Genomic DNA, 56,693 nt, shown 5'->3' on the forward strand with positions numbered 1-56,693 from the left:
CGTCGATCATGGAGTTGTGGTGGCGGGAAGGTGGAGGTTCGAGGCTTCTGTCCGGCACCACAACTCCATGATCGACCCAGTGGCGGACCTTGGTGCGCATAGCATCGCGGGAGGAGCTTTGGGGGTTGTGCACAGGGCCGATGGTTATCCACAGGGCGCTGGGTTGGGGTCGGGGGATGGCGACGTGTTGCTGCAGATTCATGCGGCATGGCAGAGCGTTTGTATCGATACTCGGAGTTACTCGCGGCCGGCCTCAGTCGGGAGCAGGTACGGGGGCTGGCTGAGCTGTCCCGCCTGCACCGGATGTCGCGAAGCATCTACGCGCCGTCGGCCGATCAGGCCGGACGCCTGCCAGCGATCTTCCGACGACTACCCGCCACCGCCGTCGTAGGCTTCCAAACGGGCGCGCAACTGCACGGCTTCGGCGACGCCCGCAGCCCCGACGTGCACGTGATCGTGCCGGCAGGGGAGAACGTCCCGCGCATTCGGGGCGTCATCACCCACGAGGCGGTTCTGCCGGTGCGCGACCCCGTACTGCTGGCCGGGGTGCCCTGTGCGCCCGCCTCCAGGTGCGCGGTGGACCTGGCCCGGTCGTTGCACCGGATGGACGCGATGCCGCTACTGGACCTTAGCCTTCGCGTAGGCGCCTGCCGGCCCGAGGAACTCCGGATCGAGGTCGATCGGCACGCTCGTCTGCGTGGAGTCTGTCAGGCGCGTGATCTCGTGCCGCGCGCCGATCCCCGGGCAGAGTGCCGGCAGGAGAGCCAACTCCGCCTAGTACTGATTGACGGCGGCCTGCCACCGCCGGAGCCGCAGATCTGGGTCTCGGACAGCAACGGGATCCCGCTCTACCGCCTCGACCTTGGTTACCGGCAACACCGCGTCGGTGTCGAGTACGACGGTTCGTCCCATCTGGACCGCGCCCGCCTCCGGCACGATCGCTCTCGAATGAACTGGCTCGCCGCCAATGGCTGGCGCATGCGCCACTTCACCGACCTGGACCTCTACCGTCGCCCCGCCCACATCATCAGAACCCTAATCCCCCTCCTCGCCCCCTAACCGAACCGCCAATCCGCTGCCCCGCCCGGCCCCGCCAGTCCCGCCCCGCCCCGCCCCGCCCCGGTCCGCGCTGCCCTCGGCCGGCCAGTCGATCATGGAGTTATGGGGTTTTCCAAAGGTGCAAAAGTAACCACAAGCCCCACCACAACTCCATGATCGACCCGGGCAGCGGGCAGTGACGCGGGCGGGGCAGGGGGTGGGGGTGGGTGGGTGGGTGGGTGGGGCTTGGGGTGACGGGGGTCACGGGTCTTGGTGGTGGCGTGGTTGTTGGGGACGGATGGTGTGGACGACGTGGAGGGGGACGAAACCGGCAAGGGCTGGCTTGCGATGGTTTGCCCGCTGGACGCTCGCGTGGAGGATGGCAGCGGCGGGTGCTTACAGAACCCTTAACCCGGGCCTGCGACGGTATGCCGGGGCAGGCCGAACTCGGGGGAGCGGAAACGTGCGGGTGCTGGTGGCGGACGACGAGCGGTTGTTGGCGGACACGGTGGCCGAAGGGCTGCGCCGCCTGTCGATGGCCGTCGACGTCTGCTACGACGGCGACGGTGCGCTGGAGCGCATCGGGGTGAACCGGTACGACGTCGCGGTGCTGGACCGGGACATGCCCGGGCACACCGGCGACGAGGTGTGCCGCAGCATCGCCGACTCACAGGTCGGCACCCGCGTGCTGCTGCTCACCGCGGCGGCCGGCATCCGGGACCGGGTGGAGGGGCTCGGGCTCGGTGCGGACGACTACCTGACCAAGCCGTTCGCCTTCGCCGAACTGGTGGCCCGGGTGCAGGCTCTTGGCCGACGGTCCACCCCGGCGCTGCCACCGGTGCTCAGCCAGGACGGCCTGACGCTGGATGTGGGCCGGCACGTGGCCACCCGCGACGGCCGGCCGCTCACCCTGAGCCCGAAGGAGTTCGCCGTGCTGCACGTGCTGCTGCGGGCCGAAGGTCAGGTGGTCAGCGCCGAGGAGTTGCTGGAGCAGGCCTGGGACGAGTTCGCCGACCCGTTCACGAACGCGGTACGGGTCACCGTGATGACTCTCCGGAAGAAGCTCGGCGATCCGACGATCATTCACACGGTTCCGAAGGCCGGCTACCGGATCGGCGGTACGGCGTGAGCTGGACGCCGCGACGTCGGGTGCTGCTCGTGGGCCTGCTGGCACTGCTGACGGGGCCGGTGCTCCCGACGATGGGCAAATGGCTGGCCGGGGTGACCTGGGACTGGGGGCAGCAGTTCTGCGACGTTCCCCTGCCCGGGCTCAGCACGGTGTGCGCCGAGGTCCGGCCGGGGGCGTTCGTGCTGCCCCTGGTGGCCGTACTGCTGGTGAGCGTTTCGGTCCTGGCGGCGCTCTGGTTCGGCGCGATGTGGTGCCTGCGCCCGGTCCGTGACCTGGCCGGGCCGATCGCGCACGTTGGCCCGCAGAACCTCGGTCACCGGATCCGCCCTCGGGGGCGCGACGAGCTGGCCCGGCTGTCCCGGGCGATCGACGAGATGATGGAACGCATCTCCGCGGGGTACGAGGGCCAGCGGCGGTTCGCGGCGAACGCCTCGCACGAGCTGCGTACCCCGCTGGCGGTGCAACGGACGCTCATCGAGGTCGGCATGGCCCAGGCGCTCTCCGGTGAGCAGTTGGAGCTGCTGACCGCCCAGCTGCTGGAGACCAACGAGCGCAACGAACGGCTGATCGAGGGTCTGCTGGCGCTCAGCGAGAGTGACCAGGGCCTGCGGTCGCGGATACCGCAGCGGCTCGACGCGATCGTCGAGGCGGTGCTCGCCGGCTACCAGGACCGTGCCCGGGAAGCTGCGGTCACCATCGACACCCATCTCGCGCCCCGGATCGTGGTGGGCGAACGGGTGCTGTTGGAACGCCTGGTCAGCAACCTGGTGGAGAACGGGATCAAGTACAACCGGCGGGGCGGCTCGCTGACCGTCGCGGTGAGCGGGGTGCCCGCGTTGTCCGTGGTCAACACCGGTCAGCCCGTGCCGGCCGAGGCGGTGGCCGGTCTCTTCGAGCCGTTCCGCCGGCTGACCCGGGACCGCACCGCGCAGGGCGGAGGCGCCGGTCTCGGCCTGGCCATCGCCCGCTCGATCACCCAGGCGCACGACGGGATCATCGCGGCCCGCCCCGCCGAGCGCGGCGGCCTACGGGTCGACGTCCAACTACCCAATGTGACCTAGCGCTCCACACCCTCGCTCCGGGTCCGCGTACGGCGGATCCGACCCGTGGTGCGCGCGAAAGGAGAAACCGATGTCACGCACCGTTGCCCAGACCTGGGTCGATGTGGAGGAGGCCGCCCGCTGGCTCGCCGGCCGCGTGGTCCGGACACCCGTGCTGCGGTCCCCGGTGATCGACAGTTTGGCCGGGGCGCGCGTCCTGCTCAAGGCGGAGAACCTCCAGGACGGCGGCTCGTACAAGATGCGTGGCGCGCTGCGGGCGGTGGGCCGGCTCGCCGCGGCCGGCCACCGAGGGGTGATCGCGCAGAGCACCGGCAACCACGCGGTGGCGGTGGCGTTGGCGGCCCGGCAGCACGGGATCGCGGCGACCGTGGTGCTGCCGGTCGACGCGGCACCGACGAAGGTCGACCGGGCCCGCGCGGCGGGGGCGCGCGTGGTGTTCGCCGGCACCGGCGTCGAGGAGCGGGTGGCGGTGGCCAACGGGCTCAGCGACGAGAGCGGTCACCCCGTCGTCGACGCGTACGACCACCCGGACGTCATCGCCGGGCAGGGTACCGCCAGCCTCGAACTGATCGAGGAGGCCGAGCGCGTCGGCACACCGCTGGACACGCTCGTCGTACCGGTGGGTGGTGGTGGCGGGGTCGCGGGCGCCTGCCTGGCCGCGGCCGGCAGGGGCATCGAGGTGTACGGCGTGGAACCGGTCGGCTGTGACTCGCTCGCCCGTAGCCTGGCGGCCGGTGAGCGTGTCCCGGTCGCGCCGGTGCCCACGATCGCGGACGGGCTGCGGCCGTCCTGTGTGGGTGAGTTGCCGTTCGCGATCGTGCGGAACGAGCTGCGCGGGGTCGTCCGGGTCGACGACGACGAGATCGGGGCGGCGTTCCGGCTGATCCTGACGGAGCTGAAGGTGCTCGCCGAGCCGTCCGGGGCGGCCGGTCTGGCCGGCGCGCTTCGGCTCACCTCCGAAGCTGGTCGGCAGCGGACCATCGGGGTGGTGCTGACCGGCGGGAACGTGGAGCCGGCGTTGGTGGCCCGGTTGCTGGTTCCGCCGCCCGCCGAGCTGCCGAGCAGGGAAGCGGTGGCGGCGTGAGCGCGCCGACGCGGATCGGAATCCTGTTCGGTGGACCGTCGGCGGAGCACGAGGTGTCCTGCGCGTCCGCGCTCGGGGTGGCTCGGGCGCTCGGCGGCGGCGGGTACCGCACGCTCGCCATCGGCATCACCCGCGGCGGCGGTTTCCGGCTGGTGCCCGACGCGCTGCTGGCGCAGTTGCGGGACCGGCCGGCCGGCGAGCGGGCCATCGACGACCGCCTCCAGGTGACCGGTCCGGCCGTCGAGTTGCGGGCCGGTCCGCGTCCGGGCGTCGTGCAGGTGTCCGCGGGCAACGCCCCCGGCGCGGTGCACGCCGAGCTGGACGTGGTCTTCCCGGTGCTGCACGGCCCGTTCGGCGAGGACGGTGTGGTGCAGGGGCTGTTGGAGTCCCTCAACGTGCCGTACGTCGGGTGCGGCATCCTCGCCTCGGCGGTGGGGATGAACAAGGTGGCGATGAAGCGGGCGCTGCGCGCCGAGGACATCCCCGTCACCCCGTACGTCGCGTTCGACGCGCACACCTACCGGGCGTCCGACGACCCGGAGAAGCTGGTCCTCGGGCTGCGTCGGCCGCTCTTCGTGAAACCGGCGAACATGGGTTCCTCGATCGGCATCTCCCGCGTCGGCGAGGGCGACGACCTGGCCGCCGCCGTGGAGGAGGCGCTGCGCCACGACCAGCTCGTCCTGGTCGAGCAGGGGGTCACCGGCCGGGAGTTGGAGTGTGCGGTGCTCGGTGGCTGGCGTCCGGAGGCGTCGGCGGTGGGCGAGGTGCGGGTGGCCGGCGGGTGGTTCGACTACCAGCAGAAGTACTTCGGCGACGCCGACCCGATGATCGTCCCCGCCGTGTTGCCGGACGAGGTGACCGCGCGGGTCCGCGAGCTGTCGCTGCGGGCGTTCGCCGCGATCGGCGGCTGGGGTCTGGCCCGGGTCGACTTCTTCTACGACGAGAGGAGCGGTGAGCTGTACGTCAACGAACTGAACACCATGCCCGGATTCACGGCGCACTCGATGTATCCGAAGGTGTGGGCGGCCGCCGGTGTCGGGTACCGGGAGGTGGTGGACCGACTCGTCGAGTTGGCCCGTACCCGGCACGCGGAACGGACCGCCAACACCGGGGGGAGCGTCCGATGATCCTGCTCTCCGATCCCCGCGTGGCCGCGGTGCCCAGCGCCGACGACGGTGACCCGTTCGTGGACCTGCGTGAGCTGCCCGAGTTGCGGCTCGACGGCCGCGCGGCCGACCCGGCCGGGGCGTACGCCCGGCTGCGCGCCGCGGTCGTGGACCGCCTGCTGGCCGCGCAGCGTGCCCTGCCGGCCGGGATGCGTCTGCTGGTGGTGGAGGGATACCGGCCGTACCGGGCGCAGTTGGCCATCTTCACCGGCTACCGGGACGAGCTGCGCCGACGGCACCCGGACTGGTCCCCGCAGCGGCTGCACCGGGAGACCACCAAGTTCGTCTCGCCGGTCGAGGTGGCCCCGCACAGCACCGGCGGGGCGGTGGACCTGACGCTCTGCACCGACGACGGTGTGGAACTCGACCTGGGTACGGCCATCGACGCGACCCCGGAGGACAGCGACGACGCCTGTTTCACCGACGCGCCCACGATTTCCGCCACGGCCCGACGGCACCGGCAGATCATGGTGGACGCTCTCGGCGGCGCGGGGATGGTGAACTACCCGACCGAGTGGTGGCACTGGTCGTACGGCGACCGCTACTGGGCGCTGATCACCGGGGCGCCGCGCACCCGGTACGGGCCGGTGGACCTGGCCGCCGCCCGATCGGTGCCCGTTCCGGCTGAACGGTAGGGCGCTCCCGTCCGTACCAGGGGAGGAAGGACACCACCGAGGACGGGAGTGACGTCGATGAGGGTGCAGCGCAGGCACGTGCTGGCAGCGACCGTGGCGGTGCTCGCCGCGGCGGGCGTGGCGGTGGGGACCAACTTCGGCTTCGCCGACACCGCCCCGGCACGGTCGACCGTCTGCTCCGGCTCGGTCACCTTCTCGGCGGAGGGCGGTGCGCCGGCGGCGACCAGCGACCGCTTCCCGGTGGGCACCCGACTGCGGGTCACCAACCTGGACAACAACCGGGCGGCCACCGTGACCGTGACCGGCCCGTCGGGCAGTTGTGTGCTGCTCAACGCGGCCGCCATGGAGCTGGTCCGGGAGCCGGGCAAGAACGTGATCCGCCGCAACGTGGTGGAGCGGTTGGACGGTGGGGCGCCGTCGGCCGGGCAGTCGACCGCCGGCACGATCCGCCCCGGTGCGGCATCTCCCGGGGCGTCGGGTGCGGCTCCCCGCTCGGCCTGCTCCGGGGCGATCACCTTCTTCGAGGAGGTGGCCGGGCCGGCGGCGACCAGCGGCCAGTTCCCGGTGGGCACCCGGTTGCGGGTGACGAACCTGGACAACAACCGGGCGACCACGGTGACGGTGACCGGCCCGTCGGGCAGTTGTGTGCTGCTCAACTCCGCCGCGATGGACCAGATCCGCGAGCCCGGCAAGAACCTGGTCCGCCGCAACACCGTCGAGGTGCTGCGCTGAGGCCGGCCCTCAGTCGGACTGCCAGGTGCCGTCGTCGCGGACCCGGGCGGGGGCGCGGCCGAGCAGCAGCGTGGTGAGCGCCGCGTCGATGGTGTCGCCGAGGAACCACTCGCCGGCCTGGTCGAGGGCGAAGACCCGGCCGCGCTCGTCCACCGCCAGGATGCTGTCCTGTTGCTCGGTGCCGATCGGAAAGAGTCGTACGCCGAGCACCGCCCCGAAGTCCGCGAGGGTGTCGGCGGTGTGCGCGACGGTGTGTGGGCGGATGTCGAACCGGGAGATCCACACCTGCTCGCCGCGACCGCGTCGGGCACCGACCAGGCTGGGGAACGCGGTCAGCGCCTCGACGGCGGCGGGGAAGACCGCGTGCTGGTGGGCCACCCCCCGCACCGCGGTGACGTCCCGCACGGCCGCGGCAGCCATGATCTGATCGCCGATGTGTGGTCGCCAGCCCGCCGCGACCAGCGCGTTGGCGACCTCCGCCGGGAAGCGGCCAGGGTCGGGGTCGGGTTCCGCCGGGGCACGCCAGGTCTCGGTGTACGCCCGTGCCGACTCCGGCAGGACGTTGGCGCGCACCAGGAACGTGATGCACGAATCGCAGGGCAGCTCGGCGGGGCCGCCAGCCGGGTCACCCGGCTCCCGGACCCGGAAGATCTCGAACCGGGCGTCCGCCAGCAGTGCCGCCGCCTCGGCCCGACCCATCGGCGCGATGCCCTCGGCGGCCCGGCGGTGGTCGTACTCGTGCAGGACGTCGGAGACCACGATCAGCTCGGCGTGGGCGTCGCCCCCGCGGACCAGGTCGCCCGGGGGCAACTGGTCGAGGTAGGTGCGGACCAGCGGGTGATGGTTGAGCGGGACGGCCGCCCTGGTGCCCTGGGCCGTCCAGATCCGGCCTTCGAGGGTCAGGTGCGCGGTGGTGTTCGGGGTGGCGATCCGATGGATCTCCCGGACCAGCAGACTCGACGGGTCGACGGTGCGGGGAGCGCTCGGCCCGGCCGGCTGGCTGCGTCGGTACAGATCCGCCACCACGTCGCTCGGCACCCGCGGCCAGGTGGTGACCTTGCCGGTCTGCTTGTCGATGACCGTCGTCGGCAGGTCCCCGGGGATCGTGCGCACCTCGGTGGGGACGACGGAGGTGATGACGAAGCCGAGGTCGAACTCGTCGACCGTCGCCGTGCACTCGTGGCCGAGGCGCTGCGAGTCGCGGCGGGCCCAGGTGGCCGCGAGCTGCTCGGCCTGCTGACGGTCGATCACACTCTGAAACTACCGGATTACACGAATCGATGGCGGCCGGTATGGTGCTGCTCTACCGACGGTGACGGGAGGGGCAGCGGTGAGCGAACACGCGGACCGGCACGCCAACCGCGAGCTACGGGCCAGATTCGACGACGTGTACGGGCAGTACCAGCAGCTCAGGTCCGGTTTGGACGACTTGCAGACGCGCCTCGCCGAGTTGCGGGTGACCCGGCGGTCTGCCGACGGCCAGGTGACCGCAACCGTGGGCGCCCAGGGTCAGTTGATTGAGGTCGAGGTGACGCCGGCCGTCTACCGCGAGCGGGACGCCGCGGCGCTCGGCCGGAAAATCACCGAAACGATCCGGGCCGCCGCGACCGCCGCCGCCGACGCCACCCGTGACCTCGTCGCCGAGGTTATGCCGGCCGGCTCCGGGTCGGCGGACTTCCTGCGCACCGGAGATTACGCCGCGCTGCTCGGCCGGGCCGACACCGTTCTCGGCCGGGGCGCGGGGCAGCCATGACCGACGGACAGCTCTGGCTCGACCCGTCCCGCGCCCGCAGCGGCGGTGCCGACCTGGCGCTCGCTGGTGAGGCGGTAGCGGCCCGACGAGCGGCGGAAGGCGGCGCGATCGAGGCCGCCAGCGGCGCCCGGCCGTGGGGTCGCGACGACATCGGCGCCGCCTTCGAGCGCAACTACCGCGGATTCGAGCAGACCGTGCTGCGGGCCTGGGCGGGCGTCGGGCACCGGCTCACCGAGTTGGGCGGCGACGTTGTCCGCGCCGTCGACGCGAGCGTGCAGACCGACGGGGGCAGCGCGGCCCGGTTCGGTCGGGCCGCCGACAGGCGCTGACGGCCGGCGACTGCGATGAGTGTGCTGCCGAGCCCGATTCCGCACCCGCTGGACCACGCACCCTGGGACGTGCCGGGCTGGATCTACGAAGCCCTGGACTGGGTGGTCGGCGTGCAGTGGCCGGAGGGCAACGAGCGGGCGGTCTGGGACGTCGCCGACCAGTGGTACGCGATCGCCGGCGTCCTCTCCGGCCCGTACACCGATGCCGCCACGGCCGCCGCCGACGTGCACGACGGGTACGGCCGTGTCGGGGCGGTCGACGCGGCGTTCGAGGCGGCCTGGCGGGCGATCGCCGAGGGTGCCGACGCCCCGCTGCCCGTGCTCCTCGCGGTCACCGCCGACCTGGGTCGGCTGGTCGAGGAGTGCGGCTGCGACATCGAGGGCGCCAAGCTGGAGGTCTGGATCGAGCTGGGCATCCTGGTCGTCGAGTTGCTCGCGGTCGCGGTCGCGGCGGTGCTCACCGCGGGTGCGGCAAGCCCGGCGGCCGGCGCGGCCATCACCGCGACCCGGCTGCTGGTGCAACAGATCTTCAAGCGGCTGATGGGCCAACTCGCCAGCAAATCCCTCAAACACGGGCTCAAGGAGGCCGGCGAGCGGGCGGCCAAGGAGGTCACCCGGGGTGGTGTGCGCGGTTTCGCCAGGCGGGCCGGCCGGGAGGGACTGGAGGAAGCCGCCGAGGAGGCCGGGGTCACCCTGGCCACCCAGGCGTACCAGAACTCGACCGGGCGGGCACACGGCCTGGACCTGACCGACCTCGGCGCGTCGGCGGTCGGTGGCCTCGCCGGCGGGGCGGTGGCGCCGCTGGCTGGGCTGGGCCGACACGCGACCGGGCGGGTGGCGCGGGTCGGGGAGCACCTGGGGCGGGAGATGACCGGCGAGGTGCTCGCCGACAGCGCTGCCAGCCTGGCCACCGGTCAGGGCCTGACCTCCCTGGAGGACGTGGCGCGCGCCGCCGCGTCCGGGGCCACCGGTTCGGCCACCGGGCAGACCGACCACGCGCTGCGCGCCCGGCTCGACGCGCAGGCCGACGCCCTCGCCGGGGCGTCGTTCACCGGCCCCTCCCTCCCTTCCGTGGCACCGGTCGCCGGCGATCCGTCCGCCTCGGGGACGTCCCGGCCGGCCGATGCTTGGGCGGGTACGGCCACGTCGGCAGCGGGTGTGGGATCGTCCACGGTGGCCGCGAGCGCGGCGGGTTCGAATGGCATGGTCTCGGCTCCGAGCATCCCGGCGCAGGCGACGCCCCTCGCCGCCACGTCGCCACCGGACCACGGGTTGCCGCCGCGCGTCGATTCGCCGGGCGTCTCCACGGCGCAGCCGACCGCCACCGCCGTGGACCTGCACGTGTCGACACCACCGTCGGTCAACGCGCTGTCCGACGTGGACACCCCGATGCCGTCGACGGAGGGGCCTCTCCTGAAGGAGGCCAGCGCCACACCCACGATCGCGGCCGATCCGACGCCGTCGTCGGCGGCCGCCGACCCAAGGCCGTCGCCGGTGGCAGCTCCCGGGCAACCGTTGGCCGTTGCTCCCGGAGTCTCGCCGATGGCGGCTCCCGGGATGCCGTCGCCGGTCGGTCCCGGGGTCTCGCCGGTGGCCGCTCCTGGGCTGTCGTCGGCAGTCGCTCCCGGGCTCTCGTCGGTGGCCGCACCCGTGGCCGGGGCCTTCGCGCCGACCAGCGGGCCGGCCAGCGGGCCGACCAGCGGGCCGACCAGCGGGCCGACCAGCGGGCCGACCAGCGGGGTCGCGCCGGGCCACGTCGGCAACCCGCCGCACGCCACCACCTACGGCCCGGTCGCCTGGTCACCATCGACCGCCACGCCGACGCCGACGACCACCGCCGGCCCGACAGCGCCGGTCACCGTCGCCAACCCGGAGGTGGGACGACTGCTCGCCCCGGCGCGGGAGCGGCGCGCGCCGGATCATCCGGCCCGGGGCAGGGCGTCCGTCCCCGCCGAGGTCGTGGCGTTCGGCGATCCGGTGACGCCCACGACCGACACCATCGACTGGTACGCCGCGCAGTGGGCCGCCGAGGCGGAAGCCGCCGAGCGGCGGCGCTACCACGGCCACCACCAAACGCAGCGGACCGGGTTCGAGCGCAATCGCCGGCAGGCCGAGGCCACCCGACTGCGCGCCCGGGCCGCCGAGCACGATCGCCGGGCCACCGAGTACGCCGCCTACGCCCGACAACTGCACCAGGCTGGTCACCGGCAGTGGGCCGACGGCTGGCAGTGGGCCGCGAACGACGAGACACAGGCGTACGCCCAGTGGCGTGACCTGGCGGACGCGGTGCTGGCCGGCACCACGGCGCCGCCGGTCGTGGACATCGGCGCCACCGCCTTCGAACACGCCAACCGGGACGTCGGCGCGCTCGCACTCGGCGCGGTGGAGACCTCCGGTCCGTCCCGGCTCACCGGCGACGACACACCCCCGCCGATCGACGACTCCCGGCCGTACGGGCAGCCGGGAGGACTGCGTCCACCGCTCGCCCTGCACCAGGTCGACGTCGAACGGCAGATGCCCCGCGAGTCGGACGGCACCGTCACCCGCACCGCCGATCCCCGCCGGGGCGGCTGGTTCCGGCTGTTGAACGACGGAGGTCCCAGGGCCGACGCCACCCGGGGCATCAACTGCCTGGACTGCACGCTGTCGATGTTCGAAACCTGGGTGCACGGCCGGCCGCGGGTGTCGGCCCCGCGTACCTTCGACGGCTACCTGGACGGGGACATCCGACGCCCGATCCGTGGTGAAGCAGGCGGCCCGGGCCGGGTCGAGGACGTGACCGGCGGGCGCTTCCAGCGGCTCCTCGCCCCGCCGTCCGGGCAGCGGACGTACGGCGAGCAGGCACGGCAGGCCGCCGACCGGAGCTACCGCAACCTGCACGACCAACTGTTGCTGGGCGGCCACGGCAGCTACGCGTTCCTGGTCACCGAGTGGCCGCACGGCGGTTCGCACGCGTGGGTGGCGCTCAACCAGAACGGCACGGTGCTCTACGTGGACCCGCAGAACGGCGTGGTCCGGGACCGGCCGTTGTACCCCGACGTGGTCGGCATCGACTCGCTGGTGCTGGGCGGCGACGGCCGGCCGATGCCGCTCAGCGGGCTGCCCCGCGGCCGGTTCAGTGAGCGGCCCGACCTGCCGAACCACCCGTCGGCGGACGGCGACGGCGGCCACGGCGACCCGTACATCAACCGGATGTATCTGCTGCTGGACGGTCCGGGCTCGGTGAGTGCGGGCGACGGCGAGCCCGCCGAGGACTCGTCCGGCGCTGTCCCGCGGCAGCCGCCGGCAGGTGACAGCCCGGCCCGGGTCGTCTCGATGGCCGCCAGTCTGGACGAGATCTTCACCGCCGGCGTGAGTCCGGCCGAGTTCGCGGAGGTGGTCGACCCGCCCAGCCTTCGTCGGCTGGTCCCGGAGTTGGACGACGCGTCGGCGCGGGATGTGGTGCGGCTGTTCGCCGACGGCCGGGTCCGCGACATGCTCGACAGCATTGGGCGGGAGCCGCCCGCGAACGAGCCAGGGCTGGCCGAGAGCCTGACCCGGCAGCTGGTGCGGCATCCAGATCTCGCACGTCTGATCCTGTCCACGCCCGAACTCGCGAACTCGCTGACCGCGCGCCCGTTGACCCTCTATCACCTGGCGGGTCATCAGCAGGCCATCGACGTCCTCGCCGAGGTGCTCGACGACGTCGCCCGGCAAGAGGCTGCCGGCCTGGAGGCATCGACGCCCCCGGGTGTACCTCGGCCAGAGCCGACTCCCCTCACCGCCGAGCAGCTGAGGATCAGTGCCAGCATTCAGGTGCGGCGGGGGCCGGTCGCGCAGGCGGGATTCGATGACCTCCGGCGCGGTGACGCCGCCTACCGTAGGCGCTACCTCGACGATCTCTACGCGTCTGCGGTCGTGGCGCAGGCCGATCTGAATGAGCTGGCGGTGTCCCTGGCGCAGGTGGATGGTCATCGTGTTGGAGAGCCTGGCTGGCGTCCTCAGCCCAAGGAGCGTGGCCGAGCCGAGGACAAGGTGAACAACAATCAGGGCGACGTGTCGAAATTGCTCGACCTTGCGGCCGCGAAGGTTGAGTTCCGCAACCTCGACGATCTCTACGCCGCGCTCGCCCGGATCAAAGGCCATCGAGATGTCGTCGTTGTGAGCTGTGAAGATCGGTTCGTGACGCCAATGAGTAGTGGCTACCGGGATGTGCAGATGGTGCTGCGGACGCGGAACGGCCACCTGGCCGAATTCCGCCTACACTTGGCCGCGCTTGACGCTGTCGCGAAGTGGGAGCATGTCCTTTATGAGGTGCGACGTGACATGGAGGCTCTTGCCGAGGCGAAGGGCCGACCTCTCACGCTGCGGGAGCGTGCAATCACCGACGGCGTTCGTCTTCGCGAACAACGGCTATTTTGGCAGGCTTTGCAGTCAACTTTCGAGGAGAAGTCTGGATGACCGAGATGCCTGGCCTGACGCTCCCCGCTTATTACCTCTACTACCAGTCGCCGGTGAAGATCGTCGAAACTCCTGATGGTGGCGCTCGGGTCTGGCGAGTTTCCATCGACTCTGGTGGATGGCACGAAAAGAATGACATCTTCGTCGAAATAACACTAGGTGTCGGTGGCGATATCTTCCGTCGTACCGCGGAGGATTTCGTGCAGGAGGTCGAGGCTTACCGGGCTCATTACCTCAAGGGTGACGGGCCGATCTTCGCGCTCTACGATGCGGTGCGGTCAATCGAAGATCTTGCAGACGCCGAGGCTCGTCATGAGACTCCACGTGAACAGGCCATCATTCGTGGTATTCGGCAGCGGACCTTTGTCATGTTCGAGGAGCAGCTTCGCGCGGCGGGCGATCCTGGCGCGGACCCCGAGATAGCGAGGGCGGAGGCCAGCGGCGGATAGGGCCTTGCCTGGCGGTGGGTTGCCGTTGTCGTCCGGAGCGGACGGCGTGGGTGGCGGCCGACCGGGTCGAATAGCATCGACGGATGGCGAGTTCCGACCCGCAGAGCAAGTGGCCCAACCTCTGGGCGTGGCCGGTGGGCATCCTGATCGGACTGGCGATCGGCATCCCCTCGTTCGGCTCGACCGGCGGCGTGGCCTTCGGTGTGGCCCTCGGCATTGCCTTCGCGATGGCCCTCGGCGCGGCGAAGGGGCGAACCGATGGCGACCCCGCGAAGGGTGGCCCGGACGGTGGTGCCGCCCGGGACGGTACCGAAGGTCGGCGGCGAGGGTGATCGACTCGGGTTCGGCGATGTCGGGCATTCGCCGCCGTGGGACAGCCCGACGTCAATGACGTCGAGTGGATCATGGCGAGCGGTGGCCTCGACGCCGAGGGACGCGGCGACGCCGGGCAGTGTTGCCGAGGCGGTGGCCGTACAGGAGGAGTTGCGGCCGCTTGTCGACCTGGTCGGGCCCGGGCCCAGCGCACCGGAGACGGTGGCCGGCCTGGATGTCGCGTACTCCCAGGGTGGTGACCTGCTGGCGGCGGCCGTGACGGTGCTGGATGCCCGGACGTTGGTCGTGGTGGACTCGGCGGTCTGTGTGGGGCGGCCGGCGTTCGATTACGTGCCTGGGCTGTTCGCCTTCCGTGAGTTGCCCGCGTTGCTCAGCGCATTGGACCGCCTGGCCACGATCCCGGATCTGCTGGTGTGCGATGGGCACGGGCTGGCGCATCCGCGTCGGTTCGGGCTCGCCTGCCACCTCGGCGTGGTCACCGGGTTGCCCGCGATCGGGGTGGGCAAGACGCCGCTGGTCGGGACGTGGGATCCGCCGGTCGCCGAGCGGGGTGCCTGGTCGCCGCTGCTAGACGGTGGTGACGTCGTCGGCCGGGTGCTCCGCACCCAGGACGGCGTGAAGCCGGTCTTCGTCAGCGTCGGACATCGAATGAGCCTGGAGAACGCGACCGCGCAGGTGCTCGCGTTGACCCCGCGGTTCCGGCTGCCGGAGACCACCCGCACGTCCGACCGACTCTGCCGCGACGCCCTCTCCCGGGCGGAGCACCCGCACTGACCCGACGTCCTGCCCGGAGTGAAACCACGTGTGAGCAGGTCGTCGGGCCGGGTCCGAAACCGTAACGCGGCACACGTCCGGGCCGCTCTGTGACCGGCGGGGTGGATGGGGCGGTAGTAGCCTGGCCCGCGGACCCCACCCGGGGAGACGGCGAGGTGATCATGACGGTGCGTCGACGCGCGGCACGGCTCGCGGCGGTCTGCGGTCTGGTGGGCGGCCTGGTGATGCTCGGCGCGTCGCCCGCGCTGGCCGAAGGCGACTCGGTCCGGGTGGGTGCGGCCAGCAGCTTCACCGCCGGTGGTTCCGCCCAGGGGGTGAACGTGGCGGTGCGCAAGCGCACCGACGGCTGCGTCCTGCTGCGTACCGGAGTGGTTCTCAACCTGGGGGGTCTCCAGCCGGACCAGGTGAAGGTCGAGGTCAACGCGGGCAGGCAGTGGCTCCCGGTGGCGGTGAGCGGCGGTGGCGGCAACGTGGGGACCGTGCAGACGACGCCGTTGAAGCCCACCCTGTGCAAGGGCAAGGGCATCACCGTGCGGTACCGGGTGACCTTCGATGCGGCTGTCCCGGGTGGCCGGCTCATCGTGATCGGCGTGGGCTTCAACGCGGCCGGTCTGGAGCTCGGCCGGGGCAGCGACACGGCGAAGGTGAACGGCGCGCGGGTCACCCCCTCGCCGACGCCGTCGAAGAAGGCGACGCCCACCCCGAGTCCGACCGACGTCGCGATTGTCGACGACGCGGTGACGCCGGCCGCGCTGGCCGGCACCTCTGGTGCGCCGGACACCTCGGCGGCCGCCGCGGCCTCGTCCGGCACCTCGCCGGTGATGATCTTCGGCATCGTCATGGTGGCGATCGGGTTGCTGCTCATCGTGCTGCTGTTCCGTCGCTCGCGCCAGGATCGCCGGCCGTCCGACGAGCCGACCGGCACGCTGCCGGGCAACCCCGGCGGCACCACCTACCGGGCCGGCGGTGGGTCGCCGGCCACGCCCGGTCGCCCTGGCCAGGTGTACGGCCAGCAGCCGCCGCCCGCCGGTCCGGGCGCCGCGCCACTCCCACGCCCGGGCGCCATGCCATTCCCGCGCCCGGCCGCGGGTCCGGGTGCGGTGCCGTCCCCGCCCCCGGCCGCCGGTGGCGTCTACGGTGCTCGGCCCGCAGCAGGTGCGCCCCCGGAGGCGACGCAGCCGATGCCGGGAGCGCCGGAAAACCGCCAACCGCCCGGGGATCCGCCCCCCGACGATGGCGGTCGCACGGTGATCATGCCCCGGCTCCCCGGCTGAGCGGGGCTCGACCCCGGCCCTCCGTTACGCTCAGGCTCGGTGTCTACCTGCGGCCAAGGAGTGGAACACGTGTCTGATCTGTCCCAGATTGTGAAGGCGTACGACGTCCGAGGGACGGTGCCGGACCAGTGGGACGAACGGGTCGCCGAGGCGCTGGGAGCCGCGTTCACGCAGCTGCTCAACGCCACCGAGGAGCCGGGTGACGCGGTGGTCGTCGGGTACGACATGCGCGCCACCTCGCCCGGACTGGCCGCCGCGTTCGCCGCCGGCGTACGGGCCGAGGGCCGCTCGGTGATCGAGATCGGGCTGGCCTCCACCGACCTGCTCTACTTCGCCTCCGGCTCGCTCGACCTGCCCGGCGCGATGTTCACCGCCAGCCACAACCCCGCCCAGTACAACGGCATCAAGATGTGCCGCTCCGGCGCGCGCCCGATCGGCCAGGAGAGTGGTCTGGCGGAGATCCGGGAGCGGGCCCAGGCGCTGCTGGACTCGGGCGAGGCCCGCCCCGCCGGTACGCCCACCCGGCCGGCCGAGCGGCGCGACCTGCTGCCCGACTATGCCGGCTACCTGCGCAAGCTGGTCGACCTCTCGGGCATCCGGCCGTTGAAGGTCGTCGTCGACGCCGGCAACGGGATGGGTGGCTTCACCGTCCCCACCGTGCTGGGCAACGCCGCTCTGTCGCCGCTGCCGCTGGAGATCGTTCCGCTCTACTTCGAGTTGGACGGCACCTTCCCCAACCACGAGGCCAACCCACTGGATCCGGCGAACCTGGTCGACCTCCAGCGCGCGGTGGTGGAGCACGGGGCCGACATCGGGTTGGCCTTCGACGGTGACGCCGACAGGTGCTTCGTGGTGGACGAGCGTGGCGAGCCGGTCTCGCCGTCGGCGATCACCGCCCTCGTCGCCGCACGGGAGTTGGCCAAGCACCCCGGCTCCACAGTGATCCACGGCCTGATCACCTCCAGCGCGGTCGCGGAGATCATCCGTGAGCACGGTGGGAAGCCCGTCGTCGCCCGGGTCGGGCACTCCTTCATCAAGGCGGAGATGGCCCGGACCAACGCTGTCTTTGGCGGCGAGCACTCCGCGCACTACTACTTCCGGGACTTCTGGTTCGCCGACACCGGGATGCTCGCGGCGATGCACACCCTGGCCGCGCTGGGCGAGCAGTCGCTGCCGCTGTCCGTGCTGGCCGGCGAGTACGAGCGCTACATCGCCTCCGGCGAGATCAACTCGACGGTGGCCGACCAGGCGGCGGCGGTGGCCGAGGTGCGGGCCGCGTACCCCGACGCGGTGACCGACGAGATGGACGGCCTCACTCTGCGGTTCCCCGACGGCGCGTGGTTCAACCTGCGCGCCTCCAACACCGAGCCGCTGCTGCGGCTCAACGTCGAGGCGCCTACCCGCGAGCGGATGGTCTCGCTCCGGGACGACGTGCTCGACCGCGTTCGCCGATAAGATCGCCTGCGCCGGTCGGCACCGCCGCCGGTCAAGCCGCACACCCGGTCGGTACCGCCGCCGGTCAAGCCGCACACGTGGAAGGAGCCGTGCCATGGCCCTGGATCCGCAGTTGCTCGAGATTCTCGCCTGTCCGGACACGCACCACGCCCCGCTCACCTACGACGCCGAGGCGCAGACGCTCACCTGCACGGAGTGTGGCCGGATCTTCGAGGTCCGCGACGACGTGCCGGTGCTGCTGCTCGACGAGGCGCGCGGCGGCCCGGGGCAGTCCTCATGATCGACGGTACGGCCGGGGTCAGCGGTCGTCGCGACGCCGACGAGGCCCTGCTCGACAACCCGGAGGCGCTGGCCGAGCACGACCCGGGCGGCATGCTCCGGCACACGGCGTCGGCCGGTGCGCAGGTTCGCGAGAGCGCGGCTCTGGCCGCCGAGGCGAACCTGGCGGTCCTCGCCGACGACGGGCGTCCCCGAGCCGTCGTCATCGCCGGTATCGGCACCGCGGGGCGTACCGGGGACGTGTTGGCCACTGTCGCCGGTCCGCGCTGCCCGGTCCCGATCATCGGGCACCGCAGCGCGGGCGTACCCGGCTGGGTGGGCGCGGCGGACGTGGTGATCGCGGTGAGCGCGTCCGGTCGTAGCCCGGAGGCGCTCGGCGCGGCCGAGGCGGCGCACCGGCGGGGTGCCCGGCTGGTCGCCGTGGGTGCCCCCGACTCGCAGTTGCAGTCGATCGCCGAGCAGGCCCGGGCGCCGTTCATTCCGGTGCCCCGGCGTGCCCCGGCCCGAGCCAGCCTCTGGGCGCTCACCATTCCGGTCCTGCTCGCGGCTCGTTCGCTCGGGCTCGTGAAGGTCAACGAGGCGGACCTGGCGGAGACCGCGGCCCGGCTCGACGCGGACGCCGACCGCTGCCGTTCCGCCGCGGAGTCCTTCGTCAACCCGGCGAAGTCGCTGGCCCTGGGCCTGGCCGGCTCGATCCCGATCGTCTGGGGTTCGTCCCCGCTGGCCACCGTGGCCGCCCGCCGGTTCGGCGACACCCTGTCGGCCAACGCCCGCTACCCGGTGGTCACCGGGGCGCTCGGCGAGGCCGGCCGGGGCCGGGTCGGGCTGCTCGACGGCGTCTTCGGCGGCCTGGCCGAGGGCGAGCGGGACATCTTCGCCGACCGGGCGGAGGACGACGGCGAGGGCACCCGGCTGCGGCTCGTGCTGCTGCGCGACGGCGGGCTCAACGCCGAGGACGACACCGACGAGCCGCTGGCCGTCGAGGAGCGCCGCGCGGACGCGGTGCAGACCCTCGCCGAGCGCCGTGGCGTGCGGTGCGACGTGGTGACGGCCGAGGGCGGCTCCGCCCTGGAGCGGCTGGCCTCGCTGATCGCGGTCCCGGATTTCGCCTCGATCTACCTCGCTCTGGCACACGGGCTGGACCCGATGGCCGTACCGGCCATCACCGAGATGAAGGAGCTGTCGAACCAGTGAACGAACGTAGGGGGCGGTGCGTCATGCGCGGACCGGTTGGCTTCGTGCGGCGAAGCGGAGCGGTGGCATGAGCGCGAACGGTGGGACGAAGGCGATTGTCGCCGCCCTGCTGGCCAACATCGGCATCGCCGTCACCAAGTTCGCAGCGTTCCTGCTGACCGGCTCGTCGTCGATGCTGGCCGAGTCGGTCCACTCGGTCGCCGACTCCGGCAACCAGGGCCTCCTGCTGCTCGGCGGCAAGCGGGCTAAGCGGGCGGCCACCCCGGAGCACCCGTTCGGGTACGGCCGGGAGCGCTACATCTACGCGTTCATCGTGTCCATCGTGCTGTTCAGCATCGGTGGCCTGTTCGCCCTCTACGAGGCCTACCACAAGTGGGCGCACCCACACGGCATCACCAAGTGGCACGCGGTGCCGGTGATCGTGCTGGTAGCGGCGATCATCATGGAGTCGTTCTCCTTCCGGACCGCCATCAAGGAGTCCAACCACGTCCGGGGCAACCAGTCCTGGGTGCGTTTCATCCGCCGCGCCAAGGCGCCGGAGTTGCCGGTGGTGCTCCTGGAGGACTTCGGCGCGCTCGTCGGTCTGGTGTTCGCGCTGTTCGGTGTCGGCCTGACGCTGATCACCGGCAACGGCCGGTGGGACGCCGCGGGCACCGCGATGATCGGCATCCTGCTTGTCGTCATCGCCGTGGTCCTGGCCATCGAGACGAAGAGCCTGCTGCTCGGTGAGGGCGCCGAGGCGTCCGACCTGGCCACCATCGAGCGGGCCGTCACCGACGGCCCCGAGGTGGAGCGGATCATCCACATGAAGACGCTCTACCTGGGCCCGGAAGAGCTGATGGTGGCCGCCAAGATCGCCGTTCCGGAGTGGGAGAGCGCCCACGACCTCGCGCGGGGCATCAACGCCGTGGAGGCGCGGATTCGCGCCGCGGTGCCGATCGCCCGGGTGATCTACCTGGAGCCGGACGTCTACAGTGCCGCCGCCGCCGAGGCCGGCACCGGCGCGGCGGCCGACACGGCCGTGCCGCAGGACGCCTCGGGCGAGGCGGCCGGGCGGCCCGGGGGCTGACCTGTGGAGCCACTCTACGGACCGATTCGCGACTACGCCTGGGGTTCCCGCTCGGCCCTCGCACTCCTGCAGGGTCGGGTGGTGCCCAGCACGGGGCCGGAGGCGGAGCTGTGGCTGGGCGCCCACCCGGGCGCTCCGGCCAGAGTGGACCGCGCCGGCCTGCGGGTGAGCCTCTGCGACCTGGTGCGGGACGAGCCGGGGCAGTGGCTCGGTCAGCGGGTCTCCGAGCGATTCGGCGGCCGGCTGCCGTTCCTGCTCAAGGTGCTCGCCGCCGATGCTCCGCTGAGTCTGCAGGCCCACCCGGACGCCGAACAGGCGCGGGCGGGCTACGCGGCCGAGGCCGGGCGTCCCGAGGGACAGCGCAACTATTCCGACCCGCACCACAAGCCGGAGTTGCTCGTCGCACTCACGCCGTTCGAAGCGCTGTGCGGTTTTCGGGATCCGGTGGAGTCGGCCGAGGCGCTCGCCGCGTTCGGTGTGCCGGAGTTGGCGCCGGTGGTCGCCGCGTTGCGGGCCGGGCCGCCGGGGTTGCGCACGGCGGTGCGGACGCTGCTCGGCTGGCCGGTCGCCGAGCGTCCCGAGCTGCTGGCCTCGGTGACGGCAGCGCCGGTCGACGGCCCGGACGCGGAGTTGGCCCGCCGGCTGGCCACGGCGTACCCGGCGGATCCGGGCGTGCTGGTGGCGTTGCTGCTGCACCACCTGCGGCTGGTGCCGGGGGAGGCGATCTGGATGCCCGCCGGCAACCTGCACGCCTACCTGAGTGGCTGTGGCGTGGAGATCATGGCGGCCAGCGACAACGTGCTCCGGGGTGGGCTGACCCCGAAGCGGGTGGACGTCGACGAGTTGCTGCGGGTGCTTCGCTTCGAGGTGCTCGACGAGCCGGTGCGAGCTGCGCTGCCGGTGGGTCCGGGTGTCGAGTGTTGGCCGGTGCCGGTGGATGATTTCGCGCTGCACCGGGTGCGGGTGGGCGCGGCGGTGCCCTTGGTCACACTGCCGTTGCCCGGCCCCCGGGTGGTGCTCTGCGCCGGTGGCGCGGTCACCGTGGACGACGGCGCCGGTGCGGTGACGCTGGCGTCCGGCGAGGCGGCGATCGGCACCGCGGCCGGCGAGCCGCTGCGGATCAGCGGTGACGGCGAGGCGTACGTGGCGACCTCCGGATTGCGCTGACCCGTCCGCGCCAACGACGACACAAGTCCGACTTTTCCGGAATAGCTTGACGGCAAGTTGCCTGAGTGTGACTCTATGAGTACGCAGCGTTATCGCGACGACGGTCCGAGAACGTGCGGGGAACCAAACCGGGGGGATGCACGGGGCGGGCGGGACGTGGGCGGGAAAGTCCGCTCATCACCGACCGCCCCGTGCGCTGTCCGTGGACCGTGCCGGACAGGTGGTGACGGCGCGCGTAAGGTGAAGGGTCGGCGTAGACATCGTTCGACAGGAGCTTTCATGACCAGCACCCTCCCGGCGTCCCCCAGCGGTACGCCGTCCGAGGCCCGGCCAAGCACCCTCGCCGAAGGCGACTTCAAGGTGGCGGATCTGTCGCTCGCCGAGTTCGGGCGTAAGGAGATCCAGCTCGCCGAGCACGAGATGCCCGGCCTGATGGCGATTCGCCGTGAGTTCGCCGAGGCGCAGCCGCTCGCCGGCGCGCGGATAACCGGCTCGCTGCACATGACCATCCAGACCGCCGTCCTGATCGAGACGCTGGTCGCCCTCGGCGCGCAGGTGCGCTGGGCTTCCTGCAACATCTTCTCCACCCAGGACCACGCCGCCGCGGCGATCGTCGTCGGCCCGAACGGCACCGCCGACGCCCCCGCCGGCGTCCCGGTGTACGCGTGGAAGGGCGAGACCCTCCCGGAATACTGGTGGTGCACCGAGCAGGTGCTCGCCTGGCCGGACGGGCAGGGCCCCAACATGATCCTCGACGACGGTGGCGACGCCACCCTGCTCGTGCACAAGGGCACCGAGTTCGAGAAGGCCGGGGCGGTCCCGCCGGTCGAGTCCGCCGACTCCGAGGAGTACGCGGTCATCCTGGAGTTGCTGCACCGCTCGCTCGGTGAGGACGGCCAGCGCTGGACCCGGATCTCCGCCGGCATCAAGGGCGTGACCGAGGAGACCACCACCGGCGTGCACCGGCTCTACGAGATGCACCGTGCGGGCACCCTGCTCTTCCCGGCCATCAACGTCAACGACTCGGTGACCAAGAGCAAGTTCGACAACAAGTACGGTTGCCGGCACTCGCTGATCGACGGCATCAACCGGGCCACCGACGTGCTGATCGGCGGCAAGATGGCCGTCGTCATGGGCTACGGCGACGTGGGCAAGGGGTGCGCCGAGTCGTTGCGCGGCCAGGGCGCCCGGGTCGTGGTGACCGAGGTCGACCCGATCTGCGCGTTGCAGGCCGCGATGGACGGCTACCAGGTCGCCACCCTGGACGACGTGGTCGAGCAGGCGGACATCTTCATCACCGCCACCGGTTGCTTCGACGTCATCACCAACGAGCACATGGCCCGGATGAAGCACCAGGCCATCGTCGGCAACATCGGCCACTTCGACAACGAGATCGACATGGCCGGTCTGGCCAAGCGTTCCGACGTGGAGCGGATCAACATCAAGCCGCAGGTCGACCTGTGGCGGTTCGCCGACGGGCACGCCATCATCGTGCTCTCCGAGGGTCGCCTGCTGAACCTGGGCAACGCGACCGGGCACCCGAGCTTCGTGATGTCGAACTCGTTCGCCAACCAGACGATCGCCCAGATCGAGCTGTTCACCAAGACCGAGGAATACCCGATCGGCGTCTACGTGCTGCCCAAGCACCTGGACGAGAAGGTGGCCCGGCTGCACCTGGGCGCGCTCGGCGCCAAGCTGAGCACGCTGACCAAGGAGCAGGCCGCGTACCTGGGTGTCTCGACCGAGGGTCCGTTCAAGCCGGATCACTACCGCTACTGATCAACGCACGTCCGGACCGGGTCGGCTGTTCGCAGCCGGCCCGGTTCGTCGTCTTCCGCCCGGAGTCGGCGGGGTCAGCCCGAACGGGAGTCGCGGCGGGTGGGGCGGAACCACGTCCACACGCACCAGGCCAGCCAGGCGAGGGACACGACTGTGGCCAGCGCCCGCAGGCGCAACGCGCTGAGCAGCAGGACCACGGCCAGCACCGCCAGCCACGGCAGGAATCCCTTCACGGCGGGCATCCTGCCACAGTCGAAGGGCGGTGTCCGTCGCCGACCGGCCTGGCCTGCGGCGCAGGGGTCGAGTGAGCTTGTCGTGTACGACTTGACGAGGCTCCTGGGCAGGGAGCAAGGTATGCCTGCCCTAAGTTGGTTGAGGCGTACCTGATGAACTCGGAGCCCGGATGTTCGCCACCTACCTGATCGGCCTGCGGGAGGGTCTGGAAGCCACCCTGGTGGTCAGCATCCTGGTCGCCTTCCTGGTGAAGTCGCAGCGCCGGGACCGGCTGCCGCAGGTCTGGGCGGGCGTCGGCCTGGCCGTGGCGCTGTCGGTGCTCTTCGGCTGGCTGATCGAGTACACGTCGACCTCGCTGTTCTCGCGCTACGAGGACCGGGAGCTGTTCGAGGCGATCACCTCGGTCGCCGCCGTGGTCTTCGTCACCTGGATGATCTTCTGGATGCGCCGGGCGGCCCGGACCATCGCCGGCGAGTTGCGGGGAAAGCTGACCGAGGCGCTCGCCGTCGGCTCGTTCGCGGTCGCCGGCATGGCCTTCCTCGCGGTGATCCGGGAGGGTATGGAAACCGCGCTGATCTTCTACTCGGCCGCCCAGGGCGCGGCCGGTGACAGCGGGCCGCTGCTCGCGTTGATCGGCGGCATCGTCACCGCCGTGGTGCTCGGCGCGCTGCTCTCCGCCAGCGCCCTGCGGATCAACCTCACCAGGTTCTTCACCTGGACCGGCGCGCTGCTGATCCTGGTGGCCGCCGGCATCCTCAAGTACGGCGTCCACGACTTCCAGGAGGCTGGCGTCCTGCCCGGCCTGAACGACCTGGCCTTCGACATCACCGGGGCGCTCGACCCGACCACCTGGTACGCGGCCCTGCTCGCCGGCATGTTCAACGTGACGCCCGCGCCCACCGTGCTGGAGACGATCGCCTGGATCGGGTACGCCGTGCCGGTCCTTTTGCTCTTCCTGCGACCGGCCCGCCGCAAGCCGGCACCCGCCGCGACCACCACAGTCACCGAGCGCGGAGCCGACACCGGCACCGAGGCCGAGGCCGAGGCGGCAGCCACGCCGCAGCGTGCCTGACCCCCACGAGGAGAGACAGCTCAGATGCGTACCACCCGATTTTTCGCGCTGGCCGCCGTCGGCGCGCTGGCGACGGCCGGTCTGGCCGCCTGCTCCGACTCCGACAAGGGTGACCCGGCCGCGTCCGGCGGACCGATCGTGGTCAAGGCCAACGACACCGCCTGTGAGGTCGGCACCACCGACCTGGGCGCCGGCACCGCCACCTTCAAGATCACCAACTCCGGCGCGAAGGTGACCGAGTTCTACGTGTACGCCGACGGCGACCGCGTCATGGGCGAGGTGGAGAACATCGCCCCGGGGCTGAGCCGTGAGCTGCACGTGGAGTTGCCGGCCGGCACCTACCAGACGGCCTGCAAGCCCGGGATGAGCGGCAAGGGCATCCGGGGTGCGCTCAAGGTCAGCGGGTCGGCGCAGCCGCTCACCGCCGACGCCGCGTTGGCCGGCGCGGCCGAGAACTACCAACGCTACGTCAAGAGCCAGACCGACGCGCTGCTGGACAAGACCGAGGAGTTCGTCAGCGCGGTCAAGGCTGGCGACGTGGCGAAGTCCAAGACGCTCTACCCGGTCGCCCGCACCTACTGGGAGCGGATCGAGCCGGTGGCCGAGATCTTCGGCGACCTCGACCCCAAGATCGATGGCCGCGAGGAGGTCATCGAGGAGGGGATGGAGTTCACCGGCTTCCACCGGATCGAGAAGGACCTCTGGCAGTCGGGTGACATCAGCAAGGACGGCCCGATCGCCGACCGCCTGCTGGCGGACGTCAAGGAGATCGTGACCAAGGCCAACGCGGAGAAGCTCTCCCCGCTCCAACTCGCCAACGGTGCCAAGGAACTGCTCGACGAGGTGGCCAGCGGCAAGATCACCGGCGAGGAGGACCGCTACTCGCACACCGACCTGTGGGACTTCGCCGCCAACCTCGAAGGTTCCAAGGCCGCCGTCTCCGCCCTCCGCCCGGCCCTGCAGCAGCGCTCGCCGGAGCTGGTCACGCAGTTGGACACCGAGTTCACGAACGTCGAGGCGCTGCTCGGCAAGCACCGCGACGGCGACGGGTGGAAGCTGCACACCGCACTGAGCAAGGCCGAGCTCAAGGATCTCTCCGACGGGATCAACGCGCTCGCCGAGCCGATCAGCAAGGTCGCCGCAGCCGTCGCGAAGTGACCTTTCGGCAGAAGGAGTCGAGTCGATGAGTGGGAGCAGATTGACCCGGCGCCGGGCGATCACCCTGGCCGGCGCCGGGGTGGCCGGGGTCGCCGGAGTGGCGGCCGGCGCGGGGGCGCTGCTGAACGGCGCCCACGGTCCGGCCGCGGCGAGCGACCACCCGGCCGGGGCGGTGCCGTTCCACGGTGAGCACCAGGCCGGCATCGTCACCCCGGCCCAGGACCGGCTGCACTTCGTCGCCTTCGACGTGATCACGAAGGATCGCGCCCGGCTGGTCGAGCTGCTCGAGGAGTGGACGGCCGCCGCCGCCCGGATGACCGCGGGACGGGACGCCGGCATCCTCGGCGCGGTCGGCGGGATGCCGGAGGCCCCACCGGACGACACCGGCGAGGCGCTCGGTCTGCCCCCGTCGCAGCTCACCCTCACGATCGGCTTCGGACCGACGTTGTTCCGCGACGCCGACGGGCGGGACCGCTTCGGCATCGCCGACCGGCGGCCCGCCGCCCTGGCCGAGCTGCCGAAGTTCCCCGGCGACGCCCTACAAGCGCAGCTCTCTGGCGGTGACCTCTGCGTGCAGGCGTGCGCCAACGATCCGCAGGTCGCCGTACACGCGATCCGCAACCTGGCCCGGCTCGGCATGGGTGTGGTGAGCGTCCGCTGGTCGCAGCTCGGCTTCGGGCGTACCTCCTCGACCTCCCGTGACCAGGCCACCGCGCGCAACCTGTTCGGGTTCAAGGACGGTACGGCCAACCTCAAGGCCGAGGACACCGAGCTGCTGCGCGACCAGTTGTGGGTGCAGCCGGGTGACGGGCCGGACTGGATGACGGGCGGCTCGTACCTGGTGACCCGCAAGATCCGGATGCTGGTGGAGACCTGGGACCGGACCTCCCTGGCCGAGCAGGAGGAGATCGTCGGCCGGACCAAGGGCAGTGGCGCCCCCCTCGGCCGGACCGACGAGTTCGACGAGCCGGACTTCACCGCGCGCGGCGCGGACGGCAAGCCGGTGATCGCCGAGCACGCGCACGTGACGCTGGCCCACCCGAGCCGCAACAACGGCGCCCAACTGCTGCGCCGGGGCTACAACTTCGTCGACGGCTCGGACGGCCTCGGCCGGCTCGACGCGGGCCTCTTCTTCATCGCCTACCAGCGCGACCCGCGCCGCCAGTTCGTGCCGATCCAGACCCAGTTGGCGCGGCACGACGTGCTGAACGAGTACCTGCGGCACGTCTCCAGCGGCGTGTTCGCCTGCCCGCCCGGGGTACGCGACGGCGGCGACCACTGGGGGCGCGCGCTCTTCGGCTGACCCGGGGTCAGGTTGGCGACAGCCGGCCCCGGCCGCGGCTGCGGTGGCGCCGGGTGCCGTCGAAGGGGGATCATGGTGGCAGCCTGGGCCGGAGTCCTCATCCTGTGCCGGGCACCGCAGCCCGTGGCGCCGCCGCCGGGGGTCGCGACGAGCGCTTCTGTGGCGGCACCCTGCGTTACCGGCGGACGCCGGTCCCACCGAACCGAACGAGGATGCAATATTAATCCCATGAGAGCCCGCGTACTGGTGGTCGACGACGACCCCGCGCTCGCCGAGATGCTCGGCATCGTGTTGCGCAGCGAAGGCTTCCAGCCCTCGTTCGTGGCGGACGGCGAGCGGGCGTTGGCCGCCTTTCGTGACAGCCGTCCCGATATCGTGCTGCTCGACCTGATGCTGCCTGGTATGAGCGGTATCGACGTCGCCCGGTCGATTCGGGCGGAGTCCGGCGTGCCCATCGTCATGCTGACCGCCAAGAGCGACACCGTGGACGTCGTGCTCGGCCTGGAGTCCGGTGCCGACGACTACGTGGTCAAGCCGTTCAAGCCCAAGGAGCTGGTCGCCCGGATGCGGGCCCGCCTGCGCCGAGGCGAGGACGTGGCCCCCGAGATGCTGACCATCGGGCCACCCGACAACCAGATCACCATCGACGTGCCCGCGCACACCGTCAGCCGCAACGACGAGGAGGTGAAGCTGACTCCGCTGGAGTTCGACCTGCTGGTCGCGCTCGCCCGCAAGCCGCGTCAGGTCTTCACCCGCGAGGTGCTGCTGGAGCAGGTCTGGGGCTACCGGCACGCGGCCGACACCCGCCTGGTCAACGTGCATGTCCAGCGACTGCGCGCCAAGATCGAGCCGGACCCGGAGCGACCGGAAATCATCCTCACCGTGCGGGGCGTGGGATACAAGGCGGGGACCGGATAGCCTGGTCGCACTGTGTCGACCTCGCCGCCCCCACACTCCCCGAGCACGGCTGCCCGCCGGCCCAGCGCCGGTGGGGAGATCTGGCGCGCGGTGAGCGGCCGGGTCGCCCGGGTGGTGGGCCGCGTGCACCAGACCTGGCGGCGCTCCCTGCAGGTCCGGGTCGTGACCATCACGCTTGTCGCGTCCAGCCTGCTGGTCGGCGGTTTCGCGTTCGTGATCGCTGACAAGATCACCACGATCCTCCTCGACAACGCCCGCAGCGACGTCCGACAGCGGGTGATCAGCGGTGCCAGCTACGCGGCCAAGCAGGTCTCCCTCTACGGCCAGTCGCAGGAGGCGCAGCTCCAGGAGACCATCGACGGGACGGTCAACTACCTGGCCGGCGGCGACCCCCAGCAGACGAGCGGGGTGGTGGTGGCGATCACGGCCGACGGCTACCAGAACGACATCCAGACCCGCACCTCGCCATCGGTGAACGTCCAGTCGCTGATCAGCCCGGAGCTGCGGGCCACGATCGCGGACGGCAAGGTGGCCAGCCAGATCCGCACCGGGCGGCTCACCGGCGAGTCCACCAAATACCTGGTCTACGGCTCGCCGGTGCCCACCCGCTTCGGCCAGATCGAGCTCTACTACCTGGTGCCGTTGACCCGGCAGGACGTCACCGCCGCCGACGCCCGAGCCACCGTCGTCGCCACCGGGGTCGCCCTGGTGATCCTGCTCGGGCTGCTCGCGGCGCTCGTCACCCGGTTGGTCGTCAACCCGGTCCGGGTCGCCGCACGGACCGCCCAGCGACTCTCCGCCGGCCTGCTCGACCAACGCATGGTGGTCAACGGGGAGGACGACCTGGCCCTGCTCGCCGCCTCCTTCAACCAGATGGCCACCAACCTGCAACGGCAGATCCTGCGCCTGGAGGAGATGTCCCGACTACAGCGTCGGTTCACCTCCGACGTCTCACACGAGCTGCGTACCCCGCTGACCACCGTACGGATGGCCGCTGACCTGATCTTCGCCGAGCGCGACGAGTTCGACCCGGCGGTGGCGCGCAGCGCCGAACTGCTCCAGGCCGAGTTGGACCGCTTCGAGGAACTGCTCACCGATCTGCTGGAGATCAGCCGCTTCGACGCGGGTTTCGCCATGCTGGACTCCGAGCCGACCGATCTGGTGCCGGTGGTGCACCGGGTGGTCGACCGGCTGGGCGGCCTGGCCGAGCGGGTGGGCGTACCCATCGAACTCGACCTGCCGGGCACTCCGGTGATCGCCGAGGTCGACCCGCGCCGGGTCGAGCGGGTGCTGCGCAACCTGGTCGGCAACGCCGTCGAGCACGGCGAGGCCCGACCGGTGCTGATTACCCTCGGCGCGGACGAGACCGCCGTGGCGATCACCGTCCGCGACCGTGGCGTGGGGCTCAAGGCGGGCGAGGAGAAGTTGGTGTTCAACCGGTTCTGGCGAGCCGACCCGTCCCGGGCACGGCAGACCGGAGGCACCGGGCTGGGCCTGTCGATCAGCCTGGAGGACGCCCGGCTGCACGGCGGCTGGCTGGAGGCCTGGGGTGCACCCGGGCAGGGCGCGCAGTTCCGGCTCACGCTGCCGGCCCGCGCGGGAGACCGGCTGACCACCTCGCCGCTGCGCCTGGTGCCGGCGGACGCCGCGCTGCCGTTCGGCGGTCCCCGCGACGGTGGCCCGCTGGCCATCGGGCCCGGCACCGGCGGGGCACTGGCGATCGACCCGGCGCCGACCGGGGACGGACAGCGGGCGGAGGTGCGCTCATGAGACGGCCGACCCTGGTCGCGGCGCTCGGCGTGGTGGTACTGCTGGGCGGTGGCTGCGGCATCCCGGCGGCGTCCGACGTGCGGGTGGACGGCAAGGGCGGGACCGCGACGGAGGCCGGCGCGGTCAACGGTCCCGGCAACGAGCCGCCGACGCGAACGGCCAGCGGCAGCGTCAACGAGGCGTTCGTCCGCAACTTCCTGTCCGCCGCCGCCGGAGAGCCGGATCGGGCGTACGAGCGGGTCAAGGCGTTCATCGCCCCGGAGCACAAGTCCCGCCTGCAGGAGAAGAAGGGCAGCGAGGTCGCGCTGAACGTGGTGCGGCTGCGTGAGGCGGTCTACACCCTCAACAGCGACTCGACCACCACGGTGAAGATCACCGTGCAGCAGATCGGCGTCCTGCGGGCCAACGGCATCCTGGCGCCGCCGGTGGCGACCGAGACGGAGTACGAGTTCGGGATCCGCAGCGCGGCGTTGAACGGCGCCGTGAACGACGAGCGGGCCGGGTTGTACATTTTCGACCCGCCGAACGTGCTGCTGCTCAGCGACGCCGCCCTCCGTCGCTACTACCAGGACGAGTCGATCTACTTCTGGAGTTCGGACCGCACGCGCCTCGTGCCCGACCAGCGCTACCGGCCGCTCGCGGTGCCGGATGGGCGCCGGGTCAACGAGGTGGTGAAGTGGCTGGTCGGTGGTCCCTCCGACTGGTTGCGCCCGGGTGTCGTCGGGCTGCCCGATCGCACCGAGCTGATCAACAACGCCACCGGCGGCAACGGTCGCTGGGAGATCAACCTGGACATGTCCGGCGACGACCAGAATGGGATCGACCAGTTGATCACGCAGATCGCCTGGTCGTTGGGGGACCTGCCGGGTGAGCTGGAGCTGAAGATCCGCAACAACTCGCTGCCCGTACAGGACCTGAGCGAGCGACGGAACTCCGATCAGCTCTACCCGATCGCCGAGAGCCCGCAGCGGTTCGGCCTGTACGAGGGCGCCATCCACCCGCTCGACTTCGGCAGCGAACTCAGCGGAACCGTGCCGCTGGCGCCCGAGGCCAACCGCAACATCGTCTCCGCCGACCTGGCCATGGCCAAGGACCAGCGGATCCTCGCCGCGTTGGTGGTCACCGGCAGCAGCGACGGCCGACGCCGCCTCGCGGTGGGTGCGGGTGCCGCGCCGGTCTCCGTCCCCTTCCGCAGCACGTCCGAATACTCCTCGATGAGCCGTCCGGTCTGGTTGCGGTCCGTCGACGCACGCCCCGGCCGCGGCCTGGTCGTCGCCGACGGGCAGCTCTACCGGTTCGACGAGTCGGCGCGGATGTACCAGGTGCCCCTCAACCTGCCCGCCGACGTCAGCGCGGTGGCTGCCGCGCTGGACGGCCAGCGGGTCGCGCTGATCGCCGGTGGCCGGCTCTACGTCGCCGCGGTGAACCTGGACGGCGGGGGCGTCTCCATCGGCCCACCCCGGCAGCTGGCCACCTCGCTGACCGCCCTCACCGCTGTCGACTGGGGCAGCGAGGACCAACTGGTGGTGGCGGGGTCCGTCGGTCAGCCGGCGATCTACGAGATCAGCGTCGACGGCGCGCTGGAGACGCCGCTGCGGACCGACCTCGGTGCCAAGGTCAACCACCTGACGGCGTACCCGACCAACCGCATCGTCCGGGTGCCCAGCGGGGCCTACATGTACGAGGCGAACGGGGTGGCCTACCGCAGCAGCCCCTTCGAACGGATCGAGCCCGGCCGCGTACGCGACATCGCCCCGGTCCCGGCAGGTGTCCGCCCGAGCAACCCGTCGGCACCGTTCTTCCTCTACTGACCGGGTGACGTGGTGACCGGGCTCTGGGCGGACCTCGCCGACCTGGTGTTGCCCACCACCTGCGCGGGTTGTCGGGAGCGCCGGCCCGGCCTGCGGCACGGGGTCTGTCCGGACTGCGTGGCAGCCCTGGGCGCGCTGCGCCCACGGTCGGTCCGTCCGAGGCCCGCGCCGCCGGGCCTGCCGTCCTGCGTCGCCCTCGGCCCCTACGCCGGTCCGCTGCGCGAGGCTCTGCTGGCGTACAAGGACCACGGCCGGCACGGTCTGGCCCGGCCGCTCGGCGCACTGCTCGCCGAGGTTGTCGCGGCGGCGGTCGGCGTGGCTCGTCCCGTGGCGCTGGTCCCGGTCCCGGACACGGCGGTGGCAGCCCGGTCCCGGTACGGGGACCACCTGGACCGGTTGGCCCGGCACTGCGCGGCCCGGCTCAACCAGGGCGGTTGGACGGCGCGGGTGCACCGTCCGCTGCGGGCGCTGCCCCGGCCCGACTCGGTGGGCCTGGACAGCGCCGGGCGCGCGGCGGCGGCCGAGGCCGCGTTCCGGCCGCGCGCCACCGCGAGTGGGGCGCGTGCCGCGGGCGCGCCGGTCGTGGTGCTGCTGGACGACATCGTCACCACAGGCGTGACCCTGGCCGCTGCGGCCCGGGTGCTGAGCGCGACCGGATGGGTGCCGAGTGTCGCCGCGGTGCTCGCCGCGACCCAGAAAAGACACTTCTCGTAACCGACTGTGTTTCCGTTTCACTCGTTGGTGTATCAGCTGCGAAAATCCTGGGAGTCTCGGCAACTTGGGGTGACTGCCGGGCCAACAGGAGTTAGCGTTTCGCTGTCGGGGGTAGGAGGTCGTTCCACCACCCTCGGCGGTGAGAGGAGGCGTAGCCGTACCAGCCGGTCGACGCCAGCGGGTCCCCCCACGGCGCGCGACCGGGTTGCCGGATCGAAGACCGTCCGAACAAGGGAGGTCACGTGGACATCGTGGTCAAGGGCCGAAACGTCGAAGTGCCGGACCATTACCGGGTACACGTAGCCGAGAAACTCGCAAAGATCGAACGCTACGACCACAAACTGATTCGCGTCGATGTCGAGTTGTTTCACGAGCGCAATCCGCGCCAGGCCGAACACTGCCAGCGGGTGGAGATCACCTGCGTTTCCAAGGGTCCGGTGATGCGGGCCGAGGCCTGCACGAACGACTTCTACAGCGCACTCGACGCGGCCATCGCGAAGCTCGACACCCGACTGCGTCGTGCGGCCGACCGCCGTCGCGTACACCGGGGGCGGCACGCACCGATCTCCGTCGCCGAGGCCACCGCGGGCCTGCCGGTCGCCGACCTGGGGACCAGCACGCTGAGCGCGTCGCTCGACGGTGCCCGCGCCGGCACCGCCGTCGCGGAGCGGGTCGAGGAGGAGCACGACGACCAGCCGTGGCACATCGCCCGGGAGAAGGTGCACCCGGCGGAGCCGATGACGATCGACGACGCGCTGTTCGAGATGGAACTTGTCGGCCACGACTTCTACCTGTTCCAGGACAAGGAGTCCGGCCGCCCGAGCGTCGTCTACCGCCGCCACGCCTACGACTACGGCATCATCTCCCTCGCCACCTGACCACCAGCCGATCCGCGGTCACGGGGTTGTGCTGGGGGAGCCCAGCGCAACCCCGTGACCCCCGGCGACGTCAGCGCCGCTCCGCCGGCAGCAGCGCGAAGGTCAAATCGTCCAGGCGGGTGCCCGCCAACCCGGGCAGCCGGCCACGCTGCAGTGCCTCGCGCCGGAACCCGACCCGCTCCAACACGCGGTGCGACGCGGTGTTGTCCGGCACCGTGCCAGCGGTCAGCCGCGCGATACCAGCCGGCCCGAACGCCCAGTCCGCCAGCAGCCGGACCGTCCGGGTCGCGTACCCCCGGCCGCGCCAGCCGGGCAGCAACGCGTAGCCGACCGACGCCTCGCCGGCCGCCACGTCGGTGTACGACAGCCCGCAACTGCCCACCGGCTCCCCGCCGGCCACGTCCGTGATCAACAGTCGGGCGATGTCCCCGGTCAGCCACCCGCTCTCCGCGAGACGACACCGTCGCTCGATCGCCTCCCGCGTCGGCGGCACGGGCGGCGCCTGGTTCGCCACCACCTCGGGTCGACTGTGCAGTCGGTACATCAGCTCGGCGTCGTCCGGCGCGAGCCGGCGCAGGCTCACCACCTGGTCGGTGAGCACCCCGCCGGGCAGGTCGGGCAGCAGCCGGGCGACGGGTCCGGGCGGGTCGTCGGCGAGGCGTACCCAGGCCAGCAGGTCGTGTCGACCCCCCTCGCGGCCCGAACCGGCCGACCGGCGCGAACCCTCGTAGCGGAAACCGGCGGCCAGCGCGGCCCGCTGGCTCGGGCCGTTCTCCGGGTCGGTGAGCAACTCCAGTCGAACCGTTCCGGTGGCGAACGCGTGCTCGCTGAGCGCGCGACTGGCCGCGACGGCCAGCCCGCGTCCACGCGCCGCCGGCCGCAGCCAGTAGCCGATCTCGGCCTGGCCCCGCGCGGGCACCGGGTTGCTCAGCCCCACCGCGCCGAGCAGCCGGTCGGTGGCCGGGTCCGCGACGGCGTACGCCGCGCCGCCGCCGGTCCAGACCGCCGGGGCGCCGACGTCGATCCACCACCGGGCATCGGTCCGGCTGTACGGCGTGGGCAGGTTCGAGACGAAACGTTGGGTCAGCGGGTCCGCGCAGCCGTCGACCACGTCGGCGGCGTCCTCGGCCCGAAGGGGGCGCAGCCGCACGCCGTGCGCCTCGACGACCTGCCGCAGGGCCATCAGACCAGGTCCCTGGCGAGCAGCGCGCCCACCCACGCGTCGACCCGTTCGCCCCGGTGCTGCACCCCGCCCCGGGCGGTCCCCTCGAAGGTGAAGCCCGCCTTCTCCGCCACCCGCCGGGAGGCGGTGTTGCCCACGTTCGCCTTCCACTCGATGCGGGCCAGGCCCAGCGTGGCGCAGCCCCAGGCGCTGAGCGCGACGAGCGCGGCCGGCATGTACCCCCGGCCACGCGCCGCCGGCGCGGTCATGAAGCCGACGTCGGCCAGCAGGGCGTCGGTGGGGGAGAGCCGTAGGGCGATCGTGCCGGCGTACGTGTCGTCCGGGTCGGCGACCACGAAGCAGGCGGCCTGGCCCCGAGCCCAGGTGTCCTGGCCGTAGGCCTGGAACCCCTGCGCGTCGGCCCGCTCGTACGGGTCCGGCACGGTCGTCCAGCGGATGGACTCCGGGTCCCGGCAGGTCTCCACCACGGCATCCAGGTCCTGCTCCTCCATCGGCCGCAGACGCAGCTCACCGGCCCCGACGGTGGCGAACAGGGTGGGCTGCGGGCGGCCGAAGACCGCGGCGCGCCGGGCGGCGAGGGTGCCGGGACCGGCCGGCCCGGTCGCCCCGGGCTCGGGGACCTCGCCGGGCAGCAGCGAGCCGATCCAGCCGTCCGCGTCGGACCGCGTCGGCGGGTTGGCCAGCCGCAGCCGGCCGTCGATCCGGAAACCGGCCCGGAGGGCCACCAGCCGGGAGGCGTGGTTGCCCACCTCGGCGTGCCAGATCAGCCGGCGCAGCCCGAGGGTGTCGAAGGACCAGCGGGCCACGGCCCGGGTGGCCCGGACCATCACGCCCCGGCCGCGTGCCCAGGGGGCGGTCCAGAAACCCACCTCGCCGGTGCCGTCCCGCTCGATGGAGACCAACCCGCACGAGCCGAGAAGTTCACCTGTCGCCGGGTCGCAGACCGCGAACGGCGCCTTGGTCCCCCCCGCCCAGGCCGTCTCGCTCATCTCGGTGACGAAGCTGAGGGCGTGTTCGGGCCGATATGGGCGTGGCACAGTGGTCCAGTACTGAATGTCCGGATCCTGGCACGCCCGGTATACCGCGTCGGCGTCGGTGCCACGCCAGGGCCGCAGCAGCACGCCGTCCTCGATGATCTCCACGGGCTCCACCCGTGCATCGTGCCGCACCGTTCGCCGACGGCGTAACCGGATAACGTTCGAGGGGTGCGCAGGACGCGAATTATGTCGGGTTCGGCGGAGTCGACCACCGCCACCAGTGACCATCGCGCCGATGGAGCGCCTACGATGGTTCGAGACTGTCTAGGGGAGCGTTGATCCGTGTCGATTCTGGAAAAGGTCCTTAACGCGGGCGAGGGCCGCATGGTGCGCCGGCTCAAGGCCATCGCCGCCGCCGTCACCTCGATCGAGGACGACTACGTCAACCTCACCGACGAGGAGCTGGCCGGCATGACCGACCAGTTCCGGGAGCGGCTGGCCGACGGGGAGACCCTCGACGACCTGCTGCCGGAGGCGTTCGCGGTGGCCCGCGAGGCGGCCGCCCGGGTGCTCGGCCAGCGTCCGTACGACGTCCAGGTGATGGGCGGCGCGGCGCTGCACTTCGGCAACATCGCCGAGATGAAGACCGGTGAGGGCAAGACGCTGACCTCGGTCATGGCCGTCTACCTCAACGCGCTGTCCGGCAAGGGCGTGCACGTGATCACGGTCAACGACTACCTCGCCCAGCGTGACGCGGCGTGGATGGGTCGGGTGCACGAGTTCCTCGGGCTGACCGTCGGCGTGGTGCTGCCCAACCGGCCGGCCACCGAGCACAAGGCCGCCTACGAGTGCGACATCACCTATGGCACCAACAACGAGTTCGGCTTCGACTACCTGCGCGACAACATGGCCTGGTCGAAGGACGAGCTGGTGCAGCGCGGCCACAACTTCGCCGTGGTCGACGAGGTCGACTCCATCCTGATCGACGAGGCCCGCACCCCGCTGATCATCTCCGGCCCGGCCGAGCACTCGGCCCGCTGGTACGGCGAGTTCGCCGGGGTCGTGGCCCGGCTCCAGCCCGGCACCGACGGCGAGGGCGACTACGAGGTCGACCACTCCAAGCGCACCATCGCGGTGACCGAGCGGGGTGTCGCCAAGGTCGAGGACCGGCTCGGCATCGACAACCTCTACGAGTCGGTGAACACGCCGCTGGTCGGCTACCTCAACAACGCCATCAAGGCCAAGGAGCTCTACAAGCGCGACAAGGACTACATCGTCAGCGACGGTGAGGTCCTGATCGTCGACGAGTTCACCGGTCGCATCCTGCACGGCCGCCGCTACAACGAGGGCATGCACCAGGCGATCGAGGCCAAGGAGGGGGTGGAGATCAAGCAGGAGAACCAGACTCTTGCCACCATCACCCTGCAGAACTACTTCCGCCTCTACGAGAAGCTGTCCGGGATGACCGGTACGGCGCAGACCGAGGCGAGCGAGTTCAACAAGGTCTACAAGGTCGGCGTCGTGACGATCCCGACCCACCGCCCGATGGTTCGCGAGGACCGGCCGGACGTCATCTACAAGACGGAGAAGGCCAAGTTCAACGCGGTCATCGAGGACATCGCCGAGCGGCACCAACTCGGCCAGCCGGTGCTTGTCGGCACCGTCTCGGTGGAAAACTCCGAGATCCTCTCCCAGTTGCTGCGCCGACGGGGCATCCCGCACAACGTGCTGAACGCCAAGTTCCACGCCCGGGAGGCCGAGATCGTCGCCCAGGCCGGGCGTAAGGGCGCGGTCACCGTGGCCACCAACATGGCCGGCCGCGGCACCGACATCCTGCTCGGCGGCAACCCCGAGTTCCTCGCCGCGAACGAGCTGCGCCAGCGCGGCCTCGACCCGCTGGAAAACGAGGAAGAGTACGCCAAGGCGATGGAGGAGGTCCTTCCCACGTGGAAGCAGGCCTGCGACGTCGAGGCGGAGGAGGTCTCCGCCGCCGGTGGCCTCTACGTGCTGGGCACCGAGCGGCACGAGTCCCGGCGGATCGACAACCAGCTGCGCGGTCGCGCCGGCCGGCAGGGTGACCCGGGCGAGTCCCGTTTCTACCTGTCCCTGCAGGACGAGCTGATGCGGCGGTTCCGGGCCGGGGCGGTCGAGGCGGTGATGGAGCGCTTCAACATCCCGGAGGACGTGCCCATCGAGTCGAAGATGGTCACCCGGCAGATCAAGAGCGCCCAGGCTCAGATCGAGGGCCAGAACGCCGAGATCCGCAAGAACGTGCTGAAGTACGACGAGGTGCTCAACAAGCAGCGCCAGGTCGTCTACGCCGAGCGTCTTCGGGTGCTCAACGGTGAGGACCTCTCCGACCAGGTCCGCAACATGATCGACGACACCGTCGAGGCGTACGTGCGGGGGGCCACCTCCGATGGCTACGGCGAGGACTGGGACCTCGAACAGCTCTGGTCCAGCCTGAAGCAGCTCTACCCGGTCGGCGTGACGATCGAGGAGTTGGAGGAGGACGCCGGCGGCTCGCGGGCCGGTATGGACGCCGACTTCCTGGTCGCCCGCCTCAAGGAGGACGCCAACGCCGCGTACGACAGGCGCGAGGAGGAGGTCGGCACCGAGGGTGTGCGTCAGCTCGAGCGGATGGTGCTGCTCCAGGTCATCGACCGGAAGTGGCGCGAGCACCTCTACGAGATGGACTACCTCCAGGAGGGCATCAACCTCCGGGCGTACGCCCAGCGCGACCCGGTGGTGGAATACCAGCGCGAGGGCTTCGACATGTTCGCCACGATGATGGACGGCATCAAGGAAGAGACGGTCGGCTTCCTCTACAACATCGACGTCCAGGTGACCGAACCGGAGCCGGACGCGGGCTCGGAAGAGGTCGCGCTGCTGGACAAGCCGGTGGAGATCCGAGCCAAGGGCCTCAACCAGGCACCGCGGCGGCAGGGCCTGCAATACTCGGCTCCCACCATCGACGGTGAGGCCAGCCCTGGCGCTCCCGTCATCGAGCAGGCCGAGCAGCAGGCTCCGGCGCTCGGTGTGGGCCGCCCCGCCCCGGGCGCTCCGGCGGCACCGGGCCGGACCGCTCCGTCCGCCCCGCAACGTCCGGCGGCCGGTCTGCGCGGCCCGGCGGTTCCGTCGGCCGCCTCCCGCCGGCCGTCAGCCAACCAGGCGGAGGCGAGCAACGGCCCGTCCCGCAACGCGCCGTGCCCGTGTGGCTCGGGCCGCAAGTACAAGCGCTGCCACGGCGCCCCCAACGGCGGCAACTGACCAACAGCACCTGACGAACGGGTCCCGGCCAGACAGGCCGGGACCCGTTCGTCGTCTCCCGCGTGACATGCCGCCCAGCGCCGTCACCCGATGATCATCTCGACCTCATGGAAACCGGGGCATCAGCGGCCATCTGATGCCCCGACTTCCCAAAACCCGAGTCGATCAGCCAGGGCAGGCCATCTGGGTCCGCACTTGAAGTCGCGCAGAGCCTGGGGTCGCGCTTGGCTGAGGTCGCGCGGGGTAGGTCGCGTTCGGCTGAGGTCGCGCGGCGTGGATCGCCTTGGAGGCCGCGCTCGGCTGGGGCGCCGCAGGGTCGACGAGGCCACCTCGTTCGAAGGCACGGGTGCGGTGCCCTTGGGCGCGTCGCTTGCGGTCAGAGGACGTGCAGGGCGGTGCAGAGCCAGCGGCCCCGACGGTGCTCCAGGCGGAGTGCCATGGCCCAGCTCCGACCGCCCGCGCCGGTGAGGACGGCCGCCGCCTCGACCGCGGCGTCCCGTGGCTCGCAGACCCGCATGCGCAGCAACCGGACCAGGGGTCGACCGGCCCGACGGCGAGGTGCCTCGGCCCGCCCGGACGCGCAGGTCGACCCGGTCAGTAGCTGACCTGCTCGGGCCAGCTCGGTCAGCAGGTCGGTCGCTTGGGCCGGGTCGAGCAGTGCCCGCACCTGGGCCGGGGACCGGTAGCCGTTGATCACCTCCAGGCAGGTGCCGACGAAGCGATGCGCGGCTCGGGTGGCTTCCGGGGCGGTCGCCGGTGGTAGCGGCGTCACCGGGTGGGTGGTGGACCGGCTCGGCACCGGGCGGAGGGCACTCCGGCGCTCCGGTGGTCGGACCGGGTCTGGCCGGGTCGAGGCGAACAGGTCCAGGGCGAGCTGGCCGTGGACGGGTGCCGGCCAGTACGACCCGTCGGCCTCGTCGGCGTACGGCGGGTCGATGGGCGGGACGGGGCGCAGCCGCACGGGCGGTCGGGAAGGGCCGGGTCGCGTCTCGCTCATCATGGACCCCTTCGATCTTGCGTTTGCCTTCGTTTGCCTCCGACAGCCCCAATTCTCGGCGACAAAGTGGTCTCCGTCAATGGTCCGGCGACCATCCCGTCCCTCGTCGGCATGATCCACTCGGTGGTGCCGAAGGCGCGGTATCCGCGCGGACTGGACACCCCACATTCCAGAAAACGGAGTGGATCAAGCGTCCTGCGGTGGGGAGAGTTGAGCACTGGGGTCGCGGGGGAGGGGATTACTCCGGATCGCGGTCAACCAGCGGGTTGCTCTGCACCCACTCGGCGGTCTCGGAATACTTGCGGGCTATGTACTCCTCCAGACGAGCGCGCTCGACGCGCCACTGGCCCCGTCCACCGATCTTGATCGCCGGCAGTTCACCGCTGCGCACCATGTGGTAGACCTGCGAGTCCGACACGTTCAGTTCGGTGGCGACGTCGGAGAGCAACAGGAACCTTGGCTCCACACGAACTCCCGGGGTTGATGTCGTTTGGTTCAGTTTGCCATCGACCGCCCAGCCCGCCCAGCACCTGACCAGCCTGCCGGAAGTCGACCGCGCGGGACACACCGCGCGGAAACTTCCGCCGGCCGGAGTCGGGGTGTATGACGGTCACGGCGTGCGGCATGATCTGCGCCCGTGCCGGTGGACGCCGGTGCAGGACGAAGCGGGGGAGACGACCGGTGACCGATGACCGAGTCCGGGTGTACGTGCCGGCGACCGTACCGATGGTGGCCCGCCTGCGCGCGGAAGGGCTGGCCGCCGACCAGGCGCATGCGGTGACCCCGGCGCTGCGCGAGTGGTACGCCGAGGGCGACGAGGAGGAGTTGGAGTACGTCGCGTTCACCCGGGCCGCCCAGGATGCGCTGCACCTGCTCCGGGCCGACCCGTCCGCTCCCCGCCGCCGCGTCGTCGTGTCGGTCGACCTGCCGGCGAGCGCGCTCGGACGGGGCGACGGTGAGTTGGGGTCCAGCACGGTGACGTTGGCCGAGGCCGTGCCGGTGGCTGCCGTCGCGGCCCTGCACGTCGACGGTACGGACGCGGTCGAGGATGTCGCCGCAGCGGCCGAGGTGGTGGCCGAGGCGGCGGCCGGCGATCCCGACGCCCAGTTCACCGTCGATGGCGCGGAGGACCACGAGCTGGAGTGGTACGACGTGACGGAGCTGGACCTGCTGCTACACGCGGCGAGCTGAGCCGGCCAACGGAAGGTCGCGCAACATCCTTGTTGTAGTGGCATCCCCCTGGACCCGACACCACTACAACAAGGATCGAGCACGATCTTGGGCGAGACCGCGAGGCGACGCCCTGCCGGGCGAGTGTCAGCGGGCCGGGTCCGCCTTGGCCGGGTCCGCCTCGAACGCCTCGGCCGGAGCGTCGAACGCCTTAGCCGGAGCGTCGAACGCCTCGGCCGGGTCCGGCTCGTCGTCCTCCGGGTCGACCTGGCTCGCGACGGCGGCCGGGCTGCCGGCCGGGTCGTCGTCGTCGTCGGTCTGGGCCGGGCCGAGCGTGCGGCCGAACGCGATAAGCGCGGTCAGCGCCCCCACGAAGAGCACCCAGATCCCGTTGTCCACCCGCGAGGTGCCCAGCGAGGTCTGCGCCACCGCGTCCGCCTCGCTGAGCGCGCTGGCCAGGTCGAGCAGCGACCGGCCACCGACCCGGATGATCACCTCGGCGAGCAGCAGGAGCAACCCCGGCCCGGCACCGGCGAGCAGGTACGCCGGCCAGCGCAGCGCCCGAGCGGCAGGGTCGCGGCGGACCGCCCGGCGTCGCGCCCAGGTCAGGTAACCGAAGGCGAGCAGACCGGCGAGCAACCCCGCGACCAGCGACTCGGTGCGGGACACCCACTTGGCCGCGTCGACCACCGACTGCTGGCTGTCGCCGGCCCCGAAGAGGTCGAACAGCGGGTCCCGGGCCTGGCTGAACGCGACCACGAAGACAAGCGTGCCCAGCGCGGCGGTCACGATCGCACCGACCGCCGGGGCGGTCCGCGCGGCGGCCACCGCGCCACCGATGATCGCCGCGGCCGCCGTGGTGCCGGCGATCACGTTCGTCGTCGAGGTGTCGAAGTAGGTGAGGTTGATGGCGACCGCGGCCGCCAGCCCGACAAGCATTCCGCCGCCGATCGCCCCGGCGAAGCGCAGGGTGGCCCAGTCGCCGTACCGGCGGGCCAGCAGGTTGCCGCCGGCCAGCGCGACGGCCGCCCCGCCGACCAGCGCGGCCGAGATCACGCCGGGTAGGGCGAACGCGGAGAGACTGATCGCGGTCACCCCGGCCGCCGCCGAGGTGATGGCCTCCCGGGTGGACCAGAGCATGGCGGCCAGCCAACCGAGCGCCAGCAGTGCGAGCACCGCCGCGCCGGGCGCGGGCAGCGGCCGGCTGCTCGGGCTTGCCGCGTCGGCCGCAGGCTCGTGCGACTCCGCGGCCGGGACGCGGCCGGGCTGCTTGGTCATCGTCTCCCCTTCGAGGCGGCAGGTCACCGACCATTCAGGGTACGCGGCTCGGCTGGGCGCTCCGCCGCCGCGGACGACCGCGACACCTGCGGCCCACCGGTCCTGCCGAGACGCAGCACCCCCAGCGCGGCCGGGCGCGGAGGGTGCGGTGGCGCACGGAACGCGGGCCGGATTGCCGGATCGAACCCGGTCGGTAAGGAGAGCAGGGGTGGGTCGGTCCTTGGTCGAGGGCGATGGCGGAGGCAGGGTGCGCAGGCCTTCGTGGGAGAATTACGGGAGGTCCCGCCGCTGCTCGGCCCTCCCTTGCGGCGACCGGTGTCCGGCCGCCCGGTCGGTGCCCGCGGGTCCGGTTTCGCCACTGCTGTCGAGATCGCCAGGAGCCTTGATGGATGCCGTGTTCTCCGTTCCCGAGCCGCGCAACGAGCCGGTTCGCAACTACGAGCCGGGCAGCCCCGACCGGGACCGGCTCCAGCGGCGGCTGACCGAGCTCGCCGCCGAGCGCATCGACCTGCCGATGACCATCGGCGGCGAGCAGCGGATGGCCGGCGGTGATTCGATCGACGTGGTGCAGCCGCACCGGCACGCGCACGTGCTGGGCGTGACCGGGCACGCCACCCACGACGACGCGCGCTCCGCGATCAAGGCGGCCAAGGATGCCGCTCCGATGTGGCGGGCGCTGCCCTTCGAGGAGCGGGCGGCGATCTTCCTGCGCGCCGCCGAGCTGCTCGCCGGCCCGTGGCGCGACACCCTCAACGCCGCCACCATGCTCGGCCAGTCGAAGACCGCGATTCAGGCGGAGATCGACTCGGCGTGCGAGTTCATCGACTTCCTCCGGTTCAACGTGCACTTCGCCCGGCGTCTGCTGGAGGAGCAGCCGGCGTCCTCCCCCGGCGTCTGGAACCGCTTCGACCACCGCCCGTTGGAGGGCTTCGTCTACGCGGTCACCCCGTTCAACTTCACCGCCATCGCCGGCAACCTGCCGTCGGCGCCGGCCTTGCTGGGCAACACGGTGATCTGGAAGCCGGGTCCGACCCAGCAGTTCGCCGCGCACTTCACCATGCGGCTGTTCGAGGCCGCCGGCCTCCCGCCCGGTGTGATCAACATGGTCACCGGCCGGGGCGAGGAGGTCTCCGACGTGGTGCTCGCCGACCCGGACCTGGCCGGCATCCACTTCACCGGCTCGACGAAGGTCTTCCAGCAGTTGTGGCGGACCGTCGGCGACAACATCGCCCGTTACCGGGGCTACCCGCGCCTCGTCGGCGAGACCGGCGGCAAGGACTTCGTGGTCGCGCACACCAGCGCCGACGTGGACGCCCTGCACACCGCGCTGATCCGCGGCGCGTACGAGTACCAGGGTCAGAAGTGCTCGGCGGCCTCGCGGGCGTACGTGCCGCGCTCGATCTGGGAGGGTGGGCTGCGGGACCGGCTGGCCGCCACCGCCGACTCGCTGACCTACGGCGACGTGGCCGACTTCGGCAACTTCGGTGGCGCGGTGATCGACGACAAGGCGTTCGCCCGGCACACCGCCGCGTTGGAGCTGATCGCCGGTGACGACTCCTGCCGCGTGCTGGCCGGTGGCACCGCCGACGACTCGGTCGGCTACTTCGTCCGGCCGACGCTCTTCGAGTGCGGCGACGCCGCCCACGAGACCTTCACCACCGAGTACTTCGGGCCGATCCTGGGCGTGCACGTGTTCGACGACGCCCGCTTCGACGACGTGGTGGCGCAGGCCGAGTCGATCGCCCCGTACGCGCTGACCGGCTCGGTGTTCGCCACCGACCGCCGGGTGGTCGACGCGGTCGCCGAGCGCATGCGGTACGCGGCCGGCAACTTCTACATCAACGACAAGCCGACCGGCGCGGTGGTCGGGCAGCAGCCCTTCGGCGGCGCGCGGGCCAGCGGCACCAACGACAAGGCGGGCTCCTGGCTCAACCTGGTCCGCTGGGTGTCGCCGCGGACGATCAAGGAGACCTTCGTGCCGCCGACCGACCACACCTACCCCCACATGGGCTGACCTGCGGCGACGACCCGCCGGGGGCACGCGGTGCCGCCGGCGGGTCGGCCGAGGGTCGTGATCCATCGACGGTCCTCAACGGACAGTCTGCCGCCGACAGTGCACTTAGGAAGTCCTGTTGGGTGGCAAACCGGCAAATCCTGGACGCCGGGTGCGCAAAGTGGCAGCGTAGGGGGCATGGCGGATTCCGGAGTCAACCCTACGGCGGCGGCCCTGCTCGGCCTCCTCCACGAGGGCCCGATGACAGGCGGTCAGTTGATGGCCGCCGCTGAGCGCCGTCTGGCGCCGTACTGGTCGATGACACGCAGTCAGGTCTACCGCGAGTTGCCGGTGCTGGCCGAGCGCGGTTTCGTGCGGCTCGGGAAGCCGGGGCCGCGGATGAGCCAGCCGTACGCGCTCACCGCCAGCGGAAAACGGACATTTTCCCGCTGGCTGGCCGAGAACCCGGGGCGGGACACCATCCGCAACCCGATCGCGCTGCGGATGGCCTTCGGCAACCTGCACTCCGCCAGCCAGCTCAAGGGCCTGTACGCCTCGGCCAACGAATACCACACCGAGGCCCTCGCCCAGGTCCGGGAGCAGGTGAAGAACGCCAAACGGGATGGCGAGACGTACGACGCCAGCGCGCTGGAGTTCGCCGTCGCCTATCACCGGGCGGCCCTGTCCTGGTTGAAGTCCGCGCCGGTCGGGTGATCCGCGGCGGGTTCGCCCGAAGGGTAGGAGCTGCTCAGCGCGGGGTGGCGGAGTGCCGCTTTCGCGCCGGACCGCGGGGCTCGCAAGCTCAATCGTCGTCCGCGCAGTACGCTTACCTGTCGTGACCGCTGCCGATTACGCCGAACAGCTCAAGGAACTCGACGCGACCCTGCGAAACATCGAGGCCGTCCTCAACCTCGACCGACTCCACGAGGACAAGGCCCGCCTCGAGCAGGAGGCTTCCGCCCCCGACCTGTGGGACGACCAGGCCAAGGCTCAGCAGGTGACCTCGCAGCTGTCGTACGTCAACGGCGAGATCAGCAAGCTGGGCAGCCTCCGGTCCAGCCTCGACGACGCCCAGGTTCTGCTGGAGCTGGCCGAGGCCGAGGTCGACCCGGGCGTGCTGCTCGAGGTCGAGTCGGAGATCACCGGGCTGACCAAGGCCATCCAGGAGATGGAGGTCCGCACCCTGCTCTCCGGCGAGTACGACTCCCGGGAGGCGCTGATCGCCATCCGCGCGGGCGCCGGTGGCGTGGACGCCGCCGACTTCGCCGAGATGCTGCTGCGGATGTACCTGCGCTGGGCGGAGCGGCACGGCTACCCGACCGAGGTCTACGAGACCTCCTACGCCGAGGAGGCGGGTCTGAAGTCGGCCACCTTCGCGGTCAAGGTGCCCTACGCGTACGGCACGCTCAGCGTCGAGTCGGGCACCCACCGGTTGGTCCGGATCAGCCCGTTCGACAACCAGGGCCGCCGGCAGACCAGCTTCGCGGGCGTCGAGGTCCTGCCGGTCACCGAGCAGACCGACCACATCGACATCCCGGAGAACGAGGTACGCGTCGACGTCTACCGCTCCTCCGGCCCCGGTGGGCAGAGCGTCAACACCACCGACTCGGCGGTCCGGTTGACCCACATCCCGACCGGCATCGTGGTCACGTGTCAGAACGAGAAGTCCCAGTTGCAGAACAAGGCCTCCGCGCTGCGGGTGCTCCAGGCCCGGCTGTTGGAGCGCAAGCGCCAGGAGGAGCAGGCCAAGCTGGAGGGGCTCAAGGAGAACGCCGCCGGTTCGTGGGGCGACCAGATGCGCTCCTACGTCCTGCACCCGTATCAGATGGTGAAGGATCTCCGAACCGAGCAGGAGACCGGCAATCCGAGCGCGGTGTTCGACGGCGATCTGGACGGTTTCATCGAGGCGGGCATCCGTTGGCGTAAGCAGCGGCAACTCGCCGGCGACGGAGCGTAACGACACGCGGGCGGAACGCGTCGTCGATCTCCAGGTAGAGGCCTGATTCGACGACTCGTGCCGGATCGGCGGGGCGTGGGGCTTGGCTCAGTTGTTACACCGCGTAGACTCACCACCCGTGATTCAGCTTGAGCAAGTGACGAAGACGTACCCGAAGGCGTCCCGGCCTTCGCTCGACAACGTGTCCGTCTCGATCGAGAAGGGCGAGTTCGTCTTCTTCATCGGTCCATCCGGCTCCGGCAAGTCCACAATCATCAAGATGCTGCTGCACGAGGTCGCCCCCAACAAGGGTCGCGTCGTCGTCAACGGCAAGGACGTCACATCGATGCGCTCCTGGAAGCGACCCCACTTCCGGCGCTCGATCGGCTGTGTCTTCCAGGACTTCCGGCTGCTGCCGAACCGCACCGCGTACGAGAACGTGGCGTTCGCCCTCGAGGTGATCGGCAAGACCAAGGCGGTTGCCCGCCGGGTCGTGCCGGAGGTGCTGGAGCTGGTCGGGCTCGGTGGCAAGGAGCACCGGTACCCGCACGAGCTCTCCGGTGGTGAGCAGCAGCGCGTCGCCGTCGCCCGGGCGTTCGTGAACCGTCCGCTGATCCTGCTGGCGGACGAGCCCACCGGAAACCTGGACCCGGACACCTCGATCGAGATCATGCGCCTGCTGGACCGGATCAACCGCACCGGCACGACCGTCGTGATGGTCACCCACGACTCCAACATCGTCAACCAGATGCGCCGCCGCGTCGTCGAGATCGAGAGCGGTCGTATCGTGCGTGACCAGGCCCGCGGCGTCTACGGGTGAGCCGGCTCTCCACCCCTGCGCAGCCTGACGACGAACACTTCATGCCGGAGACCCGGAGGAAATCCCGATGCGCGTGAAATACGTCCTGTCCGAGGTACTGGTCGGACTGTGGCGCAACGTGACCATGTCCATCGCGATGATCATCACGATGGCGGTCTCGCTGACCATGCTCGGCGCCAGCGGTCTCATGTACCGCCAGGTCGACGACATGAAGGTCACCTACTACAAGAACATCGAAGTCTCGATCTTCTTGAAGCAGGAGGTGAGCGAGCAGGAGCGCACCGACCTGAACGCCAAGCTCGACAGCGACCCCCTGGTCAAGGAGGTCTTCTACGTCAACAAGGACGAGGCGTACAAGAAGTTCAAGGTCATGTACCAGGACGCGCCCGACCTGGTGAACGTGGTCAAGCCCGACCAGTTGCCCGAGTCGTTCCGGCTCAAGCTGAACAACCCGGAGCAGTACAAGGACATCTACGAGCAGTACAAGAACAGCGCCGGTGTCGACGAGATCATCGACCAGAGCCGACTGCTCGACAAGATCTTCAACATCCTCACCTCGATCCAGAACATCGCCCTGGCCGCAGCCACCGTGATGGCGATCGCCGCCCTGCTGCTGGTCGCGAACACCATCCAGGTCGCCGCGTACAGCAAGCGGCGTGAGGTGGCGGTCATGAAGCTGGTCGGCGCGTCCAACTGGTTCATCCAGGCGCCGTTCGTGCTGGAGGCGGTGGTGGCCGGCCTGATCGGTTCACTGCTGGGTCTGGTGGCCCTGGTCGCGGCCAAGTACCTGCTCTTCGACGGGTCGTTGAGCGCGTTGCAGGGTCTGCTCTCGCCGATCGGCTGGGGTGACATCCTGGTCGTCTTCCCGCTGATGGCCGGCGTCGGTGGTCTGATCAGCGCGGGCACCGCCTGGATCACCCTGCGCTTCTACCTGCGGGTCTAGGTCGTCCCGTCGTCTCCCGAGGACCCTTCCGCCGCCGGAAATAAACGGCGCGGGAGGGTCCTTGTTGTTCCGGTAGCATGATCGGTTGTCCGGCCGAGGTGCGCTCGGCCCACGGGCAGCGGAGAGAGGGGGTGGCACCGATGCCACGGGAAAAGGGGCGCAAGGTGGTCGCCTCCAACAAGAAGGCGCGCCACGACTACGCCATTCTCGACACGTACGAGGCAGGCATGGCGCTGACCGGCACCGAGGTCAAGTCGCTGCGGGCCGGGCGGGCGTCGCTTGTCGACGCGTTCGCCCAGGAGCGGGACGGCGAGCTGTTTCTGCACGCCATGCACATCCCGGAGTACACGCAGGGCACCTGGACCAACCACGAGCCCCGGCGTACCCGCAAGCTGCTGCTCAACCGGGTCGAGATCGACAAGCTCGTCGGCAAGACCCGCGAGGGCGGTCTGACGATCGTTCCGTTGCAGGTCTACTTCTCCGACGGCTGGGCCAAGGTCGAGATCGCCCTGGCCAAGGGCAAGAAGTCGTACGACAAGCGCCAGGACCTCGCCAAGCGGGACGCGGACCGGGAGATCGCCCGGGTGTCGGGTCGGCGCGGCAAGGGAATGGACGAGTAGAACGTCCCGTTTGTCCGGGTCGGCACGCCGGCCCGGGGCTCGGGATGAAAGCCGTTGCGCCAGGCGTTAGTCTTGTCAGTGCCACCACATCGGTGGCCTGTCGAGGGGGTGACTGGTTTCGACTTCGTACGCAGCGACAGGGGAAGCGAGCCGAGGAAGCCGACGTCGTCTCGAGAATCGGTCGTCGGAACTTTATAAGCGCCAATAACCAACGCGCTGACTTCGCTCTCGCCGCCTGAGGCGAGTAGCTAAGTCTGTCGGTCTGGGAACGCCTTCGTCCCAGTAGCCGGCATCAGCTAGGAGGCTGGCCAACCGGACCCGGTCGCGGGGTCCGTGCGGCGAGATTAATCAGCGACTGGGCCCGTCACACCAACTTGCTCGCGTGAGCGGTGGGGCCGAGTAGAGGCACAGCGAGCTGCGCTCGGAGAAGCCCTGACAAACCGGCGAAGGACCCGGGTTCGATTCCCGGCACCTCCACCACCTCGAGCGAAGCGCCCCGGCCCACCAGCCGGGGCGCTTCGTCGTGTACGCGGCTCGCCTACGCTGCCCCCTGTGACGAACCAGGAGCTGCGCCTGTCGGTCGGCGCCTCACCGGCACAGCGGACGTGGGCGGTGGTGGTGGGCGTGTTCATCGCCGCCGTCGCCGCGGCGTTCGTGGTGTTGCCGCTGGTCGCCGGCGGGGTGCTGGGGCGACTGTCCGGCCCGGGTGACCCGTTCTCCTCCTACGAGGAGGCTCGCGACGTGCCGCCGGGGATGCTGCCACCCGCGCTGCGCGACGCCGACGGTGGCGCCGACCACGCCGGGCTGAGCCCGTTCATCGGACTCTGCGGGCTGCCGTTCGTCCTGCTCAGCATCTACCTGGTGCTGCGGGTGCTCCGCACGGCCGCCTGGCTGGAGGGCAGCCACGTCCGGGTCCGGGGCGCGTTCCGGACGCGCGACGTCGACCTCGCCACCGCCCGGTTCGACGCCGCCTCGCTGTCGTACGGCGAGCCCGCGGACGACTTTCCGGCGGGTCGGCAGCGAACACCCGCCATCATCGCGACCGACCACGAGGATGGACGGCGAGTCACCATCGCGGTGCAGGGCATGGGGCTGAGCAGCCTGCCCCCGTCCGAGTTGCGCGCGCTGGCCGACGCGATCACGACGGGCCGACCCGTCGACGGTCGGGACGGCGACGCGCACGCCGTCGCCCGCCAACTGCGCCGCCTGGCGGAACACCCCCAGCTCGGCTGAGCGACGGTGGGTCGGTTGCCCCTGCGACTGGCGGGACTGTCGGGACCCTCGGGGCAGATGAGGACTCGCGGGGCCTTTACAGGCACGGTCGGGCGCGCTCACCATCGCGGTATGGGATAGCAGCGCAGCACGGGAGGTGCCATGGTCACCGGTCCGGTCCAGCAGTCGTCACTCGTCGCCCGGTTGTCCGCCGTACCGCCGCATCCCGTCGAGCTGCCCGGTGAGCCACGCCCGGCCGGTCTGGCCGGAGACGTGCACGCGTTCGGCCGGGCCGTCACCGTGCCTCCCACCGAGCCGCGCTGGCGGGAAGGCGTCCTGCTCCGGCTGGGTCCGGTGGGGCAGGGGTTCGCCGAGCACGTCCGGGCCACCGAGGGTCCGGCCGGCCTCTACCGGGAGCTGCTCACCCAGTCGCCACGGCTGGACCACGGGGTACGGATGCTGACCCGGGAACACGCGGGGATCATCGCGGCGATCCTCGCCGTGCAGCGGATCGCCGAGCGGCCCGAGGTCGATCCCGCCGAACTGCGGCACCGCGCCGGGCACCTGCTGCGGAGGTTGGCCCGGCATCGGCGGCGCGGCGCCGACCTGCTCTGGGAGGCGTACCAGACGGACCTGGGCGGCGAGACCTGAGCGGTCGGCCGGGAACCGGGGGGTCGGCGGCGGCGTCGAACCGTACATGCGTCGACCGGCCCTGCTGCTCGTACTCCCGTTGCTGCTCACCGCGGGCTGCGCCGCGCCCGTCGCCGATCCGCCCGTCGGGCCTCGCCACCCGTCGCCCCGCGGCGAGGCGTTCGACAAGCGGGCCGCCGAGGTCGCCGAGGCGTGGCGACCCGGCCCCGCGTGGAGCACGGGGTACGTCCCGCTGGAGGGACCCACGGTGCTCACCGGTGACCCGCGCTTCAACTCCGACACCAAGGTCGCGTTCGAGGCCGGGTGGTACCGGGCGGAGGCCGCGATACCGCCCACCCGGGTCGGCGGGGAGATCCGCTTCCCGGACGGCCGGCTGACGCTGCCGCTGGTCAGTGCCGCCGAGGCGTACCGGCAGCTCGACCAGGGTGATCCGCTGCCCTGCCCGGGGCGACCGAAGCGGCCCGGCCGGCCGAGCCCCGGCGGCCCCAGCGTCGAACCAGGGCCGGACGGGTGGGCCACCAGCGCGACGCAGACGGCCTGTCTCTCGCTCACCGTCACCGGTGTCACGTTCGGTGCCGTGCCGGTCCGCACGAGCCGGGGCACGGCGCAGGTCCCGGCCTGGCTGTTCACCATCAAGGAACTGGCCGCCCCGGTGGCCCGGCTCGCCGTCGCGCCGACCGCGGTCACGCCCGTTCCCCAACCCTCCGCGCCGGCCCGTCCGCTGGCCGACGGGCTGGTGGGCGCCCAGAACCTGACGGCGGTCGACGATGTCCGGATGACCGTGGGGCTCGGCGTCGGCGCCTGCGACACCGGCATCACGCCGCTGGTGTGGGAACGGCCCGACGTCGTCGTGGTGGGCGGCAGCGTCACCCGGGGCACCGGCGACTGCCCCGCCATACTGAAGCTGGAACCGGTCGCCGTCACCCTGGCGGCGCCGCTGGGCGCCCGGCCGGTCCTGGACGTCGCCAGCGGAGCACCCCTGTCGATCGCCCCACGCTGACCGGGCACCGGAGCTGACCGGCGGCCCTCAGAGGATGCTGGGCACGTCGGTGCTGATCGGCACCGGCAACACGGTCGGCCCGTCGGCACGCAGCCCGGTGACGAGCGCCGTACCGAGTTGGTCGGGCGTCTCGACGACCTCGGTGGCGCAGCCGTAGCCGGCCGCGATGGCGACGATGTCCAACCCCGGCAGGTCCAGGCCGGGCACCCCGGGGGTGTCCTTCAGCTCGGCGAACGCCTTGAGGATCGCGTACTGCTGATTGACCGGGACGACGACCACCAGCGGCAGTGCGAGACGCGCGGCGGTCCACAGCGCCTGCACCGAGTAGTGGAACGAGCCGTCGCCGATGACCGCCACCACCGGACGGCCGCGCCCGGTGTCCCGTTCGGCGAGCGCCACCCCGATCGCGGCCGGCAGGCCGTAGCCGAGGCCGCCGCTGGCCATCGTGAAGTACGACGCCGGGCGCGTGATCCGCAACTGCCGGCGCAGAGCGGACAGATTGGACGGTGACTCCTGCACCAGCACGCCATCGGCCGGCCAGTGCGCGGCCAGCCCGGCGAACAGGGCGTCGGCGCTCAGCGGGGCGGTGATCTCCGGCGGGGCCGGTGTGTCGCGGGGTGTGGGCGGCACCCGGTCGGCCGGCGGCACCCGGTCCACGAGCGCGGTCAGCGTCAGCCCCGGGTCGCCGAGCAGGCTGTCCCCGACCGGGGCACGCGCGGCCTCGTCGGGGTCGTCCGTGACGTGCAGCAGCCGGGCGCCGTCCGGTAGGTGCCCGCCCGGCACGTACGGGTAGTAGCGGAACACCGGAGCGCCGACGACAAGCACCGTGTCGTGGCCGCGCAGCGCCTCGGCGAGGGGACCGATCGCATACGGGAGCACCCCGCGGAAGTGCGGGTGGTCCTCCGGGAACACGGCGCGTTCGGGTGCGGGGGCCGACCAGACCGGTGCGGCCAGCCGTTCGGCGAGCGCGACAGCTGTCGGCCAGCTACCGGAGCGGTCCACCCCCGGGCCGTACACCAGCACGGGGTTGTCGCTGCCGGCCAGGACCCGGGCGAACTCGTCCAGCCGTTGTGGGTCCGGCGCGAACCGGGTGGCCACCGTTCGCGGTGCGGGCGGCGGGTCGGCCGGCTGGGCCCAGTCGTCCATCGGCAGGGAGAGGAAGACCGGCCCGGCTGGTGGCTGCACCGCCGTCGCGTACGCCCGCAGCACCGCCGCCGGGATGTCCTGTGCCCGGGCCGGCTCGTAGGCCCACTTGACGTACGGCTGGGGGAGCTCGGTGGGCCGCCGGCTGGCCAGCCGAGGCTCGAGCAGCAGCATCTCCCGGGTCTGCTGGCCGGCCGTGACGATCAGCGGGGTCTTGTTGTGCCAGGCGGTGACGAGGTTGCCCATGCCGTTGCCGGTGCCCGGGGCGGTGTGCAGGTTGACGTGGGCGGCTGTCCCGCTGGCCTGGGCGTAGCCGTCGGCCATCGCGACCGCCGTCGCCTCCTGGAGCGCGTGGACGTAGTGGAAGTCGGCGGGGAAGTCCCGCAGGAACGGCTCCTCCGTCGAGCCGGGGTTGCCGAAGACGGTGGTCATGCCGAGGGTGCGGAGCACGTCGTACGTCGCGTCCCGGACCGTTGCCATCGCCACCCGCCTTCGTGTCGCGGGAGGGACGACAGCAGTCGCCCCTCCCGATCAGCCGAATCTATCGGGATGTGACGGACCTTTCGGGTGTTTCCCACGGGCTCATCCAGCCGGCCACGCCCGTACCTGGTCAGGGGCATCGGGGTGAACAGGGAGCTGTCTTAACTGTCTGATCACCTGCCGGTCAGCCCTTAGCCAGCACCCGGGACGCAGGCTATGGTGCCAGGCATGGCGTTGACAGCACGGCTGATCTCGATGCACCGGGCGGATCCGGCAGATGACCGATCCACAGCGCGGGCTCACGGTTGACGGGTGTGTGGGATGCAGGGAGAGGGTCAGGCGATCGGCGGACGAGCGATGGAGTCGATGACCGGGCGGCTGCTGGTCGCGACTCCGGCGCTCAAGGACCCGAACTTCGACCGTACGGTGGTGCTGCTGGTCGCCCACGAGCCGGGCGGCGCGCTCGGCGTGGTGTTGAACCGGGCCACCGAGGTGCCGGTGGCCGAGGTGCTCGGCGACTGGAGCGATCTGGCCCGTTACCCGGCAGTGCTCTTCGAGGGTGGGCCGGTGCAGCCTGACTCGGCCATCTGCCTGGCCCGGATGCGGCACCCGATGCGCCGGCTCAAGGGCTTCCACCAGGTCTCCGGAGCGGTCGGCACGATCGACCTCTCGGTCGACCCGGAGCGGCTGCGGGAGAGCATCGGTGGCATCCGGGTCTTCGCCGGTTACTCCGGCTGGGGCAGCGGCCAGTTGGAGCAGGAGATCGCCGACGGTTCCTGGTTCGTGCTGGACGGGCTGCCCGGTGACGCGTTCGTCGACCGGCCCGACGATCTGTGGCCGATGGTGCTGCGCCGCCAGGGCGGGATGATGGCCGCGGTCGCCCACTTCCCGCCGGACGTCGCGCTCAACTGACCCGCCCCGGGCGGGGGACCCCGCGAGATGACCATGCGGGCCGGTCTGTGTATAGTTTCCCAGTGCCCGGGCGACCGGGACGACAGCAAGGGGCCGTGGCGCAGCTGGTAGCGCACCACACTGGCAGTGTGGGGGTCAGGGGTTCGAGTCCCCTCGGCTCCACCTTGCGAACGTAGGGCAGCGGCCCGGTTGATGATCATCAACCGGGCCGCTTCTTTTCGTCCCCACCCGTCCGCTCGCCGATCGCCCAGCGTCCGTCGTGGGGCCATCTGCGAACGACAAAACGCCCCGACCGGGAGTGACCCGGCCGGGGCGTGCACTGCACTATGTCCGATAAGGGGGTTATCAGCCCTGGCGGCTCTTCCACTGCGGGTTCGCGCGGTTCACCACGACCACCCGGCCACGACGGCGGACCACCACCGAACCCGGCTTCTGCTTCAGCGCACGCAACGAGCTACGTACCTTCATGTCTGCCTCCTTGGTTCCAGCGGTTCCGAGTATCGAAACGCCGCACCCACCCTGGGGATTCCCCGCCACCTAGAATGATCCTCAGCGATGGGTGGGGAGGTGCCGCAGTGTTGGCCGGGGCGTTTGTGACAGCGGTCTACGCGTTCCTCGGATGGCTCGTGGTGTTCACCTCCCGGGTCGCGCTGCGACCCACGGTGAACAGAAACCGCAGCCCCGGTGTGCGGACCCCGGCGACGATGCGCTCGGCCGAGCACTGGCACGCGGCGCACCAACGGGTCGCCCGGCCCCTGCGCCGCACGGGCATCCTGCTGGCGGTCGCCTCTCCGCTGCCGATCCTGCTCGGGGCCGCCTACGGTGACCCGCCGGTGATCGCGGCCGTGCTGGCGCTCGCCCTGCTCGTCGTGCCCTACCTGGCCTACCTGGGCTATCTCGCCGACCGGGCCGCGGCCGCCCTCGACGGGAAACGGTGACCGCGGCCGACCGCGTCGGGCGGGGCCGGATCTGCTGACCCGGCCCGCCCGCGCGGGTCAGCGCAGCAGACCGTCGATCTCGGCCAGCTCCTCGGCGGTGAAGTCGAGGTTGTCCAGCGCGGCGATGTTCGTCTCCAACTGTCCGACGCTGCTCGCCCCGATGATCAGGCTGGTCATCCGTGGATCACGCAGCGCCCAGGCGAGCGCGAGCTGCGCGAGGGACTGACCGCGCCGCTCGGCGATCGCGCCGAGCCCGCGGATGGTGGCCATCTTCTCCTCGCTGAGGTCGCTCTCGTTGAGGAAGACACTCGTGCGTACCCGCGAGTCGTCCGGGATGCCGCCCAGGTAACGGTCGGTCAGCAGGCCCTGGGCCAGCGGACTGTACGCGATGCAACCCGCCCCGACCTGCTCCAGCGTGTCGAGCAGGCCGTCGGACTCGGTCCAGCGGTTGAGCATCGAGTACGACGGCTGGTTGATCAGCAGCGGTGTGCCCAGGTCGCGCAGGATCGCGGCGGCCCGTGCGGTCTGCTCGGAGTTGTAGTTCGAGATGCCCACGTAGAGCGCCTTGCCGGAGCGGACGGCGGCGTCCAGCGCGCCCATCGTCTCTTCGAGCGGGGTGTCCGGGTCGAACCGGTGCGAGTAGAAGATGTCGACGTAGTCCAGCCCCATCCGGCGCAGCGACTGGTCCAGCGACGAGATCAGGTTCTTGCGCGAGCCCCACTCGCCGTACGGGCCGGGCCACATGAGGTAGCCGGCCTTGCTGGAGATGACCAGCTCGTCCCGGTAGGCCCTCAGGTCGGTGGCGAGCAGCCGGCCGAAGTTCTCCTCCGCCGAACCGGGCGGCGGCCCGTAGTTGTTCGCCAGGTCGAAGTGGGTGACCCCCAGGTCGAAGGCGCGCCGGACGATGTCGCGCTGCCGGTCGAACGGGCGGTCCGGACCGAAGTTGTGCCAGAGCCCGAGGGAGACGGCGGGCAGTCGCAGGCCACTGCGTCCGCTGCGCCGGTAGGTCATGGTGTCGTAGCGGTCATCCGCGGCGAGGTAGGTCACGATCATGAGCCTAGCTCCGGCCCGCGGTACCCCGGATCACGCGTGCGAATCAGGACAGCGGGGTAGTTTCGACGCCATGCGTTTCATTGCCCTCGACACCCCCAAACCGCTGTCCAGGATCGGGTTGGGCACCTGGCAGTTCGGCTCCCGGGAATGGGGCTACGGCCCGGACTTCGAGAAGCGGGCCGCGCAGATCGTCCGCCGGGCCGTCGAGTTGGGCGTGACCGTCTTCGACACCGCGGAGATCTACGCCTTCGGGCGCAGCGAACGGATCCTCGGCGCCGCCCTCGGCGACGACCGGCCCAACGTCACCGTCGCCAGCAAGATCTTCCCGGTGGTGCCGGTGGCGGCGGTGGTGCAGCAACGGGCGGTCGCCTCGGCGGCCCGACTCGGCGTCACCCACATCGACCTCTACCAGGTGCACCAACCCAACCCGCTCGTCGCCGACCACACCACCATGCGCGGCATGCGGGTGTTGCAGGACGTCGGGCTGGTCGGCGAGGTGGGCGTGAGCAACTACGGGCTGCGCCGCTGGCAGGTCGCCGAGGCGGCGCTCGGCCGGCGGGTGCTCAGCAACCAGGTCCGCTACAGCATGCTGGACCGCGCCCCCGAACAGGACCTGCTGCCGTACGCCCGCCAGGCCGGGCGGGTGGTCATCGCGTACAGCCCGCTGGCGCAGGGCTTCCTCTCCGGCCGCTACGACGCGAAGAACCCGCCGAGCGGCGCGGTGCGGCGGGCCAACCCGTACTTCCTGCCGGAGAACCTGGAACGCGGCGCGGTCCTGATCGACACCCTGCGCCAGGTGGCCGACGCCCACGACGCCACCCCCAGTCAGATCGCGCTGGCCTACCTGCTGCGCCACCCGAACGTGCTCGCCATCCCCGGGGCGTCCGGGGTGGAACAGATGGAACGCAACGCCGCCGCCGCGGACATCGACCTCGCCGACGACGAGTACGCGGCGCTGGCCGAGGCCGCGAAACGCTTCCGCCCGGTGACCGGACTCGCCGCGATGCCGGCGATGCTGCGTGCCCGGTTCGCCAACACCACCGGAAAGTGAGCACAGTGGACGACATCACCGCACTGATCCTGGACGACCACGCCGCCTTCCGGCGCGGCTTCGCCCGC

Annotated in this window: 53 protein-coding genes, 1 tRNA gene and 1 other RNA gene (1 of these 55 running past the window's edge); 45 read left to right on the forward strand and 10 right to left on the reverse strand. The window is 71.3% G+C overall.

Annotation, left to right across the window (positions count from 1 at the left end; translation table 11 throughout):
• The first annotated feature begins 207 nt into the window (after positions 1-207).
• From AB0C01_RS26335 to AB0C01_RS26365, 7 genes are all read left to right on the forward strand, one after another.
• Positions 208-1,059, forward strand: coding sequence for a DUF559 domain-containing protein (locus AB0C01_RS26335; RefSeq protein ID WP_357572405.1), 852 nt, complete (start codon positions 208-210; stop codon positions 1,057-1,059).
• Positions 1,060-1,501: 442 nt separating this feature from the next.
• Positions 1,502-2,167: a response regulator transcription factor gene (locus AB0C01_RS26340; RefSeq protein WP_357241945.1), complete on the forward strand. Its 666-nt coding sequence runs from the start codon at positions 1,502-1,504 to the stop codon at positions 2,165-2,167.
• On the forward strand, positions 2,164-3,228 hold the full coding sequence (locus AB0C01_RS26345; protein WP_357572406.1) for a HAMP domain-containing sensor histidine kinase: 1,065 nt from the start codon (positions 2,164-2,166) through the stop codon (positions 3,226-3,228). Before AB0C01_RS26340 ends, AB0C01_RS26345 begins: the two co-directional genes overlap by 4 nt.
• Positions 3,229-3,298: 70 nt before the next feature.
• Positions 3,299-4,312 (forward strand): pyridoxal-phosphate dependent enzyme, encoded by a 1,014-nt coding sequence (locus tag AB0C01_RS26350; RefSeq protein WP_357572407.1) that lies wholly within the window; start codon positions 3,299-3,301, stop codon positions 4,310-4,312.
• Entirely contained in the window at positions 4,309-5,439 is a 1,131-nt protein-coding gene (locus AB0C01_RS26355; RefSeq protein WP_357572408.1) for a D-alanine--D-alanine ligase family protein, read from the forward strand. Before AB0C01_RS26350 ends, AB0C01_RS26355 begins: the two co-directional genes overlap by 4 nt.
• A complete protein-coding gene (locus AB0C01_RS26360; RefSeq protein WP_357241956.1) occupies positions 5,436-6,113 on the forward strand; it encodes a M15 family metallopeptidase in 678 nt (225 codons plus the stop codon). Before AB0C01_RS26355 ends, AB0C01_RS26360 begins: the two co-directional genes overlap by 4 nt.
• A gap of 57 nt (positions 6,114-6,170) precedes the next feature.
• Positions 6,171-6,845, forward strand: a complete 675-nt coding sequence (locus AB0C01_RS26365; protein ID WP_357572409.1) for a hypothetical protein — start codon at positions 6,171-6,173, stop codon at positions 6,843-6,845.
• Positions 6,846-6,854: 9 nt separating this feature from the next.
• On the opposite strand, the gene AB0C01_RS26370 is transcribed toward AB0C01_RS26365, so the two are convergent.
• Complete coding sequence (locus AB0C01_RS26370) at positions 6,855-8,096, reverse strand: SUKH-3 domain-containing protein (protein ID WP_357241962.1); 1,242 nt, start codon at positions 8,094-8,096, stop codon at positions 6,855-6,857.
• A gap of 79 nt (positions 8,097-8,175) precedes the next feature.
• Here AB0C01_RS26370 and AB0C01_RS26375 point away from each other — a divergent pair, with 79 nt between their 5' ends.
• The 13 genes from AB0C01_RS26375 to ahcY all read left to right on the forward strand — a co-directional run bounded on the left by AB0C01_RS26375 (position 8,176) and on the right by ahcY (position 23,140).
• On the forward strand, positions 8,176-8,598 hold the full coding sequence (locus AB0C01_RS26375) for a YbaB/EbfC family nucleoid-associated protein (protein WP_357572410.1): 423 nt from the start codon (positions 8,176-8,178) through the stop codon (positions 8,596-8,598).
• Positions 8,595-8,927 (forward strand): hypothetical protein, encoded by a 333-nt coding sequence (locus tag AB0C01_RS26380; RefSeq protein WP_357241968.1) that lies wholly within the window; start codon positions 8,595-8,597, stop codon positions 8,925-8,927. Before AB0C01_RS26375 ends, AB0C01_RS26380 begins: the two co-directional genes overlap by 4 nt.
• A gap of 15 nt (positions 8,928-8,942) precedes the next feature.
• On the forward strand, positions 8,943-13,367 hold the full coding sequence (locus AB0C01_RS26385) for a toxin glutamine deamidase domain-containing protein (RefSeq protein ID WP_357572411.1): 4,425 nt from the start codon (positions 8,943-8,945) through the stop codon (positions 13,365-13,367).
• On the forward strand, positions 13,364-13,816 hold the full coding sequence (locus tag AB0C01_RS26390; protein WP_357572412.1) for a hypothetical protein: 453 nt from the start codon (positions 13,364-13,366) through the stop codon (positions 13,814-13,816). The genes AB0C01_RS26385 and AB0C01_RS26390 overlap by 4 nt, the downstream gene beginning before the upstream one ends.
• A gap of 83 nt (positions 13,817-13,899) precedes the next feature.
• Positions 13,900-14,148, forward strand: coding sequence for a hypothetical protein (locus AB0C01_RS26395; RefSeq protein ID WP_357241978.1), 249 nt, complete (start codon positions 13,900-13,902; stop codon positions 14,146-14,148).
• A gap of 82 nt (positions 14,149-14,230) precedes the next feature.
• Positions 14,231-14,923, forward strand: coding sequence for an endonuclease V (locus tag AB0C01_RS26400; RefSeq protein WP_357572413.1), 693 nt, complete (start codon positions 14,231-14,233; stop codon positions 14,921-14,923).
• Positions 14,924-15,084: 161 nt separating this feature from the next.
• The gene (locus tag AB0C01_RS26405) at positions 15,085-16,197 is read left to right on the forward strand and encodes a hypothetical protein (protein ID WP_357241984.1); all 1,113 of its coding nucleotides are present in this window, start codon (positions 15,085-15,087) and stop codon (positions 16,195-16,197) included.
• A gap of 69 nt (positions 16,198-16,266) precedes the next feature.
• Positions 16,267-17,652 carry a phosphomannomutase/phosphoglucomutase gene (locus AB0C01_RS26410; protein ID WP_357572414.1) on the forward strand — a complete coding sequence of 462 codons (1,386 nt, stop codon included), beginning with the start codon at positions 16,267-16,269 and terminating at the stop codon, positions 17,650-17,652.
• 94 nt (positions 17,653-17,746) lie between these two features.
• Entirely contained in the window at positions 17,747-17,932 is a 186-nt protein-coding gene (locus tag AB0C01_RS26415; RefSeq protein WP_091394023.1) for a Trm112 family protein, read from the forward strand.
• Positions 17,929-19,125, forward strand: a complete 1,197-nt coding sequence (locus tag AB0C01_RS26420; RefSeq protein WP_357241990.1) for an SIS domain-containing protein — start codon at positions 17,929-17,931, stop codon at positions 19,123-19,125. The genes AB0C01_RS26415 and AB0C01_RS26420 overlap by 4 nt, the downstream gene beginning before the upstream one ends.
• A gap of 67 nt (positions 19,126-19,192) precedes the next feature.
• The gene (locus AB0C01_RS26425; RefSeq protein WP_357241993.1) at positions 19,193-20,194 is read left to right on the forward strand and encodes a cation diffusion facilitator family transporter; all 1,002 of its coding nucleotides are present in this window, start codon (positions 19,193-19,195) and stop codon (positions 20,192-20,194) included.
• Between the two features lie 3 nt (positions 20,195-20,197).
• A complete protein-coding gene (gene manA / locus AB0C01_RS26430) occupies positions 20,198-21,361 on the forward strand; it encodes a mannose-6-phosphate isomerase, class I (protein ID WP_357241996.1) in 1,164 nt (387 codons plus the stop codon).
• Between the two features lie 279 nt (positions 21,362-21,640).
• Positions 21,641-23,140: an adenosylhomocysteinase gene (gene ahcY / locus AB0C01_RS26435; protein ID WP_357241999.1), complete on the forward strand. Its 1,500-nt coding sequence runs from the start codon at positions 21,641-21,643 to the stop codon at positions 23,138-23,140.
• Positions 23,141-23,214: 74 nt separating this feature from the next.
• Here the strand turns inward: ahcY and AB0C01_RS26440 are convergent, their stop codons facing one another.
• Entirely contained in the window at positions 23,215-23,373 is a 159-nt protein-coding gene (locus AB0C01_RS26440; RefSeq protein ID WP_357376384.1) for a hypothetical protein, read from the reverse strand.
• A 170-nt stretch (positions 23,374-23,543) separates the two neighbouring features.
• Between AB0C01_RS26440 and efeU the strand changes: the two genes are divergently transcribed.
• From efeU to raiA, 8 genes are all read left to right on the forward strand, one after another.
• Positions 23,544-24,446 (forward strand): iron uptake transporter permease EfeU, encoded by a 903-nt coding sequence (gene efeU / locus AB0C01_RS26445; protein ID WP_357242004.1) that lies wholly within the window; start codon positions 23,544-23,546, stop codon positions 24,444-24,446.
• Between the two features lie 24 nt (positions 24,447-24,470).
• On the forward strand, positions 24,471-25,604 hold the full coding sequence (gene efeO / locus AB0C01_RS26450; protein WP_357572415.1) for an iron uptake system protein EfeO: 1,134 nt from the start codon (positions 24,471-24,473) through the stop codon (positions 25,602-25,604).
• A 25-nt stretch (positions 25,605-25,629) separates the two neighbouring features.
• On the forward strand, positions 25,630-26,907 hold the full coding sequence (gene efeB / locus AB0C01_RS26455; protein WP_357572416.1) for an iron uptake transporter deferrochelatase/peroxidase subunit: 1,278 nt from the start codon (positions 25,630-25,632) through the stop codon (positions 26,905-26,907).
• Between the two features lie 228 nt (positions 26,908-27,135).
• Entirely contained in the window at positions 27,136-27,825 is a 690-nt protein-coding gene (gene mtrA / locus AB0C01_RS26460; protein ID WP_110564421.1) for an MtrAB system response regulator MtrA, read from the forward strand.
• 12 nt (positions 27,826-27,837) lie between these two features.
• Positions 27,838-29,595, forward strand: a complete 1,758-nt coding sequence (gene mtrB / locus AB0C01_RS26465) for an MtrAB system histidine kinase MtrB (protein ID WP_357572417.1) — start codon at positions 27,838-27,840, stop codon at positions 29,593-29,595.
• Positions 29,592-31,406: an LpqB family beta-propeller domain-containing protein gene (locus tag AB0C01_RS26470; protein ID WP_357242016.1), complete on the forward strand. Its 1,815-nt coding sequence runs from the start codon at positions 29,592-29,594 to the stop codon at positions 31,404-31,406. Before mtrB ends, AB0C01_RS26470 begins: the two co-directional genes overlap by 4 nt.
• Positions 31,407-31,418: 12 nt before the next feature.
• Positions 31,419-32,120, forward strand: coding sequence for a ComF family protein (locus AB0C01_RS26475; RefSeq protein ID WP_357572418.1), 702 nt, complete (start codon positions 31,419-31,421; stop codon positions 32,118-32,120).
• A gap of 242 nt (positions 32,121-32,362) precedes the next feature.
• Positions 32,363-32,998 carry a ribosome-associated translation inhibitor RaiA gene (gene raiA / locus AB0C01_RS26480; RefSeq protein WP_357242022.1) on the forward strand — a complete coding sequence of 212 codons (636 nt, stop codon included), beginning with the start codon at positions 32,363-32,365 and terminating at the stop codon, positions 32,996-32,998.
• Positions 32,999-33,068: 70 nt separating this feature from the next.
• Here raiA and AB0C01_RS26485 read toward each other — a convergent pair whose 3' ends face one another.
• Together AB0C01_RS26485 and AB0C01_RS26490 are read right to left on the reverse strand one after the other, a co-directional pair.
• Positions 33,069-34,181 (reverse strand): GNAT family N-acetyltransferase, encoded by a 1,113-nt coding sequence (locus AB0C01_RS26485; RefSeq protein WP_357242025.1) that lies wholly within the window; start codon positions 34,179-34,181, stop codon positions 33,069-33,071.
• A complete protein-coding gene (locus tag AB0C01_RS26490; protein ID WP_357242028.1) occupies positions 34,181-35,332 on the reverse strand; it encodes a GNAT family N-acetyltransferase in 1,152 nt (383 codons plus the stop codon). Before AB0C01_RS26490 ends, AB0C01_RS26485 begins: the two co-directional genes overlap by 1 nt.
• A gap of 168 nt (positions 35,333-35,500) precedes the next feature.
• On the opposite strand from AB0C01_RS26490, the gene secA reads away from it, so the two are divergent.
• Entirely contained in the window at positions 35,501-38,428 is a 2,928-nt protein-coding gene (secA, locus tag AB0C01_RS26495) for a preprotein translocase subunit SecA (RefSeq protein WP_357242031.1), read from the forward strand.
• A 376-nt stretch (positions 38,429-38,804) separates the two neighbouring features.
• On the opposite strand, the gene AB0C01_RS26500 is transcribed toward secA, so the two are convergent.
• Both AB0C01_RS26500 and AB0C01_RS26505 read right to left on the reverse strand, forming a co-directional pair.
• On the reverse strand, positions 38,805-39,428 hold the full coding sequence (locus AB0C01_RS26500; RefSeq protein ID WP_357572419.1) for an Rv3235 family protein: 624 nt from the start codon (positions 39,426-39,428) through the stop codon (positions 38,805-38,807).
• Positions 39,429-39,663: 235 nt separating this feature from the next.
• A complete protein-coding gene (locus tag AB0C01_RS26505) occupies positions 39,664-39,891 on the reverse strand; it encodes a helix-turn-helix domain-containing protein (protein WP_357071774.1) in 228 nt (75 codons plus the stop codon).
• 215 nt (positions 39,892-40,106) lie between these two features.
• On the opposite strand from AB0C01_RS26505, the gene AB0C01_RS26510 reads away from it, so the two are divergent.
• Positions 40,107-40,616 (forward strand): hypothetical protein, encoded by a 510-nt coding sequence (locus AB0C01_RS26510; protein ID WP_357572420.1) that lies wholly within the window; start codon positions 40,107-40,109, stop codon positions 40,614-40,616.
• Positions 40,617-40,742: 126 nt separating this feature from the next.
• On the opposite strand, the gene AB0C01_RS26515 is transcribed toward AB0C01_RS26510, so the two are convergent.
• Positions 40,743-41,873: a hypothetical protein gene (locus AB0C01_RS26515; RefSeq protein ID WP_357242043.1), complete on the reverse strand. Its 1,131-nt coding sequence runs from the start codon at positions 41,871-41,873 to the stop codon at positions 40,743-40,745.
• Positions 41,874-42,258: 385 nt separating this feature from the next.
• Between AB0C01_RS26515 and pruA the strand changes: the two genes are divergently transcribed.
• The 10 genes from pruA to AB0C01_RS26565 all read left to right on the forward strand — a co-directional run bounded on the left by pruA (position 42,259) and on the right by AB0C01_RS26565 (position 51,048).
• On the forward strand, positions 42,259-43,887 hold the full coding sequence (gene pruA, locus AB0C01_RS26520; protein ID WP_357242046.1) for an L-glutamate gamma-semialdehyde dehydrogenase: 1,629 nt from the start codon (positions 42,259-42,261) through the stop codon (positions 43,885-43,887).
• 177 nt (positions 43,888-44,064) lie between these two features.
• Positions 44,065-44,580, forward strand: coding sequence for a PadR family transcriptional regulator (locus AB0C01_RS26525; protein WP_091393967.1), 516 nt, complete (start codon positions 44,065-44,067; stop codon positions 44,578-44,580).
• Between the two features lie 121 nt (positions 44,581-44,701).
• Positions 44,702-45,823 carry a peptide chain release factor 2 gene (prfB, locus tag AB0C01_RS26530; RefSeq protein ID WP_357242050.1) on the forward strand — a complete coding sequence of 374 codons (1,122 nt, stop codon included), beginning with the start codon at positions 44,702-44,704 and terminating at the stop codon, positions 45,821-45,823.
• 118 nt (positions 45,824-45,941) lie between these two features.
• Positions 45,942-46,622: a cell division ATP-binding protein FtsE gene (ftsE, locus tag AB0C01_RS26535; protein ID WP_030331491.1), complete on the forward strand. Its 681-nt coding sequence runs from the start codon at positions 45,942-45,944 to the stop codon at positions 46,620-46,622.
• A gap of 67 nt (positions 46,623-46,689) precedes the next feature.
• Positions 46,690-47,565, forward strand: coding sequence for a permease-like cell division protein FtsX (gene ftsX / locus AB0C01_RS26540; RefSeq protein ID WP_357242054.1), 876 nt, complete (start codon positions 46,690-46,692; stop codon positions 47,563-47,565).
• A 140-nt stretch (positions 47,566-47,705) separates the two neighbouring features.
• A complete protein-coding gene (gene smpB, locus AB0C01_RS26545) occupies positions 47,706-48,185 on the forward strand; it encodes an SsrA-binding protein SmpB (RefSeq protein WP_357242057.1) in 480 nt (159 codons plus the stop codon).
• Between the two features lie 104 nt (positions 48,186-48,289).
• Positions 48,290-48,665: a transfer-messenger RNA gene (gene ssrA / locus AB0C01_RS26550) on the forward strand.
• A gap of 72 nt (positions 48,666-48,737) precedes the next feature.
• Entirely contained in the window at positions 48,738-49,418 is a 681-nt protein-coding gene (locus AB0C01_RS26555) for a hypothetical protein (protein WP_357572421.1), read from the forward strand.
• Between the two features lie 141 nt (positions 49,419-49,559).
• Positions 49,560-50,048 carry a hypothetical protein gene (locus AB0C01_RS26560; protein ID WP_357242063.1) on the forward strand — a complete coding sequence of 163 codons (489 nt, stop codon included), beginning with the start codon at positions 49,560-49,562 and terminating at the stop codon, positions 50,046-50,048.
• A gap of 46 nt (positions 50,049-50,094) precedes the next feature.
• Positions 50,095-51,048 carry a hypothetical protein gene (locus AB0C01_RS26565; protein ID WP_357572422.1) on the forward strand — a complete coding sequence of 318 codons (954 nt, stop codon included), beginning with the start codon at positions 50,095-50,097 and terminating at the stop codon, positions 51,046-51,048.
• A gap of 27 nt (positions 51,049-51,075) precedes the next feature.
• On the opposite strand, the gene mdlC is transcribed toward AB0C01_RS26565, so the two are convergent.
• On the reverse strand, positions 51,076-52,671 hold the full coding sequence (mdlC, locus tag AB0C01_RS26570) for a benzoylformate decarboxylase (RefSeq protein WP_357572423.1): 1,596 nt from the start codon (positions 52,669-52,671) through the stop codon (positions 51,076-51,078).
• A gap of 321 nt (positions 52,672-52,992) precedes the next feature.
• On the opposite strand from mdlC, the gene AB0C01_RS26575 reads away from it, so the two are divergent.
• Positions 52,993-53,583 (forward strand): YqgE/AlgH family protein, encoded by a 591-nt coding sequence (locus AB0C01_RS26575; RefSeq protein WP_357098712.1) that lies wholly within the window; start codon positions 52,993-52,995, stop codon positions 53,581-53,583.
• A gap of 89 nt (positions 53,584-53,672) precedes the next feature.
• Positions 53,673-53,745: transfer RNA gene (locus tag AB0C01_RS26580), tRNA-Ala, on the forward strand.
• 183 nt (positions 53,746-53,928) lie between these two features.
• Here AB0C01_RS26580 and AB0C01_RS26585 read toward each other — a convergent pair.
• The gene (locus AB0C01_RS26585; protein WP_030490864.1) at positions 53,929-54,051 is read right to left on the reverse strand and encodes a 50S ribosomal protein L36; all 123 of its coding nucleotides are present in this window, start codon (positions 54,049-54,051) and stop codon (positions 53,929-53,931) included.
• Between the two features lie 110 nt (positions 54,052-54,161).
• Here AB0C01_RS26585 and AB0C01_RS26590 point away from each other — a divergent pair, with 110 nt between their 5' ends.
• A complete protein-coding gene (locus AB0C01_RS26590) occupies positions 54,162-54,521 on the forward strand; it encodes an SdpI family protein (protein WP_357572424.1) in 360 nt (119 codons plus the stop codon).
• 57 nt (positions 54,522-54,578) lie between these two features.
• Here the strand turns inward: AB0C01_RS26590 and mgrA are convergent, their stop codons facing one another.
• Positions 54,579-55,574, reverse strand: a complete 996-nt coding sequence (mgrA, locus tag AB0C01_RS26595; protein ID WP_357242075.1) for an L-glyceraldehyde 3-phosphate reductase — start codon at positions 55,572-55,574, stop codon at positions 54,579-54,581.
• A 70-nt stretch (positions 55,575-55,644) separates the two neighbouring features.
• Between mgrA and AB0C01_RS26600 the strand changes: the two genes are divergently transcribed.
• Positions 55,645-56,625, forward strand: coding sequence for an aldo/keto reductase (locus AB0C01_RS26600; protein ID WP_357572425.1), 981 nt, complete (start codon positions 55,645-55,647; stop codon positions 56,623-56,625).
• A protein-coding gene (locus tag AB0C01_RS26605) for a hemerythrin domain-containing protein (protein WP_357572426.1) crosses the window boundary here: on the forward strand, positions 56,622-56,693 show its 5' end (the start). Its footprint extends 435 nt past the window's final position; the window shows 72 of its 507 coding nt (coding positions 1-72); the start codon lies at positions 56,622-56,624; its stop codon lies beyond the right edge, outside the window. Before AB0C01_RS26600 ends, AB0C01_RS26605 begins: the two co-directional genes overlap by 4 nt.

The sequence above is a fragment of the Micromonospora sp. NPDC048905 genome (assembly GCF_040649655.1).
Lineage (GTDB): Bacteria > Actinomycetota > Actinomycetes > Mycobacteriales > Micromonosporaceae > Micromonospora.

Bases quoted from the DNA above. Each gene is read 5' to 3' on its own strand.
- mtrA (WP_110564421.1), top strand. From the start codon at position 27,136: ATGAGAGCCCGCGTACTGGTGGTCGACGACGACCCCGCGCTCGCCGAG.
- AB0C01_RS26365 (WP_357572409.1), top strand. From the start codon at position 6,171: ATGAGGGTGCAGCGCAGGCACGTGCTGGCAGCGACCGTGGCGGTGCTC.
- ahcY (WP_357241999.1), top strand. From the start codon at position 21,641: ATGACCAGCACCCTCCCGGCGTCCCCCAGCGGTACGCCGTCCGAGGCC.
- AB0C01_RS26425 (WP_357241993.1), top strand. From the start codon at position 19,193: ATGAGCGCGAACGGTGGGACGAAGGCGATTGTCGCCGCCCTGCTGGCC.
- efeO (WP_357572415.1), top strand. From the start codon at position 24,471: ATGCGTACCACCCGATTTTTCGCGCTGGCCGCCGTCGGCGCGCTGGCG.
- AB0C01_RS26470 (WP_357242016.1), top strand. From the start codon at position 29,592: ATGAGACGGCCGACCCTGGTCGCGGCGCTCGGCGTGGTGGTACTGCTG.
- AB0C01_RS26485 (WP_357242025.1), bottom strand. From the start codon at position 34,181: ATGGCCCTGCGGCAGGTCGTCGAGGCGCACGGCGTGCGGCTGCGCCCC.
- AB0C01_RS26390 (WP_357572412.1), top strand. From the start codon at position 13,364: ATGACCGAGATGCCTGGCCTGACGCTCCCCGCTTATTACCTCTACTAC.
- AB0C01_RS26585 (WP_030490864.1), bottom strand. From the start codon at position 54,051: ATGAAGGTACGTAGCTCGTTGCGTGCGCTGAAGCAGAAGCCGGGTTCG.
- AB0C01_RS26385 (WP_357572411.1), top strand. From the start codon at position 8,943: ATGAGTGTGCTGCCGAGCCCGATTCCGCACCCGCTGGACCACGCACCC.
- mdlC (WP_357572423.1), bottom strand. From the start codon at position 52,671: ATGGCAACGGTCCGGGACGCGACGTACGACGTGCTCCGCACCCTCGGC.
- ftsX (WP_357242054.1), top strand. From the start codon at position 46,690: ATGCGCGTGAAATACGTCCTGTCCGAGGTACTGGTCGGACTGTGGCGC.
- smpB (WP_357242057.1), top strand. From the start codon at position 47,706: ATGCCACGGGAAAAGGGGCGCAAGGTGGTCGCCTCCAACAAGAAGGCG.
- AB0C01_RS26350 (WP_357572407.1), top strand. From the start codon at position 3,299: ATGTCACGCACCGTTGCCCAGACCTGGGTCGATGTGGAGGAGGCCGCC.
- efeB (WP_357572416.1), top strand. From the start codon at position 25,630: ATGAGTGGGAGCAGATTGACCCGGCGCCGGGCGATCACCCTGGCCGGC.
- AB0C01_RS26500 (WP_357572419.1), bottom strand. From the start codon at position 39,428: ATGATGAGCGAGACGCGACCCGGCCCTTCCCGACCGCCCGTGCGGCTG.
- AB0C01_RS26360 (WP_357241956.1), top strand. From the start codon at position 5,436: ATGATCCTGCTCTCCGATCCCCGCGTGGCCGCGGTGCCCAGCGCCGAC.
- AB0C01_RS26525 (WP_091393967.1), top strand. From the start codon at position 44,065: ATGGCGGATTCCGGAGTCAACCCTACGGCGGCGGCCCTGCTCGGCCTC.
- pruA (WP_357242046.1), top strand. From the start codon at position 42,259: ATGGATGCCGTGTTCTCCGTTCCCGAGCCGCGCAACGAGCCGGTTCGC.
- AB0C01_RS26395 (WP_357241978.1), top strand. From the start codon at position 13,900: ATGGCGAGTTCCGACCCGCAGAGCAAGTGGCCCAACCTCTGGGCGTGG.
- AB0C01_RS26335 (WP_357572405.1), top strand. From the start codon at position 208: ATGGCAGAGCGTTTGTATCGATACTCGGAGTTACTCGCGGCCGGCCTC.
- AB0C01_RS26600 (WP_357572425.1), top strand. From the start codon at position 55,645: ATGCGTTTCATTGCCCTCGACACCCCCAAACCGCTGTCCAGGATCGGG.
- AB0C01_RS26380 (WP_357241968.1), top strand. From the start codon at position 8,595: ATGACCGACGGACAGCTCTGGCTCGACCCGTCCCGCGCCCGCAGCGGC.
- AB0C01_RS26420 (WP_357241990.1), top strand. From the start codon at position 17,929: ATGATCGACGGTACGGCCGGGGTCAGCGGTCGTCGCGACGCCGACGAG.
- efeU (WP_357242004.1), top strand. From the start codon at position 23,544: ATGTTCGCCACCTACCTGATCGGCCTGCGGGAGGGTCTGGAAGCCACC.
- AB0C01_RS26415 (WP_091394023.1), top strand. From the start codon at position 17,747: ATGGCCCTGGATCCGCAGTTGCTCGAGATTCTCGCCTGTCCGGACACG.
- AB0C01_RS26560 (WP_357242063.1), top strand. From the start codon at position 49,560: ATGGTCACCGGTCCGGTCCAGCAGTCGTCACTCGTCGCCCGGTTGTCC.
- AB0C01_RS26575 (WP_357098712.1), top strand. From the start codon at position 52,993: ATGCAGGGAGAGGGTCAGGCGATCGGCGGACGAGCGATGGAGTCGATG.
- mgrA (WP_357242075.1), bottom strand. From the start codon at position 55,574: ATGATCGTGACCTACCTCGCCGCGGATGACCGCTACGACACCATGACC.
- AB0C01_RS26405 (WP_357241984.1), top strand. From the start codon at position 15,085: ATGACGGTGCGTCGACGCGCGGCACGGCTCGCGGCGGTCTGCGGTCTG.
- AB0C01_RS26565 (WP_357572422.1), top strand. From the start codon at position 50,095: ATGCGTCGACCGGCCCTGCTGCTCGTACTCCCGTTGCTGCTCACCGCG.
- AB0C01_RS26515 (WP_357242043.1), bottom strand. From the start codon at position 41,873: ATGACCAAGCAGCCCGGCCGCGTCCCGGCCGCGGAGTCGCACGAGCCT.